This is a genomic window from Pseudomonas japonica (assembly GCF_900188455.1).
GTDB lineage: Bacteria > Pseudomonadota > Gammaproteobacteria > Pseudomonadales > Pseudomonadaceae > Aquipseudomonas > Aquipseudomonas japonica.
Genome location: NZ_FZOL01000025.1, coordinates 1 through 56181 on the forward strand (window position 1 = coordinate 1; position 56181 = coordinate 56181).

Below are 56181 nucleotides of genomic sequence, written 5' to 3' on the forward strand. Positions count from 1 at the left end.
GCCGGCGGCGTCGCCGTCACCCCAGGTCGCCGAGCTGACCAGGTTGAAGGTGCCGTACAGCGTGCCGTTGCCGCCCAGGCCCTGGTCGCCGCTGAAGCCGTACTTGATGAAACCTTCGCGCCAGGTCGAACCGCCCGGCGTGCCGTCGTAGTTCTTGCGGCTGTTGAACATACCCCAGACCGCGAGCATGTCGGCGTTGAGGTGCGTGTCGTCGTCCGCGTACAGCTCGTAGGCCTGGGCCGGTACGCTGATTCCCAGGGCGATCGAAAGTGCAAGGCCGCGGCGCGCGGCCCTGTTGAACAGGGTGCTGGACATGCAAGTGCTCCTGTGTGCCTTGGCAGGCATTCTTATCAGTGCGGTGGAAGGTCACCGCCGGTCGGCGGCGACCCGGGTGCGGCTCAGCGGCAGCGCGACAGGGCGCTGTCGAGGACTTCGGCGATCCGGCTGGCCTCGCCGGAGGTCAGGGTCAACGGCGGCGAGAGAATGATCTTGCTGCCCACCGGACGCACCAGCACGCCCTCCTCCCTTGCCGCTTCGGCGATGCGCGCGGCATCGCCGGCGGCCGGGTCCACCGGCTGGCGGGTGCGCTTGTCGCTGACCAGGTCGAGGGCGATCATCAGGCCCTTGCCACGCACCTCGCCGACCACCTCGAAGCGTTCACTGAGCGGCTGCAACTGTGCCAGCAACTGCGCGCCGATCGTTGCCGCATTGCCCGGCAGGTCCTCGGCCTCGACGATGTCCAGCACGGCCAGGGCCGCGGCGCAGGCGGTCGGGTGGCCGGTGTAGGTGTAGCCATGCATGATGAAGCTGCCGAAACCCGGCGCCTGCTCGATGGCCTCGGCGATGCGCGTGTTGAACACCGTGGCGCCCAGGGGGATGTAGCCGGCGGAAATACCCTTGGCCAGACACAGGATGTCCGGCGCCACGCCCCAGCCGCGGCTGCCGAGCATGCAGCCGGAGCGACCGAAGCCGGTGACCACTTCGTCGGCGATCAGCAGGATCCCGTGGCGGTCGCAGACCTGGCGCAGGCGCTTCCAGTAGTTGGCCGGCGGCACGATCACCCCGCCGGCGCCCTGCACCGGCTCGGCGATCAGCGCGGCGAAGCTGTGCGCGCCGTACAGGGCGATGGTTTCTTCGAGCTGGCGGATGCAGTGCTCGGTCAGTTCCTCCGGATCGCGACAGTCCCAGGGATTGCGGTACAGCCATGGCGTGTCGAGGCTGTGGCAGCCGCCGAGAAGCTGCCCGTGGTTGTAGTGATAGACGCCATTGCCGCCCACCGAGGTGCCGCCGATGTGCACGCCGTGATAGCCGTTGCGCAGGGAGAGAAAACGCGTGCGACCCGGCTGACCGCTGGCGACCCAATACTGGCGGGCCATCTTCAGCGCGGTTTCCACGGCATCCGAGCCGCCGCTGTTGAACAGCACGCGGGCCATGTCTTCCTCGGCGAACATGGAAGTCAGGCGCTCGGCCAGATCGTAGACCCGCGGATGGGCGATGCCGTCGAAGGTCTGGTAGTAGGCCAGCTCGTCCAGCTGGCGGACGATGGCGGCCTTCACCTCGGGGCGGTTGTGCCCGACGTTGACGTTCCACAGGCCGCCCACGCCGTCGAGCATGCGCCGGCCATCGACGTCGGTGATGTAGTTGCCGTCGGCGCTGGCGATGATCAGGGTGTTGGCCCGGTGCGCCGGGGCCGCGCTGCCCATGGGGTGCCAGAACTTCTTCTCGGCGGTCTTGTAGTGTGCGTAACGGTTTGGCTGGGCCACGGCGGTGTCTCCGGAAAAGGCTGGCAGCGGGACGCCAGCGAACAGGGTGGGCGTGTTCACGAGAGGTTCTCCTTGCGCACGAACAGCAGTTGCTGGCCGGTGAATTCCAGCAGGCCTTCGAGACCGAACTCGACGCCGAAGCCGGACATCTTGCTGCCGCCGAACGGCGTGTTGGGCTGGATCTGCGCATGGCAGTTGACCCAGGCCACACCGCTTTCCAGGCGCGCCGCCAGGGCCTCGGCCTGGGTCGCATCGGGGCCCCAGACCGAGCCGCCCAGGCCCATGCTGCTGGCGTTGGCGCGGGCCAGGACATCGTCCACATCGCCGTAGGCAATCAGCGGCAGCACCGGGCCGAACTGCTCTTCGTCGACCAGGCGATCGCCGTCGGTGACATCGGCGACCAGGGTCGGCGGGTAGAAATAGCCGGCACGCGGCAGGCGCTGGCCGCCGCAGAGGATGCGCGCACCGAGACGCCGGGCGTCCTCCACCAGTTCGCCGACCAGTTCCAGCTGCTCGCTGTTCTGGATCGGACCGAAGGTGACCCCGGCCTCCAGGCCCGCGCCGACCACTTCGCGCCCGGCACGCTCGACCAGGGCCGCGGCGAAGGCCTCGTACTGCGATTCGTGCACATACAGGCGCTTCAGCGCCGCGCAGGTCTGGCCCATGTTGAGGAATGCGGCATTGAAGATGTCGTCGACCACGGCGGCGATATCGGTGCCGGGCAGGACGATGGCGGCATCGTTGCCGCCCAGTTCCAGGGTCAGGCGCTTGAGGTTGCTCGCCGCGCCGCGCATCACGCTTTGCCCGGTGGGGGTGGAGCCGGTGAAGACGATCTTGTCGATGCCCGGATGGGTGGTGATGGCGCTGCCGAAGCCCTTCTCGCCGGTGACGATGTTGATCACCCCCGGCGGCAGGTGCCGGTCGAGGATCTCCACCAGGCGCAGGGTGCTCAGCGGTGTCAGGCTCGACGGTTTGCTGACCACGCAGTTGCCCGCGCGCAGGGCCGGGATGATGTGCCAGACGGCGATCATGAACGGCCAGTTCCACGGGGTGATCGAGGCGACCACGCCCAGCGGCTTGCGGTGCAGTTCGACGCGCTGGCGCGGGTTGTCCTCGACCTGTTCGACGGGGATCTCCAGGTCGGCGTTGTAGCGGGTCCAGGCCACCCCGCCCATGACTTCGGACAGGGCAAGCGCCAGCGGCTTGCCCTGCTCGCGGACGATCAGCCGGGCGATGCCGTCGGCCTCCCGCTCGATATCGTCGGCGGCCTTGTGCAGCGCCGCGCGGCGTTCGTCGGCGCTGCTCTGGCGCCAACCGGCGAAGGCCGTGCGGGCCGCGGCGACAGCCGCGTTCAACTGCCCGAGCGAACCCGAAGGGCATTGGGCGAAGGGCGTGCCGCTGGCCGGGTCGATCACCGCGAACTCGCCGTTTTCACCGGCGACGCGGACGCCGCCAATCAGTAGCTGGAAATTTTCCATGGGACATATCCTTGGGTTACGCGGCACCCGGGGTACCGCTGCACGCAGGTGGTGCTTATGAGTGAGAGGGCCGGCTCAGAGCTTGTGGCTGCCCAGCTCCAGGTAACGCTGCGGGCACAGCCGGCGCAGACGCGCAGCCAGCAGAACACCGGTGATCAGGGCCGCGGGAATCACCGCGCAGAGGGCGTAGGACAGCGACTTGCTGGCCCCGGTCAGGACATCGAAGTGCAGCACCGCGACGCCCAGCACGAACAGCAGCGCGATGCAGGCCAGTCCTGGCAGCAAGCGCTTGCGCATGAAGCCGAGCTGCAACTGTGGCTGGCGATGGAAGTACATCAGCACCGCCGCCGACGTCATCGCCATCAGCAGGATCACGCACAGGGTCGCCAGACTGGAGAACCAGGCGAACAGTTGCAGGATCGGGTCGGCATCCAGCGCGGCGAACACCAGCACCACCACCGCGGCGATCAGGCTCTGCAGGGCCGAGCCCATGTGCGGGCTCTGGTGCACCCGATGGGTGGTACCCAACTGCTTGGGCAGCAGGCCGTCGCGGCCGATGGCGTAGAAGTAGCGCGCCGCGGCGTTGTGGAACGCCAGCAGCCCGGCATAGATGCTGACCATGAACAGCACGCGGATCACCTGGGTCAGCTGCGGCCCGACGAAGTGATCGGACAGGCCGTAGATGAAGGTCGTCGGGTCCTGCAGGGCCAGCAGGGTCGGGACGATCTTGTCCGCGCCCACGCCCACCACCATGGCCCAGATCGACAGGGTGTAGAACACGCCGATCAGCAGCACCGAAGCGTAGGTGGCGATGGGAATGGTGCGCTGCGGGTTCTTCGCTTCCTCGCCGTAGATGGTGGTGGCCTCGAAGCCGATGAAGGCGGCGAAGCAGAACAGCAAGCCGATCGACGGTGTGCCGCTGCCGACATGCCGGGCCTCGAACGAGGCGAAGTTGATCCCGCTGTCGCCGCCGCTGCGCAGGATGGCGAAATCCAGGATGAGGATCGCCAGGTACTCGGCGACCACCACGAACGACAGCACCCGCGCCGACAGGTCGATATTGCGGTAGCCGAGGATGGCGATACTGGTCATGGCCAGCAGCGAATAGACCCACCAGGGCAGCTCGATGGCGAAGACCACACTCATGGTCCCGGCCACCACGCCACCGAACATGCCGTACAGCCCGACCTGGAGGATGTTGTAGGCGAACATCGCCAGCACCCCGGCAGCGCCGCCGGCCATGCCGCCGAGGCCACGGGAGGAGAAGGCATAGAAGCCGCCGGCGTTGGTCACATGGCGGGCCATGGTGGTGTAGCCCACCGAGAACGCCAGCAGTACCGCCAGGGTCAGCACCAGCAGCGCCGGGGTGCCCGCACCGTTGCCGAGCATGATGCCGATGGGAAAGCCGCCGGCGATCACGCTCAGGGGACTGGCCGCCGAGACCACGAAAAAGATGATGAAACCGACACCCAGGGCACCGCGCCTGAGCTCCGTGGAACTGTTCGCAGGGATGGAAACGCTCATTTTCTTGACCTTGTTGTATGAGGCAGTCTGTTGTCTGGAGTGGCACGGAGGCCGCGCCACAGCACGCTGTTGTTTTTCTGATCAGGCTGAGGACGATCCTAGACCCGGGTGGGGACGGGCTGTTAACCCAAAATGGCAGGGTTGCGGGGAAGGTTGCCCTGTTGAAGAGCATGGTGAGGCGGGAGGGCGTGGGGACAGGGTTGCGGCATGCCACGGATGAAAGGCGGCACCTGGCAGGTGCCGGGGTTTGTCTGTCAGCCGACCACCAGGAACGAAGCGCTGGCACGCACCACGCGCTCCTCGCCCACACTGATGTAGCTGTTGGCGAACACCAGGCGGCTGCCGGTCTTCTGAATGTCGACGGTCGCCTCCAGCCAGTCGCCGACCTTGGCCGAGCCGGCGAAGTCGGTGTTCAGGCTGGTGGTGACCAGCTTGAGCGGCGGGTCCCTGGAAAAGGCCGCGCTGTAGCCCAGGGCAATGTCGGCCAGGGCCATGAACAGCCCGCCGTGAGCCAGACCGCGGGCGTTGGTATGTTTTTCCTCGACACGAACGCCGATGATGAAACCGGCACCCTCTTCCCGAAAGAAGAATGGCCCCAGCAGTTCGATGAATGGACTGTTGCGAAACAGCGGTTTGAAACCCTGAGGGATCATGGGTGCAATATCCTTTTTGCTGTTTGAATTTTTCCGCCTTCTCATTCCGTCCGCCAAGGATCTGAGAAGCTGCTGATTACCCCCGGCAACCGCGCCTCAGACAACAACCGAGAAGTCGCCGAGCGGCGAGCAGGCACTTTCTCGTACAAAGCCTAATCGTTCAGGTCATCCTGGAACTGAATATCACCCTCTTGAATACAGCGCTGAAGACAAATTCGATAGTGCTCACTATCTGGTTTCCGTCCCCTTGAACAGCGGGCCAGGGGATACAGGATGCCAAAGTGCCAGCTGACGCTTAAGGCAGCCTGAAGTCCGCGGCGGTGTGTTCCAACGGGATCGACAAGGTCGCGGCGAGCCCGCCCTGGGCGCGGTTTGCAAGACGTACCTGGCCGCCCATGCCCTCGACGATGGTGGCGACGATGGACAACCCGAGGCCGGCGCCATTCGGGCTGTTGCGGCTGTAGAAGCGTTCGAACACCCGCGACAGACTGGCTTCGTCGATGCCCGGCCCCTCGTCCTCGATGGTCAGTTCGACCTGACCGGCACGCTGCCTGAGTGAAACCGTGATGCGCCCTCCCCGCGGCGAATGCTCCACCGCGTTGGCCACCAGATTGTGCAGGGCGATGCCCAGCACGCCGGCATCGACGGCCAGACGATGATCGCCCTCGCCGATGTCCAGCGACGGCTCCAGGCCGCGATCGAGAATCCACGGGGTCAACTCCGCCAGCGACTCGGTGAGCATCTGCGCGACGTCGATCGGGGTGCTGACCCGTTGTCCCAGGCGCGGCTCCACGCGGGCCAGGGTCAACAGCTGGTTGACCACCCGGGTCAAGCGATCGACCCCGCCGATCAGGAAGCCCAGGGCCTTCTGCCGCTCGGCCTCGCTGGTGGCGGCCTGGGCGTTCTGCGCATGCAGGCGCAGGATGGCCAGCGGGGTGCGCATTTCATGGGCGGCGTCGGCGATGAAACGGTGCTCGCGGCGCAGCAGGTCGTCGATCTGCGCCAGCAGGCGATTGATCGCCGCCTGCATCGGCTCCAGCTCCGAGGGCAAGGGCACCAGTTGCAGCGGCTCCAGGGAGTCGGCATGCCGGGCGCGGATGACGTTGGCCATGTTCTGCAAGGGTTGCAGGCCCCAGCCGATCGCGGCCCAGACCAGCAGCGCCAGGGCCAGGCTGCCGATCAGGAAGGGAAACAGGGTATGGCGGACGATCCGGTCGATCAGGTCGTAGCGCACATCCTCGCGCTCGCCGACCCAGATGATCCAGTGCCGCTCCGGCACCGGCAGGACGAAACCGCGCCATTGCTGGCCATTCACCGCAAAATCGGCGAAGCCCGCGCTGACCGAGAGCGGCGCGAGGACCGGGGCGCTGGGGGTATGCACCAGCAGCGCACCGCTGTCATCCCAGACCTGGAAGGCCAGCTTGCTTTCATAGGGATGACCGATCCGGTGCCGTCCCGCCTTGCCCAGCGCTTCGTTGAAGGCGCGGTACAGCGTCTCGCGGCTGCCGTCCTGGACCGGAATGCTCATCACGCCTTCGAGCAGGCGGGCGTTCTGTGCCAGGTGGGCGTCATAGACCTCGGTGATTTCGTGGCGGCTGTCGTGGTAGTTGTACAGGGCCAGCAGGCTGGTCCCCAGCACCAGCAACAGCATGACCCGCCACAGCGTGCGCTGGCGCAGCGAGCTCATGCCTTGCTCTCGACCAGATAGCCGATACCGCGCACGGTGCGGATCAGGCCGTTGAACAGCTTCTTGCGCAGGTGATAGATGTTCACCTCCAGGGTGTTGCTTTCCGGCTCCTCGTCCCAGCCATACAGCAACTGGGTCAGGCGCTCGCGGGTGAAGACCTTGCCCGGCTGGGCCAGCAGTTCGTGCAGCAGCAGGTACTCCTTGGGCGTCAGCACCACCGGCTCGCCGTTGTAGTGGACTTGCTGGGTGACCGGATCGAGGGCGACGCCGGCATGCTCGATCAGCACCCGCGCCCGCCCGGCGCTGCGCCGCAGCAAGGCGCGCAGGCGGGCCTTGAGTTCGTTGAGGTCGAACGGCTTGACCAGATAATCGTCGGCCCCGGCATCGAGGCCGGTGATGCGGTCCTCGGTGGCATCGCGCGCGGTGAGGATCAGCACCGGCAGGCTGTCGCCCCCGGCCCGCACCCGCCGCAGCAGTTCGATGCCGTCCAGGCGCGGCAGGCCCAGGTCGAGGATCGCCAGGTCGAACGCTTCATGCTGCAAGGCATGCAGGCCGCTCACCCCGTCACGCAACCAGTCGAGGGTATAGCCCTCCTGGCGCAAGCCATCGCAGATCCCCTCGCCCAGCGCGGTATCGTCCTCAACCAGCAGCAGCCGCATAGTCAGTCCTGTTTGTCCTTGAGCGCCTTGAGTAAAGCAGCGATATCGCCACGCCTGCCCTGGTCGGCCAGTTCACGTCCCGGTCGCGGCGGCGCCTGCAGGGCCTTTTCCAGCGCCGCGCGGGCTTCACCATAGCGTTTTTGCCGGAACAGATGATCGGCCCAGAAATAGTTGCTGTCGATACCGTTGGGGTTGATCCGCAGCGCCTGGCGCAACAGGGTCTCGGCCTTGTCGGCGTCGCCGAAGCCGATCGGCCAGCCGGGCACCTGGTCGTACAGGGTGCCCAGGCTGGTGTAGGCCGAACCCTGCAGGGCACTGGCATCCAGCTTGATCGCCTGCTCCAGGCTGGCCCGTGCCGCCTTGACCTTGCCCAGTGCCCCCAGCCCGCCGGTGGCGCCGGCCCAGCTGCTGTTGATGATGCCGTCCCAGATCAGCGGTTCGGCCGCGCCGGGGTATTGCTGAACGAAGCCGGCGGCATCGCCGGCCAGTTGCTCGAAGGCGTCGGCGCGCTGGTCCTTGGGCGTCTGGTACTGGATCTGCGCCCAGCGATGCTGCAACTCGCCCAGGCGCTGGCTGCCGGCCTGGTCCAGGGCCCAGGTCAGCGGGGTGAACGCCAGCAGGCCGGCGACAAGAAAACGCTTCATTTGCCCGACTCCCTCGAATGACTGCCGATATGGCGAAGAATGACCGGTAGTTGCTTGCGCAGGGCGCGGTCGACCACCCCCGGAAGCATGCCGTTGAGACGCACGAAGAGCTTTTCCGGCCAGCCCAGGTAGAGCTCGCTGCGCTCGGACTGCACGGCCTCGAGCACCGCCCGGGCGACATCCGCCGGATCGTCCATGCCCACCTTGAGCGCCTGGTTCAGCGCCGTGGCGGCACTGCTGTTCATGCTCGTGCGCGTCGCCCGGGGTGCGGCATAGAGGACGTTGACCGAGGTATCGGCGAGTTCGCGGCGCAAGGCCTCGGAGAAACCGCGCAGGGCGAACTTGCTGGCGCAATAGGTGGCATACCCGGGATAACCGATCGAGCCATAGGTCGACCCTACGTTGACCACCAGTGCCGCGGGGCGGGCACGGAGCAGCGGCAGGCAGACCCGGGTCAGTTGCAGCGCCGCCTTCAGGTTGATGTCCAGCAACTCGTCGAGGGCCTGCTCGTCGAGTTGGTCGAGCAAGGCGAAGCGGTTCACCCCGGCGGCATTGATCAGCACGTTGACGCCCATTTCCCGCGCCCGCGCCAGGACCCGCTCGCGCCCTTCGCGGGTGCGCAGGTCGGCCGCCTGCCAGTGCAGACGCTGCGGATAGCGCTGCATCAGGCTGGCCAACTTACCCACCTGGCGGCTCACCGCGAGCACCCGGGCCCCCGCCGCGCACAGCTGTTCGGCCAGCTCGAGGCCGATGCCGCCACTGGCCCCGGTCAACACCACCACGGATTCAGACAAGCGCATCACGCACCTCGTGCTGGCCGGCACGCGGCAGGCCCCGAAACATCTCGGTGTACAAGCGGTACACCACCTGGCTGGCATGAATCACCGCCTGCTGGTCGGCAGGGTCGTCCAGGCGATCCATCAATTGTCGGTAGGTGACCATATGATCCTGGTCCAGGGCCCCGTGGGAACTGAGGTAGCTGAAGGCCTTGGCGGGCAGCTCCAGGGTGCTCTGGATAGTCCCGGCGGCCTGGGTCGCCAGGGCGATGCTGGTGCCTTCGAGCACATTGACCATGCCGAACAGGCCGACCGGATTGCCGCGGGCGATCAGGTCGTAGAGGTAGGCCACCATCAGTTCGATGGACAGTGCCGGCCGACCATCCCGCACGGCTTCCCAATCGCCGCCACAGGCCTTGATGTCATCGAGGATCCACTGTTCGTGGCCGTATTCCTCCTCGATGTATTCGCAGACGGCGCCGCGCAGCCACTCCAGGCGGGCCGGCAGGCGCGCGCCGCAGGCCATCATCAGCGGCACGGTGTGGCGGACATGGTGATAGGCCTGGGTCAGAAACGCGATGTAGCTGTCCAGGCTGACCTGACCAGCCAGTGCCTCGCGGATCACCGGCACGGCGAACAGCGCCTGGCGCTCCTGGGCAGTGTGCAGTTGCAGGGTGTCGAAAAAGGGCATGGCGAACCTCATGAGGGAATGTCGGCTAACAGGCTGTGGTAACGCGTCAGGATGGCCTCGCGGCGCGGACGGCCATTGGCGGTGAGGGTGTCGTCGCGGCTGTCGAGGGGTGCCGGCAGCCGCCGCCAGGCATGCACCCTGGCGTAGTCCGGCAACTGCGCATTGCAGCGCTGCACGGCCTGCTCGATGGCGTCGTCGCTGGCATTCGGGTCCAGCGGCCAGAGCAAGGCGCTGTTTCGCGGCAGCCCCTCGCCATGCACAAAGGCCTGGGCGATGGTGCCGCTCTGGGTCAGTTCGGCTTCCACCCATTCCGGGTTGACGTTGCGCCCGAAGCTGGTGATGAACTGGTGCTTCTTGCGCCCGTTCAGGTACAGATAGCCCTGCTCGTCGAAGTAGCCGAGGTCACCGGTGGCCCACCAGCCGGCCTCGAATGGCGGCTCGTCGAGGTAACCCAGCAAGGTCGACCCGGCCACCAGCACCTCACCGTCCTCGGCGATCCGCACCTGCACATGGGGCAACGGCTTGCCGACGCTGCCAGGCCGCGCCGCGCCCGGCCGGTTCAAGGCCACCACCGAGGCGCACTCGGACAGCCCGTAGCCCTCGAACACCGGCAGGCCGACCGCCTCGGCACGGGCCAGCAGGCTGGGGGAAACCCGCGCCCCACCCACCGCGACGAAACGCAGCGCGCCGACCTGCATCAGGCCACGCTCGATGGCGATAACCAGGCCCATCAGCAGTTGCGGTACCAGGATCAGACTGTGCGCAGCGCTCAGGGCCATGGCGCCGAGCAGGCGTTTGAAGTCCACCTGACTGGCCCCGCCGATACCCAGTTGCGCCTGCGGGTAGAGCAACACGCAGGCGCCCGCCATCAGCGCGGCATAGACCCCCAGGTTTTCCAGCAGAATGCCCAGCGGCAGTACCGCAAGGTAGCGCTGCGCCTCGGTTTCCCGGCTGGCCGCTTCCAGCTCCCGGGCCACCCGCAGCATGGCCTCGGCGCTCAGGCACACGCCCTTGGGGCGGCCGGTGCTGCCGGAGGTGTAGGTGATCTTCGCGGTAGCGCCGGGCAACCTGGCGGGACGCTCCAGCGTCCGAGTCCACACCCCCTGCGCCTGGGCAAAGCCCAGCTCGGCCAGTTGCGCACCCCACTGTGCCTCGCCGAGCGCCAGTGTGGCCCCGCTTTGCGCAATGCAGTGCGCGAACTGCGCAGGGCTGAAAAAGCCAGGGACAACCACGCAGGGCCGCTCGACGAACAGCGCGGCCAGGTCCCAGGGCAGCGCCTCGGGGCCATTGTCCAGGGCCAGGACCAGGGCCCCCGGCGCCTGCTGGCTCAAGAAGCGGGCCCGGCTTTCGACGCCCGTGAGCAACTGCCCCCAGGTCAGGCGCTGGGTCGCGCCCTGCACGGCGATTTCGTCGCCATGGTCGCGGGCCTGTATCGTCAGCAGTTGCTGAAAGCGCTCCAGTTCATGCGGCATGGCCGGTCTCCTGGGTGATCGCCGGCAAGCCGAGGCGCTGGAAGGCGCCGGCGCGGGTCAAGGCGTCGAAGCCGTAGCCGATATTGCCGGCGAAGACCTGCGGGCGCTGGGCGTAGTAGGTCCCCCATTGTGCCTGCTCGCCGTCCAAGCGGCCGGGATCGGCCGCGGCCAGGATGCCGGGCTGCAGCCCCAGGCGCTGGAAGCTGTTGATCAGCGTCGCGGCACCGGTGAAGGCCACCCACTGCAGGCCGCGGATGGCCAGCAGCCAGGTGACCAGGATGATGATGATCCGCGCACTGCCGGCGCTCAGCGAGGCCAGGTTGCCCACCTCGACCAGGCAATCGCGCGCCAGCGCACCGCCCGCCAGGCGCGAGACCGCAAGTTCCAGGGGTTCGTCCAGATAACGTTCGAGAAACAGCGGGCCGGCGCTGGCCGGGCGCACCCCGGCCGCCGCGATCAGGCGCCCGTGGCGGTCATGCAACGCCAGCAGTTCCGGCAGGTAATGCTGGACATCGGCATGGTGCATGGCGGCGAAACGCTGATGGATGAAGTGCTCCAGATCCCCGCGACCGCTGTCGTGGGCCAGGTGCAGGGACAACTGGGCGTGATGCTCGGCATTGCTGCCGACAGGCAAAGGGAGCAGGTTGCTCCATTCAAGCTGGGTCATGAAACCTCCCCCCGATTGGGCTCGATGGGGAGGAGTATCGGCGCCGAGTCTGAAGGGAGTCTGAAGTTGCCCCGAGAGGAATCTACTTCAACCACCAGGGCTGAACAGCTCGGTTGCATGCCTGAATCTCGTTCACGCGAGATCGTACCCGATCATGAAAAGTGCCATCTCCAGCCGGCGCAGCGCATTGGCACCGCCGCCGTGGAACGGGCTGTTCGCGGCTTCGGGATGCGCCAATGCCTGGCTCAGGATCCAGCTCGCGCGCATGTTCCACAGCGCGTGATGGCGTCCGCGGCGCAAGCCGGGAAACTTGAATGCCTTGCTGCCTGGATTGCGGCGCTTGGGTACGCTGGTGTTCGCCCCCTCCTTCGCCGGCGCCCAGGGAAAACGCAGACCCTCCGGGAGAGCGCCGAGGCCCGTTTCCTCGCAATAGCTGACGACCAGCATGCCCAGGGCCGCGGCCACGCGGCTGTCATAGATGATGAAGTCCTGGCAGATCAGCGAATACACCTTGGTCATGCCCGCGTTGAAGCGCAGATCCTTTGCGAAGCGAGGGTTGTCGAGATCGCCCGTTCGCAGCACCTGGGCAACCTGCTCGACCATCCCGGCCAAGCCTTTCTGGTTGTCCTCCAGCCACTGATGGTTGCGCGCCGCCACACCGCCCCAGGACATCGTGGCCTTGGTTCCCTGGAGCATCGTGGCATCGCAGCGGGCCGCCCCGAGATCGACGCTCAGCGCACTCAGTGCCTGGGTGTTGCTGGTGGCGCAACTGCCGGCGCTGACCTGAAGGTGCGGGATACCCGGGTGCTGCCATTCGTATTGGGTGAAGGCATCGTAGAGGTCGGTGAATTGCCAGTGCTTGCCCGTCTGGCGGTTGCGGTACTCATGCTGGAGCGGCTGATTCGAACCGAGGTGCTGGGCGAGCCATTCGACGAAGGCTTGCACCTGCGCACATTGCTTGTAGGCAGGATGGATACGACGGGTTGCGTTGGCGCTCATGGGCACTCCTGGGAAAAATCCGGGTTCGTTGCTGGCAAAGCGATACTGCAGGACAATAGGGACAGTTTTTGTCCCTGAGTGCGCCCCGTGAGTGAAAAAACATCGAAGGACGACCGTCGCAGAACCCTGACCAGGATTCTGCACCGCGCCGGAACCGCGCTGACGACAGAGGCACTGCATGACCTGCTGCGTGAATGGACCGGCCAGAGCCCCCATATCAAGACCACACTGCGCGACCTCAAGGCCCTGGTCCTGGAGCGCCAGGTCATGGGTGAAAAACCGCAAGGCCAGAAGTCGCATCGGTGGAAGTTGCACAAGCAGGTCAGACTCGACCTGGTGCTGACACCCACCGAGTCGATGACCCTGCTCGCGGTCCTGCAGCATTCCGAACGCTTCGGCTTCAAGCTGGTGACGGAGCAACTGGTCGAGCTGCGTGACTATGCGCAGGGCGTGATCACCCGGAACGCCCAGCAGGACCTGGTGGCGCAAGGCCGGATCACCTCCGGCACCCGCTTCATGACCCTCCTCCCTGGCTGCTACGACCCCGCCCACCTGGAGATCATCCAGACCGCGATGCTCAAAGGCGAAAGCCTGAAAGTGGCGTACAGGCCGCGCGATGCCGCGGACGCTGAATGCACCTATGTGTTGAAACCCCTCGCGCTGTCGTTCCAGGACTCGAACATCTACCTCTCCGCCTACATCCACTCGGAGCAATGGTCGAACGGCGCGCCACCCGAGCCCGGCACCGCACGGGGCAAGTACAGCAGCAATGGCCCCGGCACGACCTGCGTGCTGATGCTCCATCGCGTGCTCAGCGTGCGCACGGACTTCCTCGACATACCCGAGCCGGACAACTACCGCGTCGAGTCATTCGAAGTGCAGAAAGACCTCATGACCCTCCACGGCAAAGAGGCGATCAAGCTGACCCTGCGACTGGAGCCGAACCTGTTGAACCGGCTCACGGAAAATCGCCTGAGCGAAACACAGCACATCGAGCCCACCGAAAGCGGCGCGATCCTGAGCTGCTCGGTGCAGGACACCCAGGGGCTGCGCCTGTTTCTGCTGAGCAATGCCGACGAGATCGAAGTCCTGGCGCCGGGCTATCTGCGCGAGCATATCCGTGGAAGGCTGAAGAAGGCTCTGGGTATGTACGAGAAAGGCAACGCGAGCGCCTAGAGCCACCCTTGATGTCGGCCTGTCTGCGGAGCGAGCGCGGGGAAAGCATCCCCTCTGTTAGCCAGGCATTTGCCAGGATGGGGGGTTACACACTATGCGACGAATTGCGACTTCGGCAGACCACAGAGGTCACTGAAATCTCTGCGAGCAGACTCCACGACAATGGGGGTACCGCAAGCGTAGATGTGACAATTGCGCATATCCGGAAAGTCAGCCATGTCCGCTTGATGCACGTTTCCTCGCCGAAGTTACTCGTCCAGCGCCGGATAGATGACGATCCCATGCCCTGAAGCGGCAGAAGCCTGCAGCGCAGGCATTACCTTCTGGACCTGACCCGTCGAGATGCCATGGGTAGTGATGATGATGTCAGCCAGATCGCCCTCGCCTTCGTCCTGGAAAATGGTGCTGACCGATACGTTGGCGCGGGCAAATATCGAACTGACTTCGGCCAGCACACCCACCTTGTCCTCGACCCTCATCCGAAAGTAGAAGCGGCTCTGCCTGGCGTCGGCGGCAAGATAAGGCCTGGTCTTGATCGCACTCCGCTTGAAGCCCATGTTGGGCAGGCCCACGTAGCAGCCTCCCCGCGAGCCTTGCGCAAGATCGATCAAGTCGGCGAGTACCGCACTCGCGGTCTGCACGCCGCCGGCACCGGAACCATAAAGGAAGGCTGAACCGAACAGGTCACCGGTCAGTGCGATACCGTTCATGGATCCGTTGACATGTGCCAGCATGGACGCATTCGGCACCAGCGCCGGGGCCACCGACACCCACACTTCATCGCCTTGCAGTTGGGTCTGGGCAATGAGTTTGAGTTGATAACCGAGCCGGGCCGCCGCCGCTATATCGACCGCTTCAACCTCGGTGACGCCTTTGAAATCCACAGCCGAGAAATCGACTGGCACACCAAAAGCCAGCGAACTGAGCAGCGTGATCTTGTGCGCTGCGTCTTCGCCATTCACATCGAGGGTCGGATCCGCTTCGGCGTAGCCTTTCTGCTGGGCCTGGGCCAGGGCCTCGTCGAACGACGCGCCATGCTGGCTCATTTGCGACAGGATGTAGTTCGACGTGCCGTTGAGGATGCCGATGAGCGAGGTGACCCGGCTGGCGGCCACCGACTCCTTCAGCGTTTTGATGATCGGGATGGACACCGCCACCGCGCCCTCGAACAACACGCACACCCCCATTTGATCGGCGAGTTCAAAGATCGCTTCACCATGATGAGCCAGCAGCGCCTTGTTGGCCGTGATGATGTGCTTTTTGTTGGCAATCGCACGCATCACCAGGTCTCTGGCGATGTCCGTGCCGCCAATCAGTTCTATCACGACATCGATAGTGGGATCATCGACCACCGCCCAGCAGTCAGTAACGATCTCACAGCCTTCGGGCACCTGCCCCTCGGCACGTGCCGCGGTACGGGTGGCGACCTTGACGATCTGCATTTGCACGTCGGTCTTGGACGCAATCAGATCCCGATTCGACATGAACTTCTGTACTGTCGCCGAAGCGACGTTGCCGAATCCCAATACACCTATTTTCATGTCTGGCTCACTCTGTCCGAAAACTTTTTTGTTCAGCTACTCAAACACAACACTCGGGTCTTATTGAGCTATGGGTTCATTGCGCGGCGTTGAGACGCTAATGGCTGAGCAAGTTACAAACAAAGCAAGCCCGTGCCCGCTACATTACGCCCATGCTCACAATTATAATAAAATCCACCATCCGGAATTTGCGACAAGCAAAACCCGGATGCACGCCCCTATCAATCGCACACAGGCAACAAAACAAAAGTTTGCGAGCGAATAGATCAAGGGAGGTGACGCACCAACAAATGGCACTATTGCAGTGCACTGAACCATTCTGATGCTAGTTGCTTCATTTGCTATCCTTAGCAGCTTGATCAATTTCTCGAAACTTATCAGTTGACATGAATAGAGTCAAACTCACATGACAACTTCACAAATGACGACACCCACTCAGTTACTTAACCACCCATATACACACTTGATGACGAACGCGCCAAGGGAAACCCAGAAACTTTAGCTGAGCCAAATAGAGTGGGCGCCGGACTGTCACGCAGAAAAATTGATTTCATATTTAAAATCATGTGGTTACATTTTTCTGAGCGGCAGGGAATGCCTGCCGCCCTCTCACACCACCGGCATGAGGCTCCCTCGCCGTCGTCCTGGAAAATGGCGCTAGCCGACCTGCAAGCGCTTCAACACGGAGTGACGATCAACGGCTATCCGATTGAAGTCCGGACTCATAGCAGACTGTCTTCAGCGTTCTGCCATCCCAACCCAGAACGTCCGTATAGCCGGATGAGCAAGCCCAGGTCACTGAACTTCCCGAAATGGGCAGAGCCCGCCCCGGATCCACGTAGTAGTGCAAAGGTTCGGAAACAGAATTGCTGTACGACGGATTAACCAGACTGGAGCACAAAGGAGAAACAGCGTTCGCTGAGCGTTGTCCCTGACCTGAACTGCACATGAATACGCTGATTGTCTGGGAGCATCCATTGACACGTACTGCTTGGCCATCGCTACCGGATTGAACCCTTATGCATTGGTTCATATCGGGAATCACACAGCCACGAAGACTGCCCGATGGTGAGTATCGGCAATTCTCTTTCTTTGCGTCTGTGGAGACCAGGCCTCGCCCATAGGATGCCGTCTGGCCGGAATTGAGAGAGTGAATAGCCCGGTTGGCAACGGCTTCATCACCGGCTACCGCACCGCCAATACCTTCGAGGAGAACACCTTTGCCATACTGCGTGCCGCCCATCGATTGCATTGCCTGTCCAGCCCCTTGCAGCAAGCCTCCGATGATGTCGCCAAACCCGGATGTCTCGTCACTAGTGTCTGGATCGGGCGCCGTGGTTGCATTGACGGTTCGACGCTCGCCAAAACGACGAACCTCTCCCGTTCTTAAATTCGTCGCGGTGGTCCAGCTTTTCATTTCTCCTTCATCAAAAGTGCCGACCACTTCCGCACTCAATTCAGGGCTTTCGATTATCGCGGTACCCGCTCCCTGAGGCTGAAAGTTGAAAATCGGGCCATTATATACAAATGACTCCCCACCTTTTCTGAACTCAAGAACCCCTCTTACCAGAGAGCCGTGTTCAAACACGCCCTTGCCTTTGGCACTGTCACGCCCATTTGTAATCTCAAGCACCCCTTGCCCTTCAGCAATACCGTTGACGCAACGCCCCTCCCAGGAAACTGTTTCACGCGCGCCTATCGCACGATCCATAATGTAAACCTGACAGCCTTTCGAACTTATCAACCCAGGCACGTCTTTCCAATATACAAAAAGCTTGATTATTTTCTTGAGTTCCGGATGCGAAGAGGACCACGCGACAATGGACTTTACAACTTTATCTCCTTCCGCCTCGGTGACAGGCCCCATCAGGTACAGCACCCCTTCGATAACGTAGGCGGCAACACGCTGGGGGCCGGCGATGCCGGAATTTTCCACAACAAGGTCGAACGCCGTCGCCATGTTCAAATCGTGCTGGCGATCGCCGCGAGGCCCTTGTTTGAGTTCATTATGAACCCGTAGTACACCGGGAACGGCAGAAATAGCACTGACTACCGTGTTCTCCACATCAGTCGATTGCGTCATTCCAGCAAGCAATACTTCGCCACGATGAATGCCTATATCAAAGCTCGACCCCGTGAGTGGCAGTTTTTCGACTACCGCACGCACCTTGTTCTCGAGTGCCTTGTCCTTATTGCTTTTCATGTAACTCGCGGAAGCATTCCCAGCAGAGAGCATGGCTACAAACAGCATAATAAAGCCAAAATACCGATACATATCTTTCCTCTCGCAAGAATCACGTCGGGCAACAATAACGAGGCAGCGCCATAGGTTGCACAGTAGTCGCGCTTTTCAGCATCGTCTAGCTGAGCGGCGGCGCTGCTGCCATTGGCGCTTCGAGGGAGGACGGAGGATTTTTCGCCACAACGAAAAAAGGCCCCGAAGGGCCTTTTTTCTTTTCGATCCAGAGCAATTTTAGTGATCTGGATCGCCATATTTGGAGCGGGAAACGAGACTCGAACTCGCGACCCCGACCTTGGCAAGGTCGTGCTCTACCAACTGAGCTATTCCCGCGTCGTCTTGATGGTGGCCATTGTATAGAGTTGAAATAATTCGTCAACCCCTTGATTCAAAAAACTTTTATTTCTGCTCCGAGCCTTCGCGCAGGTGCGGCCAGGCGGCGCGCAGGTACTGCACCATGGACCACAGGGTCAGGCCCGCGGAAATCATCAGCAAGGCATAACCCAGTATTACCCAGGTGCTCAGGGTCGCCGGGTTGGCCAGCAGGATCACCAGCGCCAGCATCTGCGCCGCGGTCTTCCATTTGCCTAGGTTCGATACCGCCACATGCGCCCGCGCGCCTAGTTCGGCCATCCATTCGCGCAATGCCGAAACCACGATCTCGCGGCCGATGATCACCGCCGCCGGCAAGGTCAGCCAGAAGTTGGCGTGGACCTGCACCAGCAGGACCAGGGCCACCGCGACCATCAGCTTGTCCGCCACCGGATCGAGGAAGGCACCGAACGGCGTGCTCTGCTGCAGGCGACGCGCCAGGTAGCCGTCGAGCCAGTCAGTGGCGGCGGCGATGGCGAAGACGCTGCTGGCGGCCAGGTAACTCCAGTGATACGGCACGTAGAACAGCAGAATGAAGATCGGGATGAGCAGTACACGAAGAACGGTAAGAAGATTCGGGATATTCATCGGGACAACTGGCTGCGAGGTGAGCGGGGCATTCTACTCGCTATGCAGGCTGTCATAAATCGACTCGGCGAGCTTTTTGCTGATTCCTGGTGCTTTGGCGATTTCTTCCGCACTGGCGCGGGATAATTCCTGCAAACCACCGAAATGTTTCAGCAGGTCGCGACGGCGCTTCGGCCCGACCCCGGCCACCTCCTCCAGGCTCGAAGTGCGCCGCGCCTTGCCGCGCCGCGCACGGTGGCCGGTGATGGCGAAACGGTGCGCCTCGTCGCGGATCTGCTGGATCAGGTGCAGCGCCGGGGAGTCGCCCTTGAGGGTGAACTCGTTGTGCACGTCGTTCAGGTAGAGGGTTTCGAAACCGGCCTTGCGGGTCACGCCCTTGGCCACGCCGAGCAGGGTCAGGTCCGGGACCTGCAAGGCCTGCATCACTTCCCGGGCCATGTTCAACTGGCCCTTGCCGCCGTCCACCAGCAGCACGTCCGGCAGCTTGCCCTCGCCGTCCTTGATCCGCCCGTAGCGACGGGTCAGGGCCTGCTGCATGGCGGCATAGTCGTCGCCGGCGGTGACGCCTTCGATATTGAAGCGGCGATAGTCGGATTTCAGCGGGCCTTCCGGGCCGAACACCACGCAGGACGCCACGGTGGCCTCGCCACTGGAATGGCTGATGTCGTAGCACTCCAGGCGCTGCGGCACTTCCGGCAGGCCGAGCACTTCGGCCAGGGCCTCGAAGCGCTGGGCCATGTGCTGGCGGTTGGCGAGCCGGGCCATCAGGGCCTGCTCGGCATTGGTCACCGCGAGCTGCTGCCAGCGCGCACGGGTACCGCGGACCCGGTGACTGATGCTGAGTTCACGGCCGCGCAGGGTCCCCACCGCGTCACGCAGGGCGTCGAAGTCCTCGTGCACGACGTTGACGATCAACTCCGCCGGCAGTTCGCGCTCGGCGTTGCCCAGGTAGTACTGGGCGAGGAACGCCGACATGACCTCGGCCACCTCCTCCTCGATACCCACCTGGGGAAAGAAGTTCTTGCTGCCCAGCACCCGCCCGCCCCGCACGCTGATCAGGTGCACGCAGGCGCCGCCCGGGTTGACGAACGCCGCGACCACATCGACGTCGCCGCTGCCGCCTTCCATGCTCTGCTGGTCCTGGACCCGGCGCAGCAGGGCGATCTGGTCGCGCAGTTCGGCGGCCTTCTCGAACTCCAGGGCCATGGCGGCCTTTTCCATATCGGCATTCAGTTCGTTGGTCAGCTGATGGCTGCGGCCTTCGAGGAACATCACCGAATGGCGCACGTCGTCGGCGTACTCGGCCGGCTCCACCAGGCCGACGCACGGGCCCTTGCAGCGCTTGATCTGGTATTGCAGGCAGGGCCGCGTGCGGTTGGCGTAATAGCTGTCTTCGCACTGGCGGACATGGAAGGCCTTCTGCAGCAGGCTCAGGCTTTCGCGAATCGCCCCGGCGCTGGGGTATGGACCGAAATACCTGCCCTTCTGTTTCTTGGCACCACGGTGGATGCCCAGCCGCGGGAATTCACCGTCGGACAGAAACACGTAGGGGTAGGACTTATCGTCACGCAGCAGGATGTTGTAGGGCGGCCGCCATTCCTTGATCAGCGTCTGCTCCAGCAGCAACGCCTCGGTTTCGCTGGCGACGATGGTGGTCTCGACCTGGGCGATGTGCCCGACCAGCGCGGCGGTCTTGGGCGCCAGGCCGGTCTTGCGGAAGTAGCTGGCCAGGCGCTTCTTGAGGTTCTTGGCCTTGCCTACATAGAGCAGGCGACCGCCAGCGTCGAACATCCGGTAGACACCCGGACGGCCGCTGCAGGTCGCCAGAAAGGCACTTGAATCAAACGCGGGGGTCATGTTCAGAGGTTGGCGTCGACCATGCCATGGCGAACCGCCAGCAGGGTGAGTTCCACATCGCTGGTGACCGAGAGTTTTTCGAAGATGCGGTAACGGTACGTGTTTACCGTTTTCGGCGACAAGCACAGCTTGTCGGAAATGATCTGCACCTTCTGACAGCCGACGATCATCAGGGCGATCTGGATTTCCCGCTCCGACAGGCTGTCGAACGGCGAGGCATTCTTCGGCTCGAAGGATTTCAGCGCCAGTTGCTGGGCGATCTGCGGGCTGATGTAGCGCTGGCCGGCGAAGACCAGACGAATGGCCTGGACCATCTCGTCGAGGCCCGCGCCCTTGGTCAGGTAACCGGCGGCGCCAGCCTGGAGCAGGCGCGTGGGAAACGGATCCTCCTCACAGACGGTGACCGCCACCACTTTGATGTCGGGGTGACTGCGCAACAGCTTGCGGGTGGCTTCCAGGCCGCCGATACCGGGCATTTTCACGTCCATCAGGACCACGTCGGGCTTGAGCTCGCGGGTCACCTTCAGTGCCGCCTCACCGGAGTCGGCCTCGCCCACCACCTGCAGACCGTCGATGTCGGCCAGCATGCGGGTTATACCGGTACGTACCAGATCGTGATCGTCGACCACCAGAACCCTGATCAAGCAGACACCTCGCCTTACGGTCTGAATTGGATCCGGCCACCTTATCAAAAAATTGCGTGGTGAACCTAGCAGAATGCGTCATCGGTATGACGTCAGATTTCATTTTTTCGACAATTCTATTTCGCCTTGTCGGATCAACCCGATGCCACTTTCCCTACAGGCCCGGTAGCAACGCCCGCCAGGCTCTCCAGGAGATGTCTTACAGCCTGCTGGTCGGCAGGCTGCAGTCGCCGATAGCAGTCCAGCAAATGATTCTCGCCCGGGCGCAGGTCGTCGAGCATCGCCGGGGTCGGCACCCCGCTCAGCACATACAGTGCATCGACACCACTGGCGGCGACTGCCGCGAGGTAGTCGGCCCGCGGCGTGCGCTCCCCGCTTTCGTACTTGCCCTGAGCGTTGGGCTCGACCCCGCCAATGTCGCCAAAGGCCCGCTGAGTCAGGCCAAGGCGTTCGCGTTCTTCCCTGAGACGTAGTCCGATACCCTTCATTTGAATACATATTCCTTTGCAAAATACCCACTAGGGGGTAGGAAAACCCGGCACATCCACTGCGCCGTCAACAACCCCGAACTATGCCTGCGATGCGAATTGCAGCACAAGACGCCCTATGCCTTTCGCAGGCGCTCAGCGCACGGATCGCTGCATGCGGATGAAGCATTCCTCCTCGCCCTCTTCGTGAAATCCTTCACGCTGATAAAGCTGACGGGCCGGATTGCTTTTGAAAACCATCAGACGCAGCCATGACAGGCGTCGCTGCGCCGCCCAGGTGTTCATTTCACGCAACACCCAGGTGCCGATCCCCTGTCCGCGGGCACCCTCGGTTATATGCAGTTCGCGGATATACAACGCACGACTGTCCTGGCTCAGGCTGCAAAAACCCACGCAGCGCTCGTCGTCCATGACCAGCCATTGCTCGCGCCAACCCCAGGCCTGATCGAAGGCTTCGTCCAGCCACAGCAGGTCGAACTGGCAGTAGTAACGCAGCATGCAGCGGCGGGTCAGGTCGCGGGCGAAGGGCAGATCCCGGTCGCTGGCGGCGACGAGTCGCGGCTTCACGGCTTCACCTGATCGGCGTAGCACACTGGCGAGCTGCCCGGCCCCTGGCGTTCCAGTTCGTCCTCGAGCCACTCGGCCAGGACGGTGGCGTTGTTCTGATCGGTATTCCTGCCGGCATACACCAGGGTCAGGTTGCCCTGGCGCGCCAGATCCAGCAGCGACCACCAATGCTCGGGATGAGCGCCCAGCTGTTGCCGGTAGCGTTGGGCGAAGGCGGAAAAATCCACGTCGCCCGCGTGAAACGCCTTGCGCAGTTCGGTGGATGGCGCCACCTCGGGCAGCCATTGCAGCAGCGCCAGCTGGTCCTTGCGCCGGTTGCGTGGCCACAACCGATCGACCAGCACACGCTGGCCATCTTCCTCCGCCGGCGCCTCGTAGGCCCGCTTGCAACGAATCATTTCAGCCCCTCCCCACGCACGATGGATCGAGCTTACCACCCGGATTCATTGACTGGCGTCATGGTCGAGCCTGCCTACACTAGTACGCTGCCCTGGTACAGGCAGGAGCCTGAAATGTCACACCCGGACCCGTTCATGACTACCCAGACCAGCGCCCGCCCTCCCGCGGACGCGCTTGCAACCCCCTCCTCCGGCCCGCGCGCGAGCCGGACTCCCACCGTGCTGTTCTGCGCCCTGTTGATCGGCGCGCTGCTCTACACCGCCTGGAGCCTGATGCGCGACATCAATGCCAGCGGCACGCCGATCACCACCTGGACGCCCTTCCTGCTGCTCGGCCTGGCCCTGCTGATCGCCCTCGGCTTCGAGTTCGTCAACGGCTTCCACGACACCGCCAACGCCGTGGCCACGGTGATCTATACCCACTCGCTGCCGGCGCGCTTCGCGGTGGTCTGGTCGGGGCTGTGGAATTTTCTCGGCGTGCTGTTTTCCAGCGGTGCGGTGGCCTTCGGCATCATCGCCCTGCTGCCGGTGGAACTGATCCTCCAGGTCGGCTCGTCCGCCGGTTTCGCCATGGTCTTCGCCCTGCTGCTGGCTGCCATCCTGTGGAACCTCGGTACCTGGTGGCTGGGCCTGCCGGCGTCGTCCTCGCATACGCTGATCGGCTCGATCATCGGCGTCGGCGTGGCCAATGCCCTGATGCACGGGCGCGACGGCACCTCCGGTGTGGACTGGGCCCAGGCCAGCAAGGTCGGCTATGCCCTGCTGTTCTCGCCGCTGCTCGGTTTCGCCTGCGCCGCGCTGCTGCTGCTCGGCTTGCGCAAGCTGGTGAAGAACCGCGCGCTGTACCAGGCACCCGAGGGCAACAAACCGCCACCGCTGTGGATCCGCGGCCTGCTGATCGTCACCTGCACCGGGGTGTCGTTCGCCCACGGCTCCAACGACGGCCAGAAAGGCATGGGCCTGATCATGCTGATCCTGGTCGGCACCCTGCCCATGGCCTACGCGCTCAATCGGACCATGCCGGCCGACCACACCCAGCAGTTCGCCGTGATTGCCGAGGACACCCGCACGGCCCTGTCGGCCTACGCCACCCAGCCGCTATTGGGTGCCGAGCCGCGCGAGGTGCTGACCGACTTCATCCGCGCCCCCGAAGCCGATCCGCTGTTGCTCCCGGCGCTGACCGAGCTGGTCGGCAACATCGGCCAGCAGGTGGGCAGCTACAGCTCGCTGGCGGCGATCCCCGCCGAAGCGGTGGGCAACGTGCGCAACGACATGTACCTGACCAGCGAAGCGATCCGCCTGCTGGACAAGCACCAACTGCTCGACGTCGATGCCGACACGCGACGGACGCTGCAACTGTTCAAGCAGGAGATCGACAACGCCACACGCTTCATTCCGGTCTGGGTCAAGGTCGCGGTGGCCCTGGCGCTGGGCCTGGGCACCATGGTCGGCTGGAAGCGCATCGTCGTCACCGTCGGCGAGAAGATCGGCAAGACCCACCTGACCTACGCCCAGGGCGCCTCCGCCGAACTGGTGGCGATGTGCACCATCGGCGCGGCGGATCATTTCGGCCTGCCGGTCTCCACCACCCACGTGCTGTCCTCGGGCGTGGCCGGGACCATGGTCGCCAACGGCTCCGGCCTGCAGGGCCGGACCATCCGCAACCTGGCGCTGGCCTGGGTGCTGACCCTGCCGATGTCGATCCTGCTCGCGGGCGGGTTGTACTGGTTCCTCACCCTGTTCATCTAGGCGCTGTTGCTGCTGCGCAACTCACCGATTTTCTCCAGCCGGGCGCGCACGATGTTGCGGCTGATGTTCAGCAGGCGCCCGGTCTGCAGCTGGTTGCCGTGGCAGAAGCGATAGGCGGTGCGGAACACGGTTTCCTCGATGTGTTCGTAGAGGTCGGGAATGTTCTGCTCGAACAGCGCGGTCAGCGCCGCCTCCAGGTCCGGCGGCGCGGCCGGCAGGCGCTGCGGGGCGAAGACCGGCTCGTCCTGGCGCACACCCATCGGGCGCATGTCCACCAGGTGCAGGTCGCCGGGTTGCACCCGTTGCTGACGGCACACCAGCAGCGCGTGGTGGATGGCGTTTTCCAGTTCGCGGATATTCCCCGGCCAGCTATGCGCCAGCAGCTTGCGTTCGCTTTCCGGGCTCAGGCTGGCGCGGTTGTAGCCGAGGCGCTGGCAGTGCTCTTCGAGGAAGAACTCGGCCAACGGCAGGATGTCTCCCGGCCGCTCGCGCAGCGGCGGCAGGCGGATGGTCGCCACATGCAGGCGATAGAACAGGTCCTCGCGGAAGTTCCCAGCGACCACGGCGTCGGCCAGGTTGACGTTGGTTGCCGCCACCAGGCGCACGTTGATCGGGATCGGCGTGCGCGAACCGAGGCGCACGACCTCGCGTTCCTGCAGCACCCGCAGCAGCTTGACCTGCATGTTCAGCGGCAGGTCGCCGATCTCGTCGAGGAACAGCGTGCCGCCGTTGGCCGCCTCGAACCAGCCGGCCTTGGCGTTGGTGGCGCCGGTGAAGGCGCCCTTCTCGTGACCGAACAGTTCGCTCTCCACCAGGGTCTCGGCGAAGGCGCCGCAGTTCACCGCGACGAACGGCTCGCGGCCACGCCGGCTGAGCTGATGGATATGCCGCGCCACCAGCTCCTTGCCGGTGCCGGTCTCGCCGATGATCAGCGTATTGGCTTCGCTGGGCGCCAGGCGCTCGATGCGGCTGAGCAGTTCCTGGGAGCGCGGGTCCTTGAACACCAGGACAGTGGCGCGAACCGATTTGGTCAATTCACGAGCGTGGGGATGGGTAATCAGCGACATGAGGGCATTCCTGGCATTGGTGGCGCGCCTTCATAGTGCACGAAACAAATTAGAACAAATAATTATTAATTTGCATTTGTATATTCCAAAACGATCATTGCTGCTCCAGCAGCAACCGGGCAACACCCGCTGCGTGACCATCAGCATGCGGGATGCTTGCGGGAGATCGCTGACTTTCCTGTAAGCCACGCAATGAAAGGCCTGTAGCGCTTTTCCGCACAACTGGCATGGCTTTCGCTCAGGGGCTCCTGACTGTCGTTTCGTTCAAGGACCCTTCATGAAACTGCCTCGTTCCCTCGCCGTCGGCCTGAGCCTGCTGACCCTTTCAATCTCCGCCATGGCCGGTGAAACCCACGCACCGAAGCCCGATCCGCTGCAGGGCGACGGCCGGGTCTCGGCCTTCTACACCTGGGACCAGGCAATCCCGGCCACGCCCGGCAAACTGCTGCGCAGCGAACCGCTGGAACGCACCCTGAGCCTGCCCGGCGCCGCCTCGCAGGTGCGCATCCTCTACAGCTCCACCGACGGCATCGACGGCAAGACCCCGATCGCAGTGTCCGGTGCGCTGTTCATTCCCAAGGGCAAGGCGCCGGAAGGCGGCTGGCCGGTGGTCACCTGGGGCCATGGCACCGTCGGCGTGGCGGATGTCTGCGCGCCGTCCTGGGCCGGGCGTTCCTACCGCGACGTGCAGTACCTGGCGCGCTGGCTGAACGAGGGTTACGCCATCGTCGCCACCGACTACCAGGGCCTGGGTACCCCCGGCGGCCATCCGCTGCTGAACAACCGCATGGCCGCCTACGGCATCCTCGATGCCGCGCGGGCGGTGATCGACGGCGTGCCGGGCCTGGCCAACAAGGTGCTGGTGCTCGGCCAGTCGCAAGGCGGCGCCGGCGCCTTCGCCTCGGCGGCCTACGCGCCGAGCTACGCGCCGGACCTGGGCCTGAAGGGCAGCGTCGGCACCGGGGTGATCTACACCGTGGGCAGCAAGAACGTCGGCGAACAGGACCCGGACAAGGTCGACGCGTCGCTGGCCTACGGCTTCTACACCCTGCTCGCCGCGCAGCAGTACAACCCGAAGATCGACCCGCGCGACTACTACACCGACAAGGCCCTGCCGCTGTTCGAGCAGGCCCGTACCAGTTGCCTGGCGGCGCTGACCGCCGACGTCATCGGCACCGGCCTGACCCCGGCCAACACGCGCAAGGCCAACGACGGCGAGCAGCTCAAGGCCTGGCAGGCCCAGGTCAGCTACCCGACGCTGAAACTGGCGCAGCCGATCTTCATCGGCACCGGCGCGGAAGACAAAACCCCCGCGGCCGCGACCCAGGTCGCGCTGATGCAGGACGCCTGCAAGGCCGGCTCGGTGGTCGAAGGCCACCTGTACAAGGGCCTGGGCCACAGCGAGACGGTCAACGCCTCGCTCAAGGACTCCCTGCCGTTCGCCCGCAAGGTCTTCGCCGGCCAGACCGTCGCGCCGATCTGCAACCCCACCGTGCAATAAGGACAGCGCCCCATGAGCATCGAATTCTTCACCCGCCTGCCACTGCATGGCGAAACCCAGTTCCTCCCCGGCGACCCGCGCAACCGCGGCGACTGGCATGCCGGTGGCGACAGCACCGGCGCGGTCTCGGGTTTCCGCGTCGGCGACCATTTCACCTACATCGACTACCTCGGGCAGATCGCCAGGGCCGCCGAGATCAACGGCTTCGGCGGCGTGCTGATGGTCAACGCGCCCTATGGCGAAGAACCCTGGACCGTGTGCTCGCTGCTGGCCCGGGAAACCCGCACGCTCAACTACGTGGCGGCGTTCCAGCCCTATCACTACACGCCGTGGGTGGCGGTGCAGCAGGCCGCGACCTACCAGCGCGCCACCGGCAACCGGCTGATCTGGAACATCATCAACGGTGGCTCGGACGCGGTGCAGCGTCAGGTCGGCGATTTCTTCGAGCATGACGATCGGTATGAACGGGCCACCGAGTTCATGGATGTGGTGCGCGGCTACTGGGGCTCGGAGAATTTCCATTACGACGGGCGCTTCTTCAAGGCCGAGGGCGGAGGCCTGCGCGGACCGCAGAAGAAGGCCGAGCTGCCGCTGATCTGCACCGCCGGCTCGTCGATCCCGGCGCGGGAGTTCGCCGCCAAGCATGCGGACTTCTACCTGATGCGTGCCGAGCATCCGGACAAGATCCGCGAACTGATCGCCGATATCCGCGAGCGGGCTTTGAAATACGGGCGCGGCGAGGTGATTCGCTTCGGCCTGTCCATCGACGTGATCACCCGCGAGACCGAGGAATTGGCGCTGGCCGAGGCCAAGCGCTTCTTCGACGAAGGTGTGGCGAAGAACACCATCAAGGCCGCCGCGGCCCATGCCGGGCTGCGAACCGCGCGCAAGCTGAGCTACGAGGAGGAGTACGGCGACCGCGAGGAGAGCAAGCGCTTCGATGAGTTCTTCATCTACCCGAATGTCTGGGCGGGGTTCGGCTATATCGGGATTCCGCCGGGGCTGGCGCTGGTGGGCAGCTACGAGAATGTCGTGGCAAGGATTCGCGAATACAACGACCTGGGGATCGATGTGTTCTTCCTCGCCGGGTATCCGCATCTGGAGGAGGCGTATCGGCTCGGGGAGCATATCCTTCCGCATTTTCGCGGGGAGCGCGCGCCGCTGTAGGAGCGTGGCTTGCCCGCGAAAGGACCGTGAAACGGTCCCCGATTGCGGCGAGGTCCGGGACCGCTGCGCGGTCCTTCGCGGGCAAGCCACGCTCCTACCGGGGGTAACGCAAGGTCAGCGTAATCCGCCCTGCCTCTGCCGATATTCCCCCGGCGTCACCTGCGCATAGCGCAGGAAGAACCGGCTGAAATACGCCGGATCCTTGAACCCCAGGCTGTAGCAGATCTCGTTCGCCGAACTGCCGGTGAACAGCAGCAGCCGCTTGGCCTCCTGCATCACCCTCTCCAGCACCAGCCGCTTGGACGGCAAATCGGCGATGCGCCGGCAGACATCGTTCAAACGCGCTTCGGTCACCCCGATCCCTTCGGCATAACGCGACAGCGGCCAGTGCTCCAGGTAATGCGCCTCGATCAGTTCATTGAAGCGATGGAAGATCTGCAGGTCCTCGTGCCGCGTGGTCCGCGCCGGCAGTGAACGAGCGCACAGTCGTAGCAGGCTGATCATGATCAGGCGGGTCAGGCTGTACAGCGCCGCTTCGCGCCCGGCTTCAGCGCCCTCCACTTCCGTGCCGAGCAGCTCGAACAGCATCTCCAGACGCTGCGCCTCCGCCGCGAACACCGGCTCCAATCCACTCAACGCCACGCACGCCGGCGCCACCTGCGGCCCCGGCGCGAGGCCCGGATCGACTTCCAGCAGTTGCCACACCAGTTGCTGGCGCACCGTCAGCACATGCCCGTCGGCGTCCGCCTCGGTGACGAAGGAATGCGGGATGGTCGGCGGCGTGAGGAAGAACATCGGCCCGGATTCGACGTACTGCTGGTCGTCCAGATAGACCCGCACCGTCCCCGACTTGACGTAGTGCACCTGGAAGAACCGGTCGTGGCGGTGCACCGGCATGTTGCGACCGAAGAACCCGGCGAGGTTGCCGAGCTTGTCGTAGTGCACTTCCGAGTCGCTGTAGCGCTGGTCGTAGACCTGGCCGATGTTGATGTTGGGGATCGGCGTGCGATCGCTCATGTCCGTCTACCTCGTACCGCTTCTGGTTCTGCCCGCCAGCTTACCGCTCCGTCCGGCGAACGGCAGCTTGCATTTCGTTAACATCTTAATTATAACGTTAACACATTAACAATTATCCCCGCGGGGCACCCTGTGTCGTCCCGCCCACTGTCAGGAGAAGAGCATGAGCCGTGCCCTGCATGACGCTGCCACCGGCACCCTGTTCGGCGTCGCGCTGAACTACAAGGGGCTGCTGGAACAGCGTCTCGCCGAATTCGAACAGGCGCCGTACCAGAAGCCACCGGTCAAGCCGGTGCTGTTCATCAAGACCCCCAACACCCGCAATGGCCACGGCCAGCCGGTGGTCTATCCACAAGGCGTCGAGCGCCTGCAGGCCGGCCCTGCCCTGGGCGTGGTGATCGGCAAGCGCGCCAGCCGGGTCAGCGCCGAACAGGCCCTGGAACACGTCGCCGGTTTCACCATCGTCAACGAATTCAGCCTGCCGGAAGAGAGCTACTACCGCCCGGCGGTCAAGGCCAAGTGCCGCGACGGCTTCTGCGTGATCGGCCCGGAGCTGGTTCCGGTCGAGCAGGTCGCCGACCCGCACGCCCTGGACATCCGCCTGTTCATCAACGGCGAAGTCCGCCAGCAGAACAGCACCGCCAACCTGGTGCGCGGCATCCCGCAACTGATCGCGGAAATCACCGAGTTCATGACCCTGCATGAAGGCGACGTGCTGATCACCGGCACCCCGGAAGGCCGCGCCGACGTCAAGCCGGGCGACCAGGTAGAAATCGAGATCACCGGGCTCGGCCGTCTGGCCAACCCCATCGTCGCCGAGCAGGAGGCCCACTGATGAAACACGCTCGTATCCGTTTCCAGGGTGAAGTCCACGCGGTGACCGTGGAAGCCGACAACGCCGTGCGCCTGGCCGATGGCCGTCTGATTGCCGAAGACCAGGTCGAGTGGCTGCCACCCGCCAACGGCAGCATGTTCGCCCTCGGCCTGAACTACGCCGACCACGCCGCCGAACTGGCCTTCGCCCCGCCGACCGAGCCGCTGGCGTTCGTCAAGTCGCCGGGCACCTACACCGGTCACAACGCCATCACCTGGCGTCCGGACAACATCAAGTACATGCACTACGAGTGCGAGCTGGTGGCCGTGATCGGCAAGCCGGCGCGCAACGTCAAGCGCGAGGACGCCCTGGAGTACCTGGCGGGCTACACGGTCTGCAACGACTACGCCATCCGCGACTACCTCGAGAACTACTACCGCCCCAACCTGCGGGTGAAGAACCGCGACTGCACCACCCCGGTCGGTCCGTGGATCGTCGACGTGGCCGATGTGCCGGATCCGTCCAACCTGACCCTGCGCACCTGGATCAACGGTGAGCTGAAACAGGAAGGCTCCACCAAGGACATGATCTTCGACATCCCCTACCTGATCGAATACCTGTCCAGCTTCATGACCCTGCAACCCGGCGACATGATCGCCACCGGCACCCCGGAAGGCCTGGCCGACGTGGTCCCGGGCGATGAAGTGGTGGTGGAAGTGGAAGGCGTCGGCCGCCTGGTCAACCGCATCGTCAGCGAAGCCGAGTTCTTCGCTGCCCCTAGAAACGAAGAGCACAACAAAACCGAGGCATGAGCAGCATGATCAAGCACTGGATCAACGGCCGCGAGGTCGAGAGCAAGGACACCTTCGTCAACTACAACCCGGCCACCGGCGAAGCCATCGGCGAAGTCGCCAGCGGCGGTGCCGAGGAAGTTGCCCAGGCCGTTGCCGCAGCGAAGGAAGCCTTCCCGAAATGGGCCAACACCCCGGCCAAGGAACGTGCGCGACTGATGCGCAAGCTGGGTGAGCTGATCGAGCAGAACGTGCCGAAACTGGCCGAGCTGGAGACCCTGGACACCGGCCTGCCGATCCACCAGACCAAGAACGTGCTGATCCCGCGTGCCTCGCACAACTTCGATTTCTTCGCCGAAGTCTGCACGCGCATGGACGGCCACACCTACCCGGTCGACGACCAGATGCTCAACTACACCCTGTACCAGCCGGTCGGTGTGTGTGGCCTGGTGTCGCCGTGGAACGTGCCGTTCATGACCGCGACCTGGAAGACCGCGCCGTGCCTGGCCCTGGGCAACACCGCGGTACTGAAGATGAGCGAACTGTCGCCGCTGACCGCCAACGAACTGGGTCGCCTGGCCGTCGAAGCCGGCATCCCGAACGGCGTGCTCAACGTCATCCAGGGTTACGGCGCCACCGCCGGTGACGCCCTGGTGCGTCACCCGGACGTGCGCGCGATCTCCTTCACCGGCGGCACCGCCACCGGCAAGAAGATCATGCAGACCGCCGGCCTGAAGAAGTACTCGATGGAACTGGGTGGCAAGTCGCCGGTGCTGATCTTCGAAGACGCCGACCTGGAACGTGCCCTGGACGCCGCGCTGTTCACCATCTTCTCGCTGAACGGCGAGCGCTGCACCGCCGGCAGCCGGATCTTCATCCAGGAGAGCGTGTACCCGCAGTTCGTCGCCGAGTTCGCCGCACGGGCCAAGCGCCTGATCGTCGGTGATCCGACCGATCCGAAGACCCAGGTCGGCTCGATGATCACCCAGGCCCACTACGACAAGGTCACCGGTTACATCCGCATCGGCATCGAGGAAGGCGCCACCCTGCTCGCGGGCGGTCTGGAGCGTCCGGCCAACCTGCCGGCGCACCTGTCCAAGGGCCAGTTCATCCAGCCGACCGTGTTCGCCGACGTGAACAACAAGATGCGCATCGCCCAGGAAGAGATCTTCGGCCCGGTGGTCTGCCTGATCCCGTTCAAGGACGAGGCCGAGGCGCTGCAACTGGCCAACGACACCGAATACGGCCTGGCCTCGTACATCTGGACTCAGGACATCGGCAAGGCGCATCGCCTGGCCCGTGGCATCGAGGCCGGCATGGTCTTCATCAACAGCCAGAACGTGCGCGACCTGCGCCAGCCGTTCGGCGGCGTGAAGGGTTCGGGTACCGGTCGCGAAGGCGGTCAGTACAGCTTCGAAGTGTTCGCCGAGATCAAGAACGTGTGCATCTCGATGGGTAGCCATCACATCCCGCGCTGGGGTGTGTAACCGGCAAGACCGCGTAGGCAGGTCTTGCTTCGCGGTGGTTCGTCACACGACAAGCCACGCTCCTACGAGAGTATCGAGATCCCCCGTAGGAGCGTGGCTTGCCCGCGAAGGACCGCGCAGCGGTCCCAAAATCTCCAAGAAGAACAAAGAAACCAGGAGTGTATCCATGGGCGAAGTCGTCCTGGCAGCCAAAGTCTGCCACGTCCCCTCGATGTACCTGTCCGAACTGCCGGGCAAGCACCACGGCTGCCGTGAAGCGGCCATCGCCGGGCACAAGGAAATCGGTCGCCGTGCCCGCGAGCTGGGCGCCGACACCGCGGTGGTGTTCGACGTGCACTGGCTGGTCAACAGCGCCTACCACATCAACTGCGGCGAGCACTTCAAGGGTGTCTACACCAGCAACGAGCTGCCGCATTTCATCCGCGACATGGCATTCGAATACCCCGGCTGTCCCGAACTGGGCCAGTTGATCGCCGAAGAAGCCAACGCCGCCGGCGTGCGTACCCAGGCCCACAACATCCCGAGCCTGGAACTGGAATACGGCACCCTGGTGCCGATGCGCTACATGCATATGGACGTGCCCGACGAAGACAAACTGCAGGTCGTGTCCATCGCCGCCTGGTGCGCCTGGCACCGCCTGGAAGACAGCCTGGCCTTCGGCGCCGCGGTACGCCGGGCCATCGAGAAGAGCGACCGCAAGGTCCTGGTGCTGGCCTCCGGCTCCCTCTCCCACCGCTTCTCCGACGACCGCAACGCCGAAGCCAACATCCACAACTGGACCCGCGAGTTCGACAAGCAGGTGGACATGCGCGTGGTCGAGCTGTGGAAGCAGGGTCGCTTCAAGGAGTTCTGCGCGATGCTCCCGGACTACGCCGCGCACTGCTACGGCGAAGGCGGCATGCACGACACCGCGATGCTCCTCGGCCTGCTCGGCGGCGCCGACTACGACAAGCCGGTGGAAGTTCTCACCGAGCCGTTCGGCAGCTCCGGTACCGGCCAGATCAACGCGATCTTCCCGCTCTGATTCCCAGGAGTCCCCATGCCCCACTTCATCGCTGAAATCACCGACAACATCGAGCAACAGGCCGACCTGCCCGGCCTGTTCGAGAAGGTCCACGCCACCCTCGGCGCCAGCGGCGTGTTTCCCCTCGGCGGCATCCGCAGCCGCGCGGTGCGCCTGGACACCTGGCGCATGGCCGACGGCAAGCACGACTACGCCTTCGTCCACATGACCCTCAAGGTCGGCCATGGCCGTGACCTGGAAACCCGCACCCAGGTTGCCGAACAGCTGTTCGCGGTGATCACCGAGCACTTCGCCGCGCTGCAGGCCGAGCGCCTGCTGGCGCTGTCGTTCGAGATGATCGAGCTGCACCCGCAACTGAACTTCAAGCAGAACAACGTCCACGCATTCCTCAAGAACCAGGCGGGTTGACCTACCCGCCTTACCCCAACGGCCCCACTCTGACAAAAAGTACAAGATCATGAGCACAGCCAATACCGCAGAACCCGTCGCGCTTGCCCGTCACGACTCGACCCATTCCACCGTCACCTGGCGGCTGATGCCGCTGCTGCTGGTGTGTTACCTGTTCGCCCACCTCGACCGCATCAACATCGGCTTCGCCAAGATGCAGATGAGCACCGACCTGCACTTCAGCGACACGGTGTATGGCCTCGGTGCCGGTCTGTTCTTCATTGCCTACGCCATGTTCGGCGTGCCCAGCAACATGGCCCTGGACCGGGTCGGCCCTCGGCGCTGGATCGCCACCCTGATGGTGGTCTGGGGTGCGTTGTCGACCAGCATGCTGCTGGTGGAAAGCGCCACTGGCTTCTATGTGCTGCGCTTCCTCCTGGGCGTGGCCGAGGCCGGTTTCTTCCCCGGCATCCTGGTCTACCTCAACCGCTGGTACCCGGCCCGTCGCCGCGCCGGCATCACCGCGCTGTTCGCCATCGCCGTGCCGATGGCCGGGGTGGTCGGCGGACCGCTGTCCGGTGGCATCCTCGAACTGTTCCACGACGCCGCCGGCCTGCGCGGCTGGCAGTGGATGTTTCTCCTGGAGGGTGCTCCGGTCATCCTGCTGGGCCTGGTAGTGCTCAAGTGCCTGCCGGACAGCTTCGACAGCGTCGACTGGTTGAGCGCGGAACAGAAACGCGACCTGCGCGAACAACTGGCCCAGGAAGAAACCCGCAAGCCGATCAACTCCTTCGGCGGCATTCTCAGCGATGCCCGGGTCTGGCTGCTGGTCGCGGTGTACTGCGCGGTGATGCTGGCGGTGAACACCCTGGCCTTCTGGATGCCGACCCTGATCCACGGCGCCGGCATCGGCAGCGATGGCCGCGTCGGCCTGCTCAGCGCAGTGCCGTACCTCGCCGGCTGCTTCTTCATGATCGCCTGCGGGCGTTCCTCGGACCGTCGCCGCGAACGCCGCTGGCACCTCTGCGTGCCGCTGCTGATGTCGGCCGCCGGTATCGCCATCGCCGGCATCGCCCCGGACAACGCCACCCTGGTGATGAGCGGCCTGATCGTCGCCGGCATGGGCGCCAGCGCCGCGCTGCCGATGTTCTGGCAACTGCCGCCGGCGTTCCTCTCCAACACCACCCAGGCCGCCGGCATCGGCCTGATCAGCTCGCTGGGCAGCATCGCCTCGTTCGCCGCGCCGTACCTGATCGGCTGGATGCGCGACACCACCCACAGCGCCAGCCTGGCCCTGTACGTACTGGCCGTCTTCATCACGCTCGGAGGCCTGCTGGTGCTGCGCACCCAGGCCGCCACCGTCAACCCTCAGTAAGAGATTCCGACCATGCTCGACCACAGCCAGATCCTCGCCGCTGCGGCCCAACTGGACCGCGCCGAACGCAGCCGCGAACAGGTGCGCCAGTTCTCCCTGGAACACCCCGGCATCACCATCGAGGACGCCTACGCCATCCAGCGCGCCTGGGTGGAACAGAAGATCAAGGACGGGCGCAAGCTGGTCGGTCACAAGATCGGCCTGACTTCCCGCGCCATGCAGGTGTCGTCGAACATCACCGAGCCGGACTACGGCGCCCTGCTCGACGACATGCTGTTCGAGGAAGGCAGTGACATCCCGTTCGAGCGCTTCATCGTGCCGCGGGTCGAGGTCGAGCTGGCGTTCATTCTCGGCAAACCGCTGAAAGGCCCCAACGTCACCGTGTTCGATGTGCTCGATGCCACCGAGTGGGTGATCCCGGCGCTGGAAATCATCGACGCGCGGATCCAGCAGGTCGACCCGCAGACCCAGGCCACCCGCAAGGTCTTCGACACCATCTCGGACAACGCCGCCAACGCTGGCGTGGTCATGGGCGGACGCCCGGTGCGACCGACCGAGATCGACCTGCGCAAGGTCCCGGCGGTGCTCTACCGCAATGGCGTGATCGAGGAATCCGGTGTCTCCGCCGCCGTGCTCAACCACCCGGCCAAGGGTGTGGCGTGGCTTGCCAACAAGCTGGCGCCGTACGACATCACCCTGGAGGCCGGGCAGATCATCCTCGGCGGTTCGTTCACCCGTCCGGTGGCGGCGCGCCCGGGCGACACCTTCCATGTCGACTACGACATGCTCGGCTCCATCGCCTGCCGTTTCGTCTGACTCAGGAGTTTGCCCATGGACATGCCCGTCAACCGCTTCAAACAGCGCCTGCAGCAGGACCAGGCGCAGATCGGCCTGTGGCTCGGCCTGGCCGATGCCTACTGCGCGGAGCTGGCGGCCAACGCCGGCTTCGACTGGCTGCTGATCGACGGCGAACACGCACCCAACGACCTGCGCGGCATGCTCGCCCAGCTGCAGGCCGTGGCGCCCTATGCCAGCGAGGCGATCATCCGCCCGGTGATCGGCGATACCGCGCTGATCAAGCAGATCCTCGACATCGGTGCGCAGACCTTGCTGGTACCGATGGTCGACACGGCCGAACAGGCACGCCAACTGGTGCGCGCCGTGCACTATCCGCCGAAGGGCGTGCGCGGGGTGGGTAGCGCCCTGGCGCGGGCGTCGCGCTGGAACAGCATCCCGGGTTACCTGGATCACGCCGATGCACAGATGTGCCTGCTGGTGCAGATCGAGAACCTGGACGCGCTGGCGAACCTCGACGAGATCGTCGCGGTGGAGGGCGTCGACGGTGTGTTCATCGGGCCGGCGGACCTCAGCGCCTCCATGGGCCATCGCGGCAATCCGGGACACCCGGACGTGCAGGCGGCGATCGAGGACGCAATCCTGCGGATCAACAAGGCCGGCAAGGCCGCGGGGATTCTCAGCGCCGACGAGAAGCTGGCGCGGCGCTACATCGAGCTGGGGGCGAAGTTCGTTGCCGTCGGTGTCGATACCACGGTGCTGATGCGCGGGTTGCAGGGGTTGGCGGCGAAGTTCAAGGAAGGGTCGGTGGTTCAACCTGCCAGCGGCGGCGTCTATTGATTTTTTGGGGCCGCTTTGCGGCCCTTCGCGGGCAAGCCACGCTCCTACGGCAGGATCGCGTGCTCCTCGTAGGAGCGTGGCTTGCCCGCGAAGGGCTGCAAAGCAGCCCCAATCCAGTCACCGCCGAACCTGCTTCAACTCATCCAGCAACCCCAGCAACTGCTGCAACTTCTCTTCGCCGAACTGCCCCTGCAGTTTCTGGTAATTGGCCTCCATGCACTGGCTCATCGAGGCAAAACTCTCCTCGCCCTTCTCCGCCAGTTCCACCAGCACCCGACGCTGATCGGTCTCGGCCTTGCGCCGTTTCACCAGCCCGGCGGCCTCCATGCGCACCAGCACGCCAGTCATGCTCGGCTTGAGAATGCAGGCCTGCTCGGCCAGACGATAGATCTCCATCTCGCCCTGCTGGCGCAGAATGCGGATCACCCGCCACTGCTGTTCGGTCAGGCCGTGTTCGTTGAGAGAAGGTCGGAAGAAGCGCATGGCCGCTTCACGGGCTTGCAGAAGGGTCAGGGTCAAGGACTGACGAGGACGACTGGACATGAAAAATCAAGGTTCTCAGGCTGTTTGTTAATACTTTAACAAAAACCGTACCACGCAACAGTGCCGCAACGGCTCTGGCAACCCGGAACAAATGCCGCGGCACGGGCGATCAAGACTTCATTTCCGCCACAGGCCTTAATGGCGGCATGAGCAGCCCGCTTCGTGGCTGCCGTCGCGTCTTCATTCCATCGTTCAAGGAACCACTGCCATGACCCTGATTGCAAGCCAGCAGAACATCCAGCTCAGCGACCTCGACGCCTGGGGCACCGTTGCCGACCTGGGTTCGGAGATTCTCGAAGGCGAAGTGCGCGCCTTCGGCAAGATGACCTTCGGCGCCCCGACCGACGCGGTCAGCAGCGCCTACTTCGGCGTCACCCAGGGCAAGTTCCGCATGGTCTACCCGTTCAACGAGCAGGCCGTGGTGGTGACTGGCGCCGTGCGCCTGACCGACGAAAGCACCGGCCAGGTGACCGAGTACAAGGTCGGTGACAGCTGGTTCGTGACCAAGGGCACGCCGGTGCTGTGGGAGATCCTCAGCGAGAGCTTCGTGAAGCATTACTTCGCGGTGGCCTGAGAATTTTGGGCCCGCGTTGCGGGCCTTCGCGGGCAAGCCACGCTCCTACGGTAGGAGCTGGCTTGCCTGCGAAGGCCCGCAACGCGGGCCCAAAAGCTCACACCGCCGCTTCCAGCGAAACCGCAAAGATCGTCCACATCGCCTTCAGGCGCCGCTCATACGCCGCCTGCCCCGCATAGATCAACTCCACCGTCAGGCTGTCGACCACCCCCAGGTAGGCATCGACGAACAGCTGCCGGCGCTCCGTGCCCAGCCGCGGAAACTGCTGCGCCAGCGCCTTGCCGAAAATCTCGCCCATCCGCGCCAGGTAGGCCTCGAACCCCGAGGAGATCATGCCGCGCAGATCCGCCGGCGGAAAGAACGCCGCGCGCAGCAGAAAACGCAGGTGCGCCGACTCCTGGAAACGCTCCGCCAGCCGCTGCCCGTACAGCGCCCCCGGCAAGCCGGTATCGGCGGCGAAACACGCTTCGACATGCAGGCGCTCGGCCTCGATGGCGCGCTCGAACACCGCCTCGAACAGATCCACCTTGCTGCTGAAATGCGCATACAGCGACGGCTTGCGCATGCCCACCGCCACCGCGATGTCGTTGAGCGAGGCGGCGTCGTAGCCGGATTCGGCGAACTGCTCGACCGCCACCACGCAAATCTTCTCCGCCGACGGCGACAGAACTCTCATGCAACGCTTCTCCAGATGTCGGCGGTGTCCAAGACACGCTACCGACCGATAGGTAGACAATTTTCGCGAGACTAGGGGCAAGCCCCGACCGGGTCAAGCCATCACGCCACGCCTATTGCTTTTCTCAGCTCAGGACCAGACCCGCGAGGCTGCTGCTGCGGAAGTCCTTGGGCGACTGCTCGAACTGCTTCTTGAACGAACGGCTGAAGTGCGCCGAATCGGTGAAACCCCACTTGTAGGCGATGGTGGTGATCGACTCGGTCTTGTGGATCGGGTTGGACAGATCATCGGCGCTGCGCTGCAGGCGGGCGCGCTGGATATAACGGCAGACACTGTCGCCCTGCTCCTCGAACAGGCGGTACAGATGACGCACCGAGATATTCAGGCGATTGGCCAGGCTGACCGGGGTCAGGCCGGGCTGGCCGAGGGATTCGTCGATGACCTTCTGCACGTAGCTGCGCAGGTCGGCGCCCTGCAACGACGCCGGCAGGCGCGCATCCTCCTCGCTGCCTTCGATGGCCGAGCCGAGCAGCGACAGAAAGGCACTGTGCAGCGCATCGCCCTCGGCCTGTTCGCCCTCGCCGGCGGCGGTCTCCTTGCACAACTGGTCCATCAGCAGATGGAGCATGCGCCCGCAGGCCTTGCTCTGGGAGATCTTGCCGAAGATCCGCTGGTCGCCGCCCAACTGGCGACAGACCTGGTCCCGCGACAACGACAGCGAGGCGTGCTCGATCAGGCCGAACGGCATGATCTCGCAGGCCCCCACCGCGTCCATCAGCAGCATATCGCCGGGGGCCAGTTGCAGGCTGACGCCGTTCTGGGTGATCTGGGAAAAACCGGTGCGCTGGCTGACCAGGAAGCAATGCTGATCGTTGTCGCGATCGGCCTTGAGGCCGTTGCGCCGGATCACTCCGGCATTGGTGCGCAGGTTGGCCATGCCCAGGCCTCCCCGCGACCAGGTGGAAATCTCGCCGATGAACAGCGAGCGGTTGAACGCAAGTTCGGTTTCGAAATACCCGCAGGTTGCCTGCATCGCCGCGTTCCAGCGATCCAGGGCCGAGCCGGTAGCCGGATGGATACTCATACGTACCTCCACAGTGGCATCTTGTTTTTGTCGAGCAATAGTTAACATGTTATCTATATGCGCGCAACAATTCCGTAAGCACATGTGTGAAAGCATATTGAGTGCCAACCCGGCGAACACCCTCCCTGTAGGAGCGCGGCTTGCCCGCGAAAGGACCGCAAAGCGGTCCCGATCTGCATCGGTATCTGGGACCGCTTTGCGGTCCTTTCGCGGGCAAGCCACGCTCCTACGAGGGGGTTGCGCCTAGAGGTCTTGCAGCAGTTTTTTCAGCCCGATCAAAGCAGTCAGCAACAACTCCCTCTGCTGCGAATCCAGGCGGATATAGCGGCGAAACGCGGGCATTCTGTTAACAACTTCACTACCGCCCATATGCTCCAGGAGCACCGTCCACTGCCCTTCGCCACGCTCCAGGCGCAGGCGCTTGAAGTCCAGGGGCATCAGCGCCTGGTACAGCGTGGCATCCTGCTCCAGGCGCTGGCGGACGCTCTCCAGCAATCCCGCCTCCCCACCCTTCTGCTTCCAACCCAGCCCGCTGCGACGAATCGCGCCAGTGTGGTGCAGTTCCAGGGTCGCACTGCCCTGCGAAGCAGCACTGCACTGCAGACGAAACTCGCAGACCACGATATGCATCAACAGCTGCGATTCGGTGCGCTCGCGCACCTCGAACTCGACCCCATCGGCCAGGCTGAAGCGTGCCCGGCCGGGTTCCAGGACCTGGCCCCCGGCCAGACCCAGATTGCGCCGCAGGTATTCCAGGGTCACCCCCGGGCGGTAGCCCGAGGGTGCGCGATCAAACAGTCTTTGCCACAGGTTCGGCGTAGTGGTTGCCATGATGGACTCCAGGTTCGTTGGCGAACTCCTTGGCCAGGACTTCCTCGACCACCGCCGGCTTGAACGGGTTGACCCGCTGCACGACCAGCGTCCAGAACAGCGCGTAGGCCGCGGTACCGCCGAGCATCCAGGCGAACGGCACGTAGACGTCGGCGGGGTTCATGCCCGGCGGGGTGATGAACCACATGCCCAGCAGGATGCCGACGCTGGACAGCAGTTGCGGCAGCGGGAAGAACGGCGAGCGGTAGGCCCGCGGCAGGTCCGGACGACGGATGCGCAGGATCACCACCGACAGGGTCACCAGCAGGTAGGCGGTGCTCCAGGCGCAGACCGCGGCCAGTACCAGGTGCATGATGTTGTCGGTGTTGCCGCCCAGGTACAGGGCGTGCAGGCACGGGATCAGCATGGCCACGAGGATGCACAGCAGCGGCGTCTTGTAGCGCGGGTGCAGGTAGGTGAAGACCTTCGGCAGCGCGCCGTCCACGGCCATGCCATAGAGGATGCGCGGCACGCCGGCCATCAGGGTGTTGATGGTCGCGGCGCCGGCGAACAGGAAGCCGATACCCAGCCACAGCGGGCCGATGTCGCCCATCACCTGCTCGGCGAATTTAGGAATGGCCATCGGCGTATCCAGCAGGTGTACGCCGCTGGCGGCGTCCAGCACCACGTTCTCGACCTGACGCTTCATCGCCGCGCCATAGATGAACATGCAACTGGCCACACCGAGCAGGCCGAGGGCCATGGCCCGCGGCATGGTCCGCGCCGAACGGCGCAGGTCCGGGGCCAGCGGGGTGACGAATTCGCAGCCGACGAACATGAACATCGCCATGCCCACCAGGGACAGCACGGTGAGCAGGTCGGTGCCGACCATCGACTCACCGAACCAGCCGTCCAGTTGCACCGCCGGCGCGGCGATCAGGCCGAGCACGCCGAACACCATCAGGGTGGTCCACATGCCGAAGGTGAGGATGATCTCGGCCTTGCCGAAGACACTGACGCCGAAGGCATTGAGGATGGCGAACACCACCACGAAACCGACGCCGAGCAGCCAGGAGCCGCCGGCGGATTCGGCCAGGGTGTTGAGGTGTTCGAAGTTCACCAGGGCCATCACTCCGGAGAGGATGGTTTCCGCCGTGCCGGCGAAGACATGCACGATCAGGTAGGCCGACAGGGTGCCGGTGATGGCGAAGAAGCGGCCCATGCCGCAGTTGATGTAGTCGTACACCGAGCCAGTGGTCGGCAGGATCGCCGCGGCTTCGGCGAAGGTGGTCGATTGCGCCAGCATCAACAGCACCGCGATCAGCATCGCCACGGCGAAGGCACTGCCGCCGATGCCGAAGCCCATGGTCGCGGTCAGGATGACAGGGCTGGCCATGATCAGGCCGATGGTACTGGCAAGGGCGGTGGGGAACCCGATCGTGCCCCGGTTCAGGTGCGCGCTGAGAGTGTCGTTGAGCGACATGGTGAAGACCTCAAGTGCCGTTGTTATGGTTGTGCGTCACTGTGCGCCGCACTCCATGCCACGTCTTGCCCCTGGCTGCCGGGGATCTTGTTGCTGGCTGCCAGGGTGTCCATCCATGTCCCGCGTAGGAGCTCAGCCCTCGCCGTGCGCCTGCTGCTTCAGCTTCTCGGTATCCACCCGCACGAATACCGAATCCGCCACCACCGTCAGCACATCCCCGGCCCAGACCTCGCAGATCACCCGGCTCTTGCGCCCCACTTCACCCTCGACCCGAGCCTTGAGGGTCAGCTCCACGCCCATCGGCGTCGGTTTCAGGTAGGTCAGGCCGAGATGCCCGGTCACGCAATCGATACGCGGCAACGAGCCCGGCTCGCGCCCTTCGGCACGGTAGTGATAGGCCATTGCGGTCCAGTTGGAATGGCAATCCACCAGCATCGCCAGCAGGCCGCCGTAGACCAGGCCGGGCCAGCCGCAGAAGGTGCTGTCGGGGGAATGGCTGCAGATGACGTGGATGCCGTCATCGGCCCAGTGGCTTTTCAGATGCAGACCGCTCGGGTGGGCCGAGCCGCAGCCGTAGCAGACGCCTTCGGGCGCTGCCTGGTCCTGAAGGGACACAGCGAGGGAGTTCATAGGATTCCTTTTGTACTTTTGTAGGAAAGTTCAGATGTTAACGCCCCCGCCCATCCGATACCAAATCCGACCAAAGAACGAGTCCTGCTGTGCGGCATTCAGTCTCACATGGCTAGCGGCCATGAACGGAAGGAGTAAAGTAGCGGCCAGCAAGGCCCCACATCAGAACAAGGACTGCTGCGATGATTGCTCAAGCTGCCAGCTGGCATTACGCCGATGATGGTTCCCCACGCCACGCCCCCTACACCGGTCTGTTCCTCGCCTGGAGCGCGACCCACGACCTGCTCAGCGGCGATTTCAAGGCCGACTACGACGCCGAGATCCAGGCCCTGGGCGAACGCCGCCTGACCCCCGCGCGCTTCTTCCAGCTGTGCTGCGACAGCCTGCTGGTGGACGAAGACCTCACCCGCCAGGGCAAGGCCTTCGCCGCTCACTACCTCGGCCAGCGCATACCGTCGCTGCCCGACGATCTCACCCAACTGCTCGGTGTCGTCGGCATCGACGAGCCCGGCGCCAGCTGGGAGCACTACGACCTGCTGGCCCCACGCCTCGACCAACGGTTCGCCCAATGGCAGGCCGGGCAGTGAACCCGAGGCGATAAAAACGGTCTTTGCGCTGGTGGCTTGCTCAAGACGAGCCACCGGGGACGTCCAACGGTTATCCCCTTTTTTCATTGCGCTGACGGCAGGCATGCGGTCGGCGGTGTTCATTTTTTCTTCTCGGGGAAGATAACCATGCGCCTGCTTCGCCCTCTCCGCGCACGCTCCGCCGTGCTTCCCGCGCTGTTCGCCAGCCTGTTCCTGCACACCCTCGCCCACGCCGAGGAACCTGCCAGCGACGAACGCTGGGTCAGCGATAGCCTCAGCACCTACGTGCGCAGCGGCCCCACCGACGGCCATCGCCTGGTCGGCACCCTGAAATCCGGGCAGAAGGTCAAGTTGCTGACCACCCAGGGCAACTACAGCCAGGTGCGCGGCGAATCCGGCGACACCGTGTGGATCGCCAGCAGCGACCTGCAGAGCGTCCCCGGCCAGGCCGAGCGCCTGCCGCAGTTGACCCAGCGTGTCACGCAACTGGAAGAACAGTTGAAGGGCATCGACGACAGTTGGAAGACCCGGGTCCAGGGCATGCAGGAAACCCTCGATGCGCGCAAGAACCTGGTCGACGAACTGCAGGCGCGCAACCTGGCCCTCAATGAAGAGCTGAGCGAGGCCCAGTCACAGTTGCGCGACACACAGGCGCGTCTTGGTGACGAGAACAAGCAGGTGCTGATGCGCTACATGGTCTACGGCGGCGGTATCGCCGGGGCCGGTCTGCTGGTCGGGCTGATCCTTCCGGCCCTGACCCGCGGCCGCAAACGCAATAGCGGCTGGGCCTGACGTCCATTGGGGCCGCTTTGCGGCCCTTCGCGAGCAAGCTCGCTCCCACAGTGGTTCGGTGCATGACGATCCATTGTGGGAGCGAGCTTGCTCGCGAAGGGCTGCAAAGCAGCCCCATCAAGTCTCACTGTTCAACGCATAAGGCCCACTCGCCAACTGCTCGCGCAGGAACGCCACACAGGCCCGCACCTTCGCCGAACTCGACGAGCGCACTGCCGTCACCGCCCAGATATCCGCCGGCTGATACCAGCCCGGCAACACCCGCACCAGCGCACCGCTGGCCAGGCTGCCGGCGATGTCCCAGGCCGAGGCCATGATGATGCCGTGGCCGTCGTGGGCCCACTGGCGGACGATATCGCTGTGATTTGACGCCATGGGACCGGTGACCTTCACCGTCTCCGCGCCGTTCGGCCCGGCCAGGCGCCAGACCCCGAAACGATCGTCGCGACTGCGAAACAGCAGGCAGTCGTGCTGCGCCAGATCCGCCGCCACCTTGGGCGCCCCGCGCCGGGCCAGGTACTCCGGCGCCGCCGCCAGCACCCGCGTGCTTTCGGCGATGCGGTGGGCGATCAGGTGCTTTTCCTGGACCTCGCCAACGCGAATATCGATATCGAAGTTGTCGGCGATCAGGTCCGCCCGGCGGTCGAGCAACTCCAGCCACACCTCCAGCGCCGGGTACTGGCGGCGCAGCAGCGAGAGGATCGGCGCGATATGTTCGCGGCCCAGGCGCAGGCTGGTGCACAGGCGCAGCGTGCCCTGCGGCTCGCGCTGCCCGCCGGACAGCGCATCGACCATGGCGCCCACGTCTTCGAGAATCTTCTGCGCCCAGACGAACGCCGCCTCGCCGTCGCTGGTGATGTTGACCCGCCGCGTGGTGCGGTTGAACAGCTTGACCCCGAGCTGCTCCTCCAGGGTGGCGATGCGCTTGCTGACATGCGCCGGCGACAGTCCGGTCTCGCTGGCCGCGGCGATGAAGCTGGAGCGCCGCGCCACTTCGCAGAACAGCTGAAGGTCACGCAGCAGCGGCTCATTATTCGCTGTGAGCACATTCTGATTCTTCATTACGCCCGATTATCTCCTGGGACTTTTTATTTAGCCTCTCATACAACCTGCCTTGCCTTGAAGCAGGACGACAAAAGAACAAGAGAGCCCTATGAAGAAGATCCGCATTGCCGTGGCCGGCGCCGGGTTGATCGGCCGCCGCCATATCGAACTGCTCCAGGCCAGCGCCGAGTGCGAGCTGGCCGCCATCGTCGATCCGCTGCCGGCCACCGCCGCCTTTGCCGAAAGCCTCGGTGTGCCGCTGTATGCCGAACTGGAAACCCTGCTGGCCGAACAACGCCCGGACGGCGTGATCCTCGCCACACCCAACCATCTGCATGTCGAAGGCGCCCTCGCCTGCGTCGCCCACGCTGTTCCCACGCTGATCGAAAAGCCGGTGGCGCACACCCTGGATGAAGGCAAGCGTCTGCTGGCGGTGGCCGAACGGGCCGGGGCGAAACTGCTGGTCGGCCATCACCGCGCCCACAGCGCGATCCTGGAAAAAGCCCGGGAAGTGATCGCCGAAGGCATGCTCGGCAACCTGGTGGCGGTGATGGGCAGCGCCCTGTTCTACAAGCCCGACGACTACTTCGACGCCGCGCCCTGGCGCCGCGAGGCCGGCGGCGGCCCGGTGCTGATCAACATGATCCACGAGATCGGCAACCTGCGTTCGCTGTGCGGCGAGATCGTCGCCGTGCAGGCCCAGGCCTCCAGCGCCACCCGCGGCTTCGCCGTGGAGGACACGGTGTCCATCAGCCTGCGTTTCGCCAGCGGCGCGCTCGGCACCTTCCTGCTCTCCGACACCGCCGCCTGCGCCCGCAGTTGGGAGCAGACCGCGCGGGAGAACCACGACTACCCCAGCTACGCCGACGAGGACTGCTACGTGCTGGCCGGCACCCAGGGTTCGCTGTCGATCCCGAGCATGCGCCTGAAGTACTACGAGCAGCGCGAGCAACGCTCGTGGTGGAAGCCGTTCGAGACCGGCGTCGCCAGCCTCGAAGAGGCCGATCCACTGGCGCGGCAACTGGCGCATTTCTGCCAGGTGATCCGCGGCGAAGTGCAGCCGCGAGTGACCGTGCGCGACGGCCTGCGCAACCTGCTGATCGTCGAGGCGATCAGCGAGGCGGCGCGGACCGGGCAGATCGTTTCGACCGAGCAGTTGTAGCGACCTCTCAGGCCTCATCGCGGGCAACGCCCGCTCCCACAAGGATCGCGTGCACACCACTGACCCTGTGGGAGCGGGCGTTGCCCGCGATGAGGCCCGAGAAAACACCATAAAAACAACAAGAGAAAACACCATGAGCACCCACGACAACACCCGCCAGACCCGCAAGGCCACCGCCAGCGGCTGGGTCGGGTCCGCCCTCGAATACTACGATTTCTTCATCTACGCCCAGGCCGCCGCGCTGATCTTCCCGCAGATCTTCTTCCCCGCCGGCGACCCGAAAATGGCGATCATCGCCTCCCTCGCCACTTACGGCGTCGGCTACCTGGCCCGCCCGGTCGGCGCCTTCGTCCTTGGCCACTGGGGTGACACCCGCGGGCGCAAGAACGTCCTGCTGCTGTGCATGTTCCTGATGGGCATCGCCACCTTCGCCGTCGGCCTGCTGCCGACCTTCAGCCAGATCGGCTACTGGGCCCCGGCCCTGCTGGTCGTCCTGCGCCTGATCCAGGGCTTCGCCGTGGCCGGCGAGATCGCCGGGGCCAGCTCGATGATCCTCGAACACGCGCCACCGGGACGCCGCGGCTTCTTCGCCAGTTTCACCCTGCAGGGCGTGCAGGCCGGCCAGGTGCTGGCGGCGGCGATCTTCCTGCCGCTGGCGTACTTCATGCCGGAAGAAGCCTTCAACAGCTGGGGCTGGCGCATTCCCTTCCTGCTCAGCGCCGCCGTGCTGATCGCCGCGTTCATCATTCGTCGCGAAGTCAAGGAACCGGAAGCCTTCGTGCAGAAAGTGGAGAAGGTCACCCGTACCCGCTCGCCGATCCGCGAAGCGTTCAAATACAGCTGGCACGGCATGCTGGTGGTGTTCGGCGTATCGCTGATGAACGTGATCCCCGTGGTGACCACCGTCTTCGGCGCCGCCTACGCGGTGCAGCCGGCCTACGGCGTGGGCTTCGACAAGAGCGTGTACCTGTGGATCCCGGTGGTCGGCAATATCGTCGCGGTGCTGGTGATTCCCTTCGTCGGCAACCTCTCCGACCGCATCGGCCGGCGCCCGCTGATCATTGGCGCGGCGATCGGTTGCGGGCTGATGTCCTTCGCCTACCTGTACGCCATCAGCATCCACAGCGTGCCACTGGCCTTCGCCGCCTCGCTGCTGATGTGGGGCATGGTCTACCAGGGCTACAACGCGATCTTCCCGAGCTTCTTCCCCGAGCAGTTCCAGACCCACTACCGGGTCTCGGCGATGGCCGTGGCGCAGAACATCGGCTACATGATCACCGCCCTGCTCCCGGCGCTGTTCACCGCCGTCGCCCCGCCCGGCGCGGACAACGTGCCACTGATGATCGGCGCGATCACCTGCGTGGTCACCGCGATCTCGGCCATCGCCGCCTGGAGTGCCCCGGAAACCTACCGCACGCCGCTGGAGCAGTTGGGCAGACCCGACGCCGTGGCCCTCGACAAATCCACCTACGACGCGCAGCGGGCCCAGGCCCTGCGCACCACCGCCTGAACGGAACCCCTGACCATGCAGACCGTACTCGTCCTCAACGGCCCCAACCTCAACATGCTCGGCCTGCGCCAGCCCGAGGTGTATGGCCGCGAGACCCTCGCCGACGTCGAAGCGCTGTGCCGCGCCAGCGGCGCCGGCCATGACCTGGCCATCGAGTTCCAGCAGACCAACCATGAAGGCCAGATGATCGACTGGATCCACCAGGCCCGTGGCCGGGTCGCCGGGATCGTCATCAACCCGGGCGCCTGGACCCACACCTCGGTGGCCATCCACGACGCGCTGATCGCCGCCGAAGTGCCGGTGATCGAGGTGCACATCTCCAACGTGCATCGCCGCGAGTCGTTCCGTCATCACTCCTACGTATCGCTGGTGGCGCAGGCGGTGCTGGCCGGTTTCGGCACCCACGGCTACGTCCTGGCGATCAGCCATTTCGCCCGTCAACTGCAAGGAAGCAAAGGATGAAAACCCTCGGCAATCCCACCCGGCGCCTGCGCCTGGGCTTCGTCGGCGGCGGCCTGGAGTCGTCGATCGGTTCCACCCACCGCTACGCGGCCCAGCTGGACGGCCACTTCGAACTGGTGGCCGGGGTCTTCGCCCGCGACCCGGCGCGCAACCGCGCGGCCGGCGAGGCTTACGGCATCGCCGCCGACCGCGTCTACCCGGACTTCCAGAGCATGGCCGCCGCCGAAGCGGTCCACGCGGACGGCATCCACGCCGCCGCGATCATGGCGCCGAACGCCGTGCATGTGCCGGCCAGCCTGGCCTTTCTCGACCAGGGCATCGACGTGATCAGCGACAAACCGCTGGCCGCCAGCCTGGCCGAGGCCGAGCAGTTGCTGGAGCGCGTGCGCAAGGGGCCGGCGCTGCACCTGCTGACGCACAACTACAGCGGTTACCCGCTGATCCGCGAAGCCCGCGAGCTGATCGCCGCGGGGGTGATCGGCGAGGTGCGCCTGGTGCAGGTCGAGCATGCCGCCGGCTTCGGCACCCATGCCCTGGAGCAGCAGGGCGCCAAGGCCCTGATGTGGCGCACCGACCCGACCCAGGCCGGCGCCTCGTCGGTGCTGGCGGATGTCGGCGTGCATGCGCATCAGTTGCTGCGTTTCGTCACCGGACAGGAGATCAGCGAAGTCTCGGCGGAGCTCAGCACCCTGGTGCCGGGCCGCGGCAGCGACGACAACGCCCACGTCAAGCTGCGCCTGGGCAACGGCGCGCGGGGCATGCTCTGGGCCAGCTTCGTCGCCGCCGGGCATCGCCATGGCCTGCAGTTGCGGGTGTTCGGGTCGAAGGGTTCGCTGTACTGGCACCAGGAGGACCCGGAGCGCCTGGAAGTGCGCTACCAGGACCAGCCGCACCAGATCCTGCGCCGCGGCGAGGCCTGGCTGAGCGAATCGGCGCGCCTGTCGACGCGGATCAAAGCGGGGCAGCCGGAGGGGTTGCTGGAGGCGTTCGCCAATATCTACAGCGAGGCGGCGGAGCGCATTCGGGCGCGCAGGGAGCAGCGTGAGCCGGGGGCCCAGGCGTTGTTGTGTCCGACGGCGGAGGATGGGTTGCGCGGGATGCGCTTTATCGGTGCTTGTGTGAAATCCGACCAGGCGCAAGGACGCTGGACAGAGGTCGCCTGATCCACCGCTAACCCTGTGGGAGCTGGCTTGCCAGCGATGAGGCCCGATCTGACGACATCTTTGTCAGTGCTGGCCAGATCGCTGGCAAGCCAGCTCCCGCAGGGATCTCCAGGGCCTGCGAGAATGCAGTCCCACCGCCCGGCGTCAGCCCGGGCAATCCCCCCAGCCTCTGCTACCGTGGAAATACCTCCCACCACACCGCAGCACAGGTGACCCCTCATGGCGCGCACCACTCCCATCGAGCTGTATCGCAATATCGGTATCGTCGCCCACGTCGACGCGGGCAAGACCACCACCACCGAGCGCATCCTGTTCTACACCGGGGTCAACCACAAGATGGGCGAGGTCCACGACGGCGCCGCGACCATGGACTGGATGGCCCAGGAACAGGAACGCGGAATCACCATCACCTCGGCGGCGACCACGGCGTTCTGGCAGGGCTCGACCAAGCAGTTCCCTGACAAGTACCGCTTCAACATCATCGACACCCCCGGCCACGTCGACTTCACCATCGAGGTGGAACGCTCGCTGCGCGTGCTCGACGGCGCGGTGGTGGTGTTCAGCGGCGCCGACGGCGTCGAGCCGCAGTCCGAGACGGTCTGGCGCCAGGCCAACAAATACCATGTGCCGCGCCTGGCCTACGTGAACAAGATGGACCGCCAGGGCGCCGACTTCCTGCGCGTGGTCAAGCAGATCGACCAGCGCCTCGGCCACCATCCGGTGCCGATCCAGCTGGCCATCGGCGCCGAGGAACACTTCGCCGGGCAGATCGACCTGGTGAAGATGAAGGCCATCTACTGGAACGAGGACGACCAGGGCACCAGCTACCGCGAGGAAGAGATCCCCGCCGAACTGCTGGAGCAGGCCCGCGAGTGGCGCGCGCACATGATCGAGGCCGCCGCCGAAGCCAACGACGACTTCATGGCCCTCTACCTCGACGGCATCGAGCTGAACAACGAGCAGATCAAGGCCGGCCTGCGCCAGCGCACCCTGGCCAACGAGATCGTCCCGGCAATCCTCGGCTCGTCCTTCAAGAACAAGGGCGTGCCGCTGATGCTCGACGCGGTGATCGACTACCTCCCTGCCCCCTCGGAAATCCCGGCGATCAATGGCACCGACCCGGATCACGAGGACAAGCACCTGGAACGCCACGCCGACGACAACGAGCCGTTCTCGGCCCTGGCCTTCAAGATCGCCACCGATCCCTTCGTCGGCACCCTCACGTTTGCCCGCGTCTACTCCGGCGTGCTCAGCTCCGGCGACGCCGTGCTCAACTCGGTCAAGGGCAAGAAGGAACGGGTCGGGCGCATGGTGCAGATGCACGCCAACCAGCGCGCCGAGATCAAGGCAGTGTGCGCCGGTGATATCGCCGCGCTGATCGGCATGAAGGACGTCACCACCGGCGACACCCTGTGCTCGCTGGACAAGCCGATCATCCTCGAACGCATGGATTTCCCCGACCCGGTGATTTCCGTCGCGGTCGAACCGAAGACCAAGGCCGACCAGGAAAAAATGGGCATCGCCCTCGGCAAGCTGGCCCAGGAAGACCCGTCGTTCCGGGTCAAGACCGACGAGGAAACCGGCCAGACCATCATCTCCGGGATGGGCGAGCTGCACCTGGACATCATCGTCGACCGCATGCGCCGCGAGTTCGGCGTCGAGGCCAACATCGGCAAGCCGCAGGTGGCCTACCGCGAGAAGATCCGCAACACCTGCGAGATCGAAGGCAAGTTCGTCCGCCAGTCCGGCGGCCGCGGCCAGTACGGGCATTGCTGGATCCGCTTCGCCCCGGGCGACGAGGGCAAGGAAGGCCTGGAGTTCATCAACGAAGTGGTCGGCGGCGTGGTGCCGCGCGAGTACATTCCGGCGATCCAGAAAGGCATCGAGGAACAGATGCAGAACGGCGTGGTTGCCGGCTATCCGCTGATCAGCCTCAAGGCCGCGGTGTTCGACGGCTCCTACCACGACGTCGACTCCAACGAAATGGCGTTCAAGATCGCCGCGTCGATGGCCACCAAGCAGTTGGCGCAGAAAGGCGGCGCGGTGCTGCTGGAGCCGGTGATGAAGGTCGAAGTGGTGATGCCCGAGGAGTTCATGGGCGACATCATGGGCGACCTGAGCCGCCGTCGCGGCCTGATCCAGGGCAGCGAGGACACCCCGGCGGGCAAGGTGGTACGGGCTGAAGTGCCGCTGGGCGAGATGTTCGGCTACTCCACGGAAATGCGCTCGATGACCCAGGGCCGGGCCAGCTACTCCATGGAGTTCACCCGCTACGCCGAGGCGCCGGCGAGCATTGCCGATGTGATCATCAAGAAGCAGGGCTGAAGCCCACTGAAACAGCGGCGAGGGTCCGGGCAACCGGCCATCGCCGCTGTGCGTTCAGACCAATAGTCGCGTTACCGTCAAGCCAGCCTGTTGCTTGCCTGAGTCGCGCACTGTCGCGGCGACCAGCACCTTGTCCGCGGACTGGGCGAGCAAGCGAGGTGGCACATCTTCGACGAGGCTGCCATCCAGGCCGGCGCTTTCCACGCCGAACGTGCTATCCACATTGCCGTCCACAGTGACCCGCCTGACGATCAATTGCTGCATCTGGCTAGCCAGCTCTAGGATAAGGATGCGGCCGGCGGCGTCGAGCAGCAGGTCACGTGGTGTGGTCTCACCCAGTGCGACAGGCTGACCGGCATTGAACTGGCTGTCGACAATGCCATTCAGCAGGAAGCGGGTCAGGAACCCGCGATCGGCGAAGCCGGCATCGTTGCCTTGCCCAAGCGCCAGAATCCGGCCATCAGCCTGCAACAGCAGGCGCTCGACGGTCATCTCCGCCAGCGAACCCAGCGGCAGGCTGACGAACGAGGTCGACCCCAGGGAGAGATCAGGTTCACCAGTGTCATAGACACGCTCCAGGCTTGCCTGGGATTTGCAACTGCCACCGAACAGCAGGCGAGCATCCTTGTCACAGGCAGCAGCATGCAGATGGGTGTTCTCGCCGAACCCCAGGATACCGCCCTTGGCGAAGGTCGAATCCAGTTGCCCCTTGCCCGTTACGCGAATGGCACAGCTCATGTCGTAGCCCGAAGGGGCGCCGTCGCACACGGCGACCAGCTTGCCGTCCTTCTGCACCAACAGCGCACGAGCGAAGCGATTGTTCACCTGCGGTGCGAAGAGCAACGTGCCACCGCTGCCAAAGCTGCTATCCAGGCGCCCATCGGCCAGGAAACAGGCGAGGAACAACTCTTCCCGGGCACCCCGTACATTCGACTGACGCCGCGCGCCGAATGCAACCAGGCGCGTGTCGGGCAACCAGGCGCAGTCCGCCACGGATACTTCGAACCCCGAGAACAGCTCGCGTACCGCCACGCCCTTGTCACCGAACGCAGTGTCGAGGACGCCATTGGCGGTGAAGCGAACCAGGGTCAGGGCATGGGGCCTGAGCGAAGCGACGCCGATGGCGACGACTTCCTTGGCCGGGCCCAGGATGGCCCGGGCCACATAGTCCTGGCCGGGTAACTCGAAGCGCAGCTTGCCGTCCTTACCGAAAGAAGCATCCAGCTTGGCCAGCGACGGCCGGGTTTGTACGTTCATCGGTCCTCTCCATCGACACTGTAGGGGGTGTTGGATGAACCTCCGCCCATGCAGGGCGTCACCCGACCCCCTATTCAATCCCTGTCGACGAATTCGCGCACCTGACAGAAATATCAGGTGCGCAGGCCGTCAGTGCTCAGCCCCTGCCCGCTTCAACAGCTGCTTGCAACGCTCCGACAGGTGCACCACGCGCAGGTGCTTGCCCGCCTTGGCATAGCGCTCGCGCAAGGTCATCAACGCCGCGATCGCCGAGTAATCGACGAAGCTCAGGTGCTGGCAGTCCAGCGTCACCTGCGGCGGATCGCCGGCCGGATCGAACTGGTTGAGAAACGCCGTGCTGGAGGCGAAGAACAACGTACCGTGCACCCGATACAGCTTGCTGCCATCGGCCTGCGCCTGGCCGTCGGCGTACAGCTCGCGGGCGTGCTGCCAGGCGAAGTTGACCGCGGCGATGATGATGCCGAACAGCACCGCGGTGGCCAGGTCGGTGAACACCGTGACCACGGTCACCGCGACGATCGCCAGCACATCGCTCAGCGGCACCTTGCGCAGCACCCGCAACGACGCCCAGGCGAAGGTCTGCTGGGCCACCACGAACATCACCCCGACCAGCGCCGCCAGGGGAATCCGCTCGATCAGCGGCGACAGGAACAGCACGAACAACAGGATCATCACCCCCGCCACCACCCCGGACAGACGCCCGCGGCCACCCGAGCCGAGGTTGATCACGGTCTGCCCGATCATCGCGCAGCCGCCCATGCCGCCGCACAGGCCGGACGCCATGTTGGCCACGCCGAGCGCCACGCACTCGCGGTCGGGATGGCCGCGGCTCTCGGTGATCTCGTCGGTGAGGTTGAGGGTCAGCAGGGTTTCCAGCAGGCCGACCAGGGCCATCAGCACCGCGTAGGGGGCAATGATGCGCAGGGTGTCGAGGTTCCATGGGATATCCGGCAGGGCCAGGGACGGCAGGCCACCGGCGATATGGGCCATGTCGCCGAGGGTGCGGGTCGGCAGGTCGAGCAGCCAGACCAGCACACCGACACCGAGAATCGCCACCAGCGCCGGCGGCACCGCGCGGGTCAATTTCGGCAGGACGTAGACCACCAGCATGGTCAGACCGACCAGGCCGAGCATCAGCCACAGCGCCGGGCCCCGCAGCCAGGCCTCGCCGTTCTTGAAGTGCTCGAGCTGGGCCAGGGCGATGACGATGGCCAGGCCGTTGACGAAGCCGAGCATCACCGGGTACGGCACCAGGCGCACCAGCTTGCCCAGGCGCAGCAGGCCGAAGGCGATCATCAGCAGCCCGCCCAGCAACACCGTCGCCAGCAGGTACTGCACGCCGTGCTGCACCACCAGGGCGACGATCACCACCGCCATCGAGCCGGCGGCGCCGGAAATCATCCCGGGACGGCCGCCGAACAGCGCGGTCAGGGTGCAGATGATGAAGGCGCCGTACAGGCCCATCAGCGGATTGAGGTGGGCGACCAGAGCGAAGGCGATGCACTCCGGCACCAGGGCGAAGGACGTGGTCAAACCGGCGAGGACATCGCTGCGCACGCGCAGGGCCCGGTTCTTGGTGGGGGTCTGGGACATCGGGGATTCCGTGGGGCAAGGCGGGGAAAAATCGTGGGCGAGCTTACCGGATTTCCCCATGACTCGCCCGCCCGCTAGCCTCCTTGTCCCGTAGGAGCGTGGCTTGCCCGCGAAGGACCGCAAGGCGGTCCCAAAGACAACGGTGCAGTAGGGGACCGCGCTGCGGTCCTTCGCGGGCAAGCCACGCTCCTACGCGCGCCATGCAGCGGTTATTTCCTTATGCCAAACAAGGCTATTGACCGCCTGAGCACCCCACTCCATGCTGCCCCGCTCTCCCCATCGCGCAAGGAACGACTGCATGAAGCTGGAAACCCTGGCCATCCACGCGGGCTTCAGCCCGGATCCGACCACCAAGGCCGTGGCCGTGCCGATCTACCAGACCACCTCCTTCGCCTTCGACGACACCCAGCACGGCGCCGACCTGTTCGACCTGAAGGTCGCCGGCAATATCTACTCGCGGATCATGAACCCCACCAACGACGTGCTCGAACAGCGCATGGCCGCTCTCGAGGGCGGGGTCGGCGCGCTGGCGGTGGCCTCGGGCATGGCGGCGATCACCTACGCGATCCAGACCGTCGCCGAGGTGGGCGACAACATCGTCTCGGTGGCCAAGCTCTACGGCGGCACCTACAACCTGCTGGCCCACACCCTGCCACGGATCGGCATCCAGACCCGCTTCGCCCCCCACGACGATATCGCCGCCCTCGAAGCGCTGATCGACGAACGGACCAAGGCCGTGTTCTGCGAGTCCATCGGCAACCCGGCGGGCAATATCGTCGACCTGCAGGCCCTGGCCGACGCCGCGCACCGCCATGGCGTGCCGCTGATCGTCGACAACACCGTGGCCACGCCGGTCCTCTGCCGGCCGATCGAACACGGTGCCGATATCGTCGTGCACTCGCTGACCAAGTACATCGGCGGCCACGGCACCAGCATCGGCGGCATCGTCATCGACTCGGGCAAATTCCCCTGGGCCGAGAACAAGCAACGTTTCGCCCTGCTCAACACCCCCGACCCGTCCTACCACGGCGTGACCTACACCGAGGCCTTCGGCCCGGCCGCGTTCATCGGTCGCTGCCGCGTGGTGCCGCTGCGCAATACCGGCGCCGCGCTCTCCCCGTTCAACGCCTTCCTGATCCTGCAAGGCCTGGAAACCCTGGCCCTGCGCATGGAACGCCACACCGAGAACGCCCTCAAGGTCGCCCGCTACCTGCAAGACCATGAGCAGGTGGCCTGGGTCAAGTACGCCGGCCTGCCGGAGCATCCCGAGCATGAGCTGGCGCAACGCTACACCCAGGGCAAGCCGGCCTCGATCCTGTCCTTCGGCATCAAGGGTGGCCAGGAAGCCGGCGCGCGGTTCATCGATGCCCTGAACCTGGTGGTACGCCTGGTCAATATCGGCGATGCCAAGTCCCTGGCCTGCCATCCGGCCTCCACCACGCACCGTCAGTTGAATGATGAAGAGCTGGAAAAAGCCGGTGTGCCGCGGGACATGGTGCGCCTGTCCATCGGCATCGAGCACAGCGACGACATCATCGCCGACCTGCAGCAGGCACTCGCCGCCAGTCGCGGTTGAGCCTTTTGGGGCC

The 56181-nt window shown here is 64.8% G+C and carries 52 protein-coding genes, 1 tRNA gene and 1 pseudogene; 21 read left to right on the forward strand and 33 right to left on the reverse strand.

Annotation, left to right across the window (positions count from 1 at the left end):
• The 13 genes and pseudogenes from CHB99_RS24355 to CHB99_RS24415 form a co-directional block, all read right to left on the reverse strand.
• Nucleotides 1-315 (reverse strand): annotated as a pseudogene (locus CHB99_RS24355) (hypothetical protein); the annotation flags it as partial.
• A gap of 83 nt (nucleotides 316-398) precedes the next feature.
• Nucleotides 399-1763, reverse strand: coding sequence for an aminotransferase class III-fold pyridoxal phosphate-dependent enzyme (locus CHB99_RS24360; RefSeq protein ID WP_281177151.1), 1365 nt, complete (start codon nucleotides 1761-1763; stop codon nucleotides 399-401).
• 56 nt (nucleotides 1764-1819) lie between these two features.
• Complete coding sequence (locus CHB99_RS24365) at nucleotides 1820-3241, reverse strand: aldehyde dehydrogenase family protein (protein WP_042125885.1); 1422 nt, start codon at nucleotides 3239-3241, stop codon at nucleotides 1820-1822.
• Between the two features lie 75 nt (nucleotides 3242-3316).
• Nucleotides 3317-4765: an APC family permease gene (locus tag CHB99_RS24370; protein ID WP_042125887.1), complete on the reverse strand. Its 1449-nt coding sequence runs from the start codon at nucleotides 4763-4765 to the stop codon at nucleotides 3317-3319.
• 254 nt (nucleotides 4766-5019) lie between these two features.
• Nucleotides 5020-5418: a PaaI family thioesterase gene (locus CHB99_RS24375; RefSeq protein ID WP_042125889.1), complete on the reverse strand. Its 399-nt coding sequence runs from the start codon at nucleotides 5416-5418 to the stop codon at nucleotides 5020-5022.
• 295 nt (nucleotides 5419-5713) lie between these two features.
• A complete protein-coding gene (locus CHB99_RS24380; RefSeq protein ID WP_042125891.1) occupies nucleotides 5714-7105 on the reverse strand; it encodes a sensor histidine kinase in 1392 nt (463 codons plus the stop codon).
• Nucleotides 7102-7764, reverse strand: coding sequence for a response regulator (locus CHB99_RS24385; protein WP_042125892.1), 663 nt, complete (start codon nucleotides 7762-7764; stop codon nucleotides 7102-7104). The genes CHB99_RS24380 and CHB99_RS24385 overlap by 4 nt, the downstream gene beginning before the upstream one ends.
• Nucleotides 7765-7766: 2 nt before the next feature.
• A complete protein-coding gene (locus CHB99_RS24390) occupies nucleotides 7767-8408 on the reverse strand; it encodes a tetratricopeptide repeat protein (protein ID WP_042125893.1) in 642 nt (213 codons plus the stop codon).
• Nucleotides 8405-9208: an SDR family oxidoreductase gene (locus CHB99_RS24395; RefSeq protein ID WP_042125895.1), complete on the reverse strand. Its 804-nt coding sequence runs from the start codon at nucleotides 9206-9208 to the stop codon at nucleotides 8405-8407. The genes CHB99_RS24390 and CHB99_RS24395 overlap by 4 nt, the downstream gene beginning before the upstream one ends.
• On the reverse strand, nucleotides 9195-9875 hold the full coding sequence (locus CHB99_RS24400) for an iron-containing redox enzyme family protein (protein WP_042125897.1): 681 nt from the start codon (nucleotides 9873-9875) through the stop codon (nucleotides 9195-9197). Before CHB99_RS24400 ends, CHB99_RS24395 begins: the two co-directional genes overlap by 14 nt.
• A gap of 8 nt (nucleotides 9876-9883) precedes the next feature.
• Entirely contained in the window at nucleotides 9884-11347 is a 1464-nt protein-coding gene (locus CHB99_RS24405; protein WP_042125899.1) for an AMP-binding protein, read from the reverse strand.
• The gene (locus tag CHB99_RS24410) at nucleotides 11337-12014 is read right to left on the reverse strand and encodes a thermostable hemolysin (RefSeq protein ID WP_042125901.1); all 678 of its coding nucleotides are present in this window, start codon (nucleotides 12012-12014) and stop codon (nucleotides 11337-11339) included. Before CHB99_RS24410 ends, CHB99_RS24405 begins: the two co-directional genes overlap by 11 nt.
• Nucleotides 12015-12146: 132 nt before the next feature.
• Nucleotides 12147-13013, reverse strand: a complete 867-nt coding sequence (locus CHB99_RS24415) for a hypothetical protein (protein WP_089266667.1) — start codon at nucleotides 13011-13013, stop codon at nucleotides 12147-12149.
• Nucleotides 13014-13100: 87 nt separating this feature from the next.
• On the opposite strand from CHB99_RS24415, the gene CHB99_RS24420 reads away from it, so the two are divergent.
• On the forward strand, nucleotides 13101-14189 hold the full coding sequence (locus CHB99_RS24420) for a helix-turn-helix transcriptional regulator (protein WP_042125903.1): 1089 nt from the start codon (nucleotides 13101-13103) through the stop codon (nucleotides 14187-14189).
• A gap of 248 nt (nucleotides 14190-14437) precedes the next feature.
• Here the strand turns inward: CHB99_RS24420 and CHB99_RS24425 are convergent, their stop codons facing one another.
• From CHB99_RS24425 to CHB99_RS24465, 9 genes are all read right to left on the reverse strand, one after another.
• Nucleotides 14438-15730, reverse strand: a complete 1293-nt coding sequence (locus CHB99_RS24425; RefSeq protein WP_042125905.1) for a homoserine dehydrogenase — start codon at nucleotides 15728-15730, stop codon at nucleotides 14438-14440.
• Between the two features lie 694 nt (nucleotides 15731-16424).
• Nucleotides 16425-17933, reverse strand: coding sequence for a BON domain-containing protein (locus CHB99_RS29650; protein ID WP_167335869.1), 1509 nt, complete (start codon nucleotides 17931-17933; stop codon nucleotides 16425-16427).
• 293 nt (nucleotides 17934-18226) lie between these two features.
• Nucleotides 18227-18302: transfer RNA gene (locus tag CHB99_RS24435), tRNA-Gly, on the reverse strand.
• A 66-nt stretch (nucleotides 18303-18368) separates the two neighbouring features.
• The gene (gene pgsA, locus CHB99_RS24440; RefSeq protein WP_042125909.1) at nucleotides 18369-18929 is read right to left on the reverse strand and encodes a CDP-diacylglycerol--glycerol-3-phosphate 3-phosphatidyltransferase; all 561 of its coding nucleotides are present in this window, start codon (nucleotides 18927-18929) and stop codon (nucleotides 18369-18371) included.
• A gap of 33 nt (nucleotides 18930-18962) precedes the next feature.
• Nucleotides 18963-20786, reverse strand: coding sequence for an excinuclease ABC subunit UvrC (gene uvrC / locus CHB99_RS24445; protein WP_042125911.1), 1824 nt, complete (start codon nucleotides 20784-20786; stop codon nucleotides 18963-18965).
• A 2-nt stretch (nucleotides 20787-20788) separates the two neighbouring features.
• Nucleotides 20789-21430 (reverse strand): response regulator transcription factor GacA, encoded by a 642-nt coding sequence (gene gacA, locus CHB99_RS24450; RefSeq protein ID WP_042125913.1) that lies wholly within the window; start codon nucleotides 21428-21430, stop codon nucleotides 20789-20791.
• Between the two features lie 134 nt (nucleotides 21431-21564).
• On the reverse strand, nucleotides 21565-21918 hold the full coding sequence (locus CHB99_RS24455) for a helix-turn-helix domain-containing protein (RefSeq protein ID WP_042125915.1): 354 nt from the start codon (nucleotides 21916-21918) through the stop codon (nucleotides 21565-21567).
• Nucleotides 21919-22053: 135 nt separating this feature from the next.
• Nucleotides 22054-22485 carry a GNAT family N-acetyltransferase gene (locus CHB99_RS24460; RefSeq protein ID WP_042125917.1) on the reverse strand — a complete coding sequence of 144 codons (432 nt, stop codon included), beginning with the start codon at nucleotides 22483-22485 and terminating at the stop codon, nucleotides 22054-22056.
• On the reverse strand, nucleotides 22482-22883 hold the full coding sequence (locus tag CHB99_RS24465) for a DUF488 domain-containing protein (RefSeq protein WP_042125919.1): 402 nt from the start codon (nucleotides 22881-22883) through the stop codon (nucleotides 22482-22484). The genes CHB99_RS24460 and CHB99_RS24465 overlap by 4 nt, the downstream gene beginning before the upstream one ends.
• Nucleotides 22884-23156: 273 nt before the next feature.
• On the opposite strand from CHB99_RS24465, the gene CHB99_RS24470 reads away from it, so the two are divergent.
• Nucleotides 23157-24632 carry an inorganic phosphate transporter gene (locus tag CHB99_RS24470; protein WP_377698366.1) on the forward strand — a complete coding sequence of 492 codons (1476 nt, stop codon included), beginning with the start codon at nucleotides 23157-23159 and terminating at the stop codon, nucleotides 24630-24632.
• On the opposite strand, the gene CHB99_RS24475 is transcribed toward CHB99_RS24470, so the two are convergent.
• Nucleotides 24629-25699 carry a sigma-54 interaction domain-containing protein gene (locus CHB99_RS24475; protein ID WP_042125922.1) on the reverse strand — a complete coding sequence of 357 codons (1071 nt, stop codon included), beginning with the start codon at nucleotides 25697-25699 and terminating at the stop codon, nucleotides 24629-24631. The two genes, CHB99_RS24470 and CHB99_RS24475, sit on opposite strands and share 4 nt — an antisense overlap.
• A 277-nt stretch (nucleotides 25700-25976) precedes the next feature.
• Here CHB99_RS24475 and CHB99_RS24480 point away from each other — a divergent pair, with 277 nt between their 5' ends.
• On the forward strand, nucleotides 25977-27200 hold the full coding sequence (locus CHB99_RS24480) for a lipase family protein (protein WP_042125924.1): 1224 nt from the start codon (nucleotides 25977-25979) through the stop codon (nucleotides 27198-27200).
• Between the two features lie 12 nt (nucleotides 27201-27212).
• Complete coding sequence (locus tag CHB99_RS24485) at nucleotides 27213-28367, forward strand: LLM class flavin-dependent oxidoreductase (RefSeq protein WP_042125926.1); 1155 nt, start codon at nucleotides 27213-27215, stop codon at nucleotides 28365-28367.
• A gap of 114 nt (nucleotides 28368-28481) precedes the next feature.
• Here CHB99_RS24485 and hpaA read toward each other — a convergent pair whose 3' ends face one another.
• Nucleotides 28482-29384 (reverse strand): 4-hydroxyphenylacetate catabolism regulatory protein HpaA, encoded by a 903-nt coding sequence (hpaA, locus tag CHB99_RS24490; RefSeq protein WP_042125928.1) that lies wholly within the window; start codon nucleotides 29382-29384, stop codon nucleotides 28482-28484.
• A gap of 163 nt (nucleotides 29385-29547) precedes the next feature.
• Here hpaA and CHB99_RS24495 point away from each other — a divergent pair, with 163 nt between their 5' ends.
• The 8 genes from CHB99_RS24495 to hpaI all read left to right on the forward strand — a co-directional run bounded on the left by CHB99_RS24495 (nucleotide 29548) and on the right by hpaI (nucleotide 36897).
• On the forward strand, nucleotides 29548-30219 hold the full coding sequence (locus tag CHB99_RS24495) for a fumarylacetoacetate hydrolase family protein (protein WP_042125930.1): 672 nt from the start codon (nucleotides 29548-29550) through the stop codon (nucleotides 30217-30219).
• Complete coding sequence (locus CHB99_RS24500; protein WP_042125932.1) at nucleotides 30219-31010, forward strand: fumarylacetoacetate hydrolase family protein; 792 nt, start codon at nucleotides 30219-30221, stop codon at nucleotides 31008-31010. The genes CHB99_RS24495 and CHB99_RS24500 overlap by 1 nt, the downstream gene beginning before the upstream one ends.
• Nucleotides 31011-31015: 5 nt before the next feature.
• A complete protein-coding gene (hpaE, locus tag CHB99_RS24505; protein WP_042125951.1) occupies nucleotides 31016-32476 on the forward strand; it encodes a 5-carboxymethyl-2-hydroxymuconate semialdehyde dehydrogenase in 1461 nt (486 codons plus the stop codon).
• Nucleotides 32477-32642: 166 nt separating this feature from the next.
• Nucleotides 32643-33500: a 3,4-dihydroxyphenylacetate 2,3-dioxygenase gene (gene hpaD, locus CHB99_RS24510; protein ID WP_042125934.1), complete on the forward strand. Its 858-nt coding sequence runs from the start codon at nucleotides 32643-32645 to the stop codon at nucleotides 33498-33500.
• Nucleotides 33501-33515: 15 nt separating this feature from the next.
• Entirely contained in the window at nucleotides 33516-33908 is a 393-nt protein-coding gene (locus CHB99_RS24515; RefSeq protein WP_042125936.1) for a tautomerase family protein, read from the forward strand.
• A 49-nt stretch (nucleotides 33909-33957) separates the two neighbouring features.
• Nucleotides 33958-35262: an MFS transporter gene (locus tag CHB99_RS24520; protein ID WP_042125938.1), complete on the forward strand. Its 1305-nt coding sequence runs from the start codon at nucleotides 33958-33960 to the stop codon at nucleotides 35260-35262.
• A gap of 12 nt (nucleotides 35263-35274) precedes the next feature.
• Entirely contained in the window at nucleotides 35275-36078 is an 804-nt protein-coding gene (hpaH, locus tag CHB99_RS24525; RefSeq protein WP_042125940.1) for a 2-oxo-hept-4-ene-1,7-dioate hydratase, read from the forward strand.
• Nucleotides 36079-36093: 15 nt separating this feature from the next.
• Nucleotides 36094-36897 (forward strand): 4-hydroxy-2-oxoheptanedioate aldolase, encoded by an 804-nt coding sequence (hpaI, locus tag CHB99_RS24530; protein WP_042125942.1) that lies wholly within the window; start codon nucleotides 36094-36096, stop codon nucleotides 36895-36897.
• Between the two features lie 117 nt (nucleotides 36898-37014).
• Here the strand turns inward: hpaI and hpaR are convergent, their stop codons facing one another.
• Nucleotides 37015-37440 (reverse strand): homoprotocatechuate degradation operon regulator HpaR, encoded by a 426-nt coding sequence (hpaR, locus tag CHB99_RS24535; protein WP_042125944.1) that lies wholly within the window; start codon nucleotides 37438-37440, stop codon nucleotides 37015-37017.
• A gap of 208 nt (nucleotides 37441-37648) precedes the next feature.
• On the opposite strand from hpaR, the gene CHB99_RS24540 reads away from it, so the two are divergent.
• Nucleotides 37649-38014 carry a cupin domain-containing protein gene (locus CHB99_RS24540; protein ID WP_089266669.1) on the forward strand — a complete coding sequence of 122 codons (366 nt, stop codon included), beginning with the start codon at nucleotides 37649-37651 and terminating at the stop codon, nucleotides 38012-38014.
• A 97-nt stretch (nucleotides 38015-38111) separates the two neighbouring features.
• On the opposite strand, the gene CHB99_RS24545 is transcribed toward CHB99_RS24540, so the two are convergent.
• The 5 genes from CHB99_RS24545 to CHB99_RS24565 all read right to left on the reverse strand — a co-directional run bounded on the left by CHB99_RS24545 (nucleotide 38112) and on the right by CHB99_RS24565 (nucleotide 42697).
• The gene (locus CHB99_RS24545; protein WP_042125956.1) at nucleotides 38112-38690 is read right to left on the reverse strand and encodes a TetR/AcrR family transcriptional regulator; all 579 of its coding nucleotides are present in this window, start codon (nucleotides 38688-38690) and stop codon (nucleotides 38112-38114) included.
• A gap of 124 nt (nucleotides 38691-38814) precedes the next feature.
• Nucleotides 38815-39774, reverse strand: a complete 960-nt coding sequence (gene feaR, locus CHB99_RS24550; RefSeq protein WP_042125958.1) for a transcriptional regulator FeaR — start codon at nucleotides 39772-39774, stop codon at nucleotides 38815-38817.
• Between the two features lie 243 nt (nucleotides 39775-40017).
• Nucleotides 40018-40605 (reverse strand): DUF3156 family protein, encoded by a 588-nt coding sequence (locus CHB99_RS24555; protein ID WP_042125961.1) that lies wholly within the window; start codon nucleotides 40603-40605, stop codon nucleotides 40018-40020.
• On the reverse strand, nucleotides 40565-42067 hold the full coding sequence (locus CHB99_RS24560; RefSeq protein ID WP_042125963.1) for an APC family permease: 1503 nt from the start codon (nucleotides 42065-42067) through the stop codon (nucleotides 40565-40567). Before CHB99_RS24560 ends, CHB99_RS24555 begins: the two co-directional genes overlap by 41 nt.
• Before the next feature lie 132 nt (nucleotides 42068-42199).
• Nucleotides 42200-42697: a PaaI family thioesterase gene (locus CHB99_RS24565; RefSeq protein WP_042125965.1), complete on the reverse strand. Its 498-nt coding sequence runs from the start codon at nucleotides 42695-42697 to the stop codon at nucleotides 42200-42202.
• A 182-nt stretch (nucleotides 42698-42879) separates the two neighbouring features.
• Between CHB99_RS24565 and CHB99_RS24570 the strand changes: the two genes are divergently transcribed.
• Complete coding sequence (locus CHB99_RS24570) at nucleotides 42880-43284, forward strand: DUF7832 domain-containing protein (protein ID WP_042125967.1); 405 nt, start codon at nucleotides 42880-42882, stop codon at nucleotides 43282-43284.
• Between the two features lie 147 nt (nucleotides 43285-43431).
• Complete coding sequence (locus CHB99_RS24575) at nucleotides 43432-44076, forward strand: TIGR04211 family SH3 domain-containing protein (RefSeq protein ID WP_042125969.1); 645 nt, start codon at nucleotides 43432-43434, stop codon at nucleotides 44074-44076.
• Between the two features lie 117 nt (nucleotides 44077-44193).
• On the opposite strand, the gene CHB99_RS24580 is transcribed toward CHB99_RS24575, so the two are convergent.
• Entirely contained in the window at nucleotides 44194-45138 is a 945-nt protein-coding gene (locus CHB99_RS24580) for a LysR family transcriptional regulator (protein ID WP_042125971.1), read from the reverse strand.
• Between the two features lie 91 nt (nucleotides 45139-45229).
• Between CHB99_RS24580 and CHB99_RS24585 the strand changes: the two genes are divergently transcribed.
• The 5 genes from CHB99_RS24585 to fusA all read left to right on the forward strand — a co-directional run bounded on the left by CHB99_RS24585 (nucleotide 45230) and on the right by fusA (nucleotide 51742).
• The gene (locus CHB99_RS24585; RefSeq protein ID WP_042125973.1) at nucleotides 45230-46282 is read left to right on the forward strand and encodes a Gfo/Idh/MocA family protein; all 1053 of its coding nucleotides are present in this window, start codon (nucleotides 45230-45232) and stop codon (nucleotides 46280-46282) included.
• A gap of 133 nt (nucleotides 46283-46415) precedes the next feature.
• Nucleotides 46416-47792, forward strand: coding sequence for an MFS transporter (locus CHB99_RS24590; RefSeq protein WP_042125975.1), 1377 nt, complete (start codon nucleotides 46416-46418; stop codon nucleotides 47790-47792).
• Between the two features lie 15 nt (nucleotides 47793-47807).
• Nucleotides 47808-48254, forward strand: coding sequence for a type II 3-dehydroquinate dehydratase (aroQ, locus tag CHB99_RS24595; RefSeq protein WP_042125977.1), 447 nt, complete (start codon nucleotides 47808-47810; stop codon nucleotides 48252-48254).
• Nucleotides 48251-49417: a Gfo/Idh/MocA family protein gene (locus CHB99_RS24600; RefSeq protein WP_042125979.1), complete on the forward strand. Its 1167-nt coding sequence runs from the start codon at nucleotides 48251-48253 to the stop codon at nucleotides 49415-49417. The genes aroQ and CHB99_RS24600 overlap by 4 nt, the downstream gene beginning before the upstream one ends.
• 219 nt (nucleotides 49418-49636) lie before the next feature.
• Nucleotides 49637-51742: an elongation factor G gene (fusA, locus tag CHB99_RS24605; protein ID WP_042125980.1), complete on the forward strand. Its 2106-nt coding sequence runs from the start codon at nucleotides 49637-49639 to the stop codon at nucleotides 51740-51742.
• 54 nt (nucleotides 51743-51796) lie between these two features.
• Here the strand turns inward: fusA and CHB99_RS24610 are convergent, their stop codons facing one another.
• Both CHB99_RS24610 and CHB99_RS24615 read right to left on the reverse strand, forming a co-directional pair.
• Nucleotides 51797-52999 carry an NHL repeat-containing protein gene (locus tag CHB99_RS24610; RefSeq protein WP_042125982.1) on the reverse strand — a complete coding sequence of 401 codons (1203 nt, stop codon included), beginning with the start codon at nucleotides 52997-52999 and terminating at the stop codon, nucleotides 51797-51799.
• Nucleotides 53000-53128: 129 nt separating this feature from the next.
• Nucleotides 53129-54592, reverse strand: coding sequence for a SulP family inorganic anion transporter (locus CHB99_RS24615; RefSeq protein ID WP_042125984.1), 1464 nt, complete (start codon nucleotides 54590-54592; stop codon nucleotides 53129-53131).
• Between the two features lie 298 nt (nucleotides 54593-54890).
• Between CHB99_RS24615 and CHB99_RS24620 the strand changes: the two genes are divergently transcribed.
• Complete coding sequence (locus CHB99_RS24620) at nucleotides 54891-56168, forward strand: bifunctional O-acetylhomoserine aminocarboxypropyltransferase/cysteine synthase (protein ID WP_042125988.1); 1278 nt, start codon at nucleotides 54891-54893, stop codon at nucleotides 56166-56168.
• The last annotated feature ends 13 nt before the right edge of the window (nucleotides 56169-56181 follow it).

Excerpts from the sequence above, each read along its gene's own strand:
- CHB99_RS24365 (WP_042125885.1), bottom strand. The coding sequence starts at position 3,241 with ATGGAAAATTTCCAGCTACTGATTGGCGGCGTCCGCGTCGCCGGTGAA.
- CHB99_RS24370 (WP_042125887.1), bottom strand. The coding sequence starts at position 4,765 with ATGAGCGTTTCCATCCCTGCGAACAGTTCCACGGAGCTCAGGCGCGGT.
- CHB99_RS24375 (WP_042125889.1), bottom strand. The coding sequence starts at position 5,418 with ATGATCCCTCAGGGTTTCAAACCGCTGTTTCGCAACAGTCCATTCATC.
- CHB99_RS24380 (WP_042125891.1), bottom strand. The coding sequence starts at position 7,105 with ATGAGCTCGCTGCGCCAGCGCACGCTGTGGCGGGTCATGCTGTTGCTG.
- CHB99_RS24385 (WP_042125892.1), bottom strand. The coding sequence starts at position 7,764 with ATGCGGCTGCTGCTGGTTGAGGACGATACCGCGCTGGGCGAGGGGATC.
- CHB99_RS24390 (WP_042125893.1), bottom strand. The coding sequence starts at position 8,408 with ATGAAGCGTTTTCTTGTCGCCGGCCTGCTGGCGTTCACCCCGCTGACC.
- CHB99_RS24395 (WP_042125895.1), bottom strand. The coding sequence starts at position 9,208 with ATGCGCTTGTCTGAATCCGTGGTGGTGTTGACCGGGGCCAGTGGCGGC.
- CHB99_RS24400 (WP_042125897.1), bottom strand. The coding sequence starts at position 9,875 with ATGCCCTTTTTCGACACCCTGCAACTGCACACTGCCCAGGAGCGCCAG.
- CHB99_RS24405 (WP_042125899.1), bottom strand. The coding sequence starts at position 11,347 with ATGCCGCATGAACTGGAGCGCTTTCAGCAACTGCTGACGATACAGGCC.
- CHB99_RS24410 (WP_042125901.1), bottom strand. The coding sequence starts at position 12,014 with ATGACCCAGCTTGAATGGAGCAACCTGCTCCCTTTGCCTGTCGGCAGC.
- CHB99_RS24415 (WP_089266667.1), bottom strand. The coding sequence starts at position 13,013 with ATGAGCGCCAACGCAACCCGTCGTATCCATCCTGCCTACAAGCAATGT.
- CHB99_RS24425 (WP_042125905.1), bottom strand. The coding sequence starts at position 15,730 with ATGAAAATAGGTGTATTGGGATTCGGCAACGTCGCTTCGGCGACAGTA.
- CHB99_RS29650 (WP_167335869.1), bottom strand. The coding sequence starts at position 17,933 with ATGAAAAGCAATAAGGACAAGGCACTCGAGAACAAGGTGCGTGCGGTA.
- pgsA (WP_042125909.1), bottom strand. The coding sequence starts at position 18,929 with ATGAATATCCCGAATCTTCTTACCGTTCTTCGTGTACTGCTCATCCCG.
- uvrC (WP_042125911.1), bottom strand. The coding sequence starts at position 20,786 with ATGACCCCCGCGTTTGATTCAAGTGCCTTTCTGGCGACCTGCAGCGGC.
- CHB99_RS24455 (WP_042125915.1), bottom strand. The coding sequence starts at position 21,918 with ATGAAGGGTATCGGACTACGTCTCAGGGAAGAACGCGAACGCCTTGGC.
- CHB99_RS24465 (WP_042125919.1), bottom strand. The coding sequence starts at position 22,883 with ATGATTCGTTGCAAGCGGGCCTACGAGGCGCCGGCGGAGGAAGATGGC.
- CHB99_RS24470 (WP_377698366.1), top strand. The coding sequence starts at position 23,157 with ATGCGCGACATCAATGCCAGCGGCACGCCGATCACCACCTGGACGCCC.
- CHB99_RS24475 (WP_042125922.1), bottom strand. The coding sequence starts at position 25,699 with ATGTCGCTGATTACCCATCCCCACGCTCGTGAATTGACCAAATCGGTT.
- CHB99_RS24480 (WP_042125924.1), top strand. The coding sequence starts at position 25,977 with ATGAAACTGCCTCGTTCCCTCGCCGTCGGCCTGAGCCTGCTGACCCTT.
- CHB99_RS24485 (WP_042125926.1), top strand. The coding sequence starts at position 27,213 with ATGAGCATCGAATTCTTCACCCGCCTGCCACTGCATGGCGAAACCCAG.
- hpaA (WP_042125928.1), bottom strand. The coding sequence starts at position 29,384 with ATGAGCGATCGCACGCCGATCCCCAACATCAACATCGGCCAGGTCTAC.
- CHB99_RS24495 (WP_042125930.1), top strand. The coding sequence starts at position 29,548 with ATGAGCCGTGCCCTGCATGACGCTGCCACCGGCACCCTGTTCGGCGTC.
- CHB99_RS24500 (WP_042125932.1), top strand. The coding sequence starts at position 30,219 with ATGAAACACGCTCGTATCCGTTTCCAGGGTGAAGTCCACGCGGTGACC.
- hpaE (WP_042125951.1), top strand. The coding sequence starts at position 31,016 with ATGATCAAGCACTGGATCAACGGCCGCGAGGTCGAGAGCAAGGACACC.
- hpaD (WP_042125934.1), top strand. The coding sequence starts at position 32,643 with ATGGGCGAAGTCGTCCTGGCAGCCAAAGTCTGCCACGTCCCCTCGATG.
- CHB99_RS24515 (WP_042125936.1), top strand. The coding sequence starts at position 33,516 with ATGCCCCACTTCATCGCTGAAATCACCGACAACATCGAGCAACAGGCC.
- CHB99_RS24520 (WP_042125938.1), top strand. The coding sequence starts at position 33,958 with ATGAGCACAGCCAATACCGCAGAACCCGTCGCGCTTGCCCGTCACGAC.
- hpaH (WP_042125940.1), top strand. The coding sequence starts at position 35,275 with ATGCTCGACCACAGCCAGATCCTCGCCGCTGCGGCCCAACTGGACCGC.
- hpaI (WP_042125942.1), top strand. The coding sequence starts at position 36,094 with ATGGACATGCCCGTCAACCGCTTCAAACAGCGCCTGCAGCAGGACCAG.
- hpaR (WP_042125944.1), bottom strand. The coding sequence starts at position 37,440 with ATGTCCAGTCGTCCTCGTCAGTCCTTGACCCTGACCCTTCTGCAAGCC.
- CHB99_RS24540 (WP_089266669.1), top strand. The coding sequence starts at position 37,649 with ATGACCCTGATTGCAAGCCAGCAGAACATCCAGCTCAGCGACCTCGAC.
- CHB99_RS24545 (WP_042125956.1), bottom strand. The coding sequence starts at position 38,690 with ATGAGAGTTCTGTCGCCGTCGGCGGAGAAGATTTGCGTGGTGGCGGTC.
- feaR (WP_042125958.1), bottom strand. The coding sequence starts at position 39,774 with ATGAGTATCCATCCGGCTACCGGCTCGGCCCTGGATCGCTGGAACGCG.
- CHB99_RS24555 (WP_042125961.1), bottom strand. The coding sequence starts at position 40,605 with ATGGCAACCACTACGCCGAACCTGTGGCAAAGACTGTTTGATCGCGCA.
- CHB99_RS24560 (WP_042125963.1), bottom strand. The coding sequence starts at position 42,067 with ATGTCGCTCAACGACACTCTCAGCGCGCACCTGAACCGGGGCACGATC.
- CHB99_RS24565 (WP_042125965.1), bottom strand. The coding sequence starts at position 42,697 with ATGAACTCCCTCGCTGTGTCCCTTCAGGACCAGGCAGCGCCCGAAGGC.
- CHB99_RS24570 (WP_042125967.1), top strand. The coding sequence starts at position 42,880 with ATGATTGCTCAAGCTGCCAGCTGGCATTACGCCGATGATGGTTCCCCA.
- CHB99_RS24575 (WP_042125969.1), top strand. The coding sequence starts at position 43,432 with ATGCGCCTGCTTCGCCCTCTCCGCGCACGCTCCGCCGTGCTTCCCGCG.
- CHB99_RS24580 (WP_042125971.1), bottom strand. The coding sequence starts at position 45,138 with ATGAAGAATCAGAATGTGCTCACAGCGAATAATGAGCCGCTGCTGCGT.
- CHB99_RS24585 (WP_042125973.1), top strand. The coding sequence starts at position 45,230 with ATGAAGAAGATCCGCATTGCCGTGGCCGGCGCCGGGTTGATCGGCCGC.
- CHB99_RS24590 (WP_042125975.1), top strand. The coding sequence starts at position 46,416 with ATGAGCACCCACGACAACACCCGCCAGACCCGCAAGGCCACCGCCAGC.
- aroQ (WP_042125977.1), top strand. The coding sequence starts at position 47,808 with ATGCAGACCGTACTCGTCCTCAACGGCCCCAACCTCAACATGCTCGGC.
- CHB99_RS24600 (WP_042125979.1), top strand. The coding sequence starts at position 48,251 with ATGAAAACCCTCGGCAATCCCACCCGGCGCCTGCGCCTGGGCTTCGTC.
- fusA (WP_042125980.1), top strand. The coding sequence starts at position 49,637 with ATGGCGCGCACCACTCCCATCGAGCTGTATCGCAATATCGGTATCGTC.
- CHB99_RS24610 (WP_042125982.1), bottom strand. The coding sequence starts at position 52,999 with ATGAACGTACAAACCCGGCCGTCGCTGGCCAAGCTGGATGCTTCTTTC.
- CHB99_RS24615 (WP_042125984.1), bottom strand. The coding sequence starts at position 54,592 with ATGTCCCAGACCCCCACCAAGAACCGGGCCCTGCGCGTGCGCAGCGAT.
- CHB99_RS24620 (WP_042125988.1), top strand. The coding sequence starts at position 54,891 with ATGAAGCTGGAAACCCTGGCCATCCACGCGGGCTTCAGCCCGGATCCG.